Source organism: Mesorhizobium sp. B2-3-11 (assembly GCF_006442215.1).
GTDB lineage: Bacteria > Pseudomonadota > Alphaproteobacteria > Rhizobiales > Rhizobiaceae > Mesorhizobium > Mesorhizobium salmacidum.
Genome location: NZ_VFVS01000029.1, coordinates 1 through 49,073 on the forward strand (window position 1 = coordinate 1; position 49,073 = coordinate 49,073).

Here is a 49,073-nt window from a genome sequence, read left to right on the forward strand (position 1 = left end):
TCCGCTTCACCGCCATCGCAAATCCCTCCGAGCAATAATCGAAGTGAATCACAATGCCAGAATTGCGCAACAGGCCCTCGTGGGCAGATGTCCGGCAGGACAGAGGGGGCGCTGTCCCGCCGACGTTTCGGATTGGCGGCCTCAACCGCCCAGCGCGTCAAGCCGCGCACGAAGGGCTGCGACTTCCTGCTCCAGCCCTTCCACCCTCGCCTCCAGGTCGGAGACGGGGATAGCCGGCGCACTCCGGTGCGCCGATAGAGCGGCAACATCGACCGGGCCAGCGAGGAGATGCACGTAGCGGTCCTCGCGCTGGCCCGGCCCGCGCGGGATTTCCTGGACCAGCGGTGGCCGGCGGCCGATCAGCATGTCGAGTTCACCGCGCAGGTCTTCGATCGACGAAAACCGCGCCATGCGCTCAGCGCGCGCCAGCAGCTCATGCGCCGTCTGCGGTCCGCGCAGCAGGAGCAGGCCGAGCAGCGCCGTTTGCGGCGTGGTCAGCGAGAAGCGCTGCGCCATCTGATGCTCATAACGCTCCACGCGCGAGCCGAACATCTGCCGCACGAGTCCTTTCTGCTCAAGCAGCTTCAGGGCCCGGTGCACCTCTGTCTGTTCCAGGGCCATGACAGGCTCGCGTGCCGTCTTCTGGTTGGCTGCGGCAAGTGCCGCGTTGAGCGTCAGCGGATAGACGTCCGGCGTCAGCTCCTTCTTCTCGATCAGGCAGCCGAGCACGCGCACTTCGACGGGGGAGAGAACAGGAAGGTCGTCGCTCATTGAGATCGCTATCCTTTCGAAAGCCGGAGGGACAACGCGAAGGATCGCGGCCTACCGCCGGACTAAACCCTTCTCTCCACCATCATCTTCTTGATCTCGGCGATCGCCTTCGCGGGATTCAGCCCCTTCGGACAGGTCTGCGCGCAGTTCATGATGGTGTGGCAGCGATAGAGCCGGAACGGGTCTTCGAGATTGTCGAGCCGTTCGCCCTTGGCCTCGTCACGGCTGTCGATCAGCCAGCGGTAGGCCTGCAGCAGCGTCGCCGGGCCGAGATAGCGGTCGCCGTTCCACCAGTAGCTCGGGCACGAGGTGGAGCAGCATGCGCACAGGATGCACTCGTAAAGCCCGTCGAGCTTTTCGCGGTCCTCATGGCTCTGCAGCCATTCCTTGGCCGGCGTTGGCGACACCGTCTTCAGCCATGGCTCGATCGAGGCGTGCTGGGCGTAGAAATTGGTAAGGTCGGGCACCAGGTCCTTGATCACGGGCATATGCGGCAGCGGATAGACCTTGATCGCGCCTGAAACGTCGTCGCAGCCCTTGGTGCAGGCAAGCGTGTTCGAACCGTCGATGTTCATGGCGCAAGAGCCGCAGATGCCCTCGCGGCAGGAGCGGCGCAGCGTCAGCGTCGGGTCGATCTTGTTCTTGATCCACAGCAGCGCGTCGAGCACCATCGGCCCGCAATCGTCCATATCGACGAAATAGGTGTCCATGCGCGGGTTCTCGTCATCGTCCGGCGACCAGCGATAGATGCGATATTCGCGCAGATTGGTGGCACCCTCCGGCTTCGGCCAGGTCTTGCCCTGTTGGATCTTCGAGTTCTTCGGGAGGGTGAGTTCGACCATTACCTCAGGTCCTTTCGGATGACGAGCTTCAGCCCGGACCAGATTTCATTCACGGCGGCGACCTTGACGTCGACAAGGTCGAGCTTCAGCGCTTCAGCGCGGACAACGCTTTCGGTGACATCGGTGTCCACTTTCGACGCCTTCTTCGGCCAGGAGACCCAGATCATGCCGTCGCGTTTGATCGCCGCTTCGACATAGCCGAGGCGACCCTCGATCTCGGCGCGCTGCCGGGTGAAGGCGTGGACGGCGTCGTATTTCAGGGTTGCGCCCGAAATGCCGGACCATTCGGCCAGCCGGTCGACCTCGGCAAAATCGACGGCCTCAGTGAGGCTCTCGAGTTCGGTTGGCAGCGCGATAAAGGCGGCAATCATGCCGTCCTTCAGGCCGAGCTTGGCCGGAAGGGGCGTGCCGGAATATCCCGCCGCCGTCGCCATTGTCAGTACACCCTGGCCTTCGGCGCGATCTTGGCGAGACTGATGCCGCCGTCTTTCTCCGCCACCAGTGGCTCGGTGTGCACCGGCCGGTAGGTCAGCGTCACCGCACCGTCCTCGCCGAGACGGGCGAGCGTGTGCTTGCGCCAGTTGGCGTCGTCGCGGGCGGAAAAATCTTCCCGCGCGTGCGCGCCACGGCTCTCCTTGCGCGCCTCGGCGCCATGGACGGTGGTGATGGCGTTGGCCATCAGGTTTTCCAGCTCCAGCGTCTCGACCAGGTCCGAATTCCAGATCATCGAGCGGTCGAACACCTTTATGTCCTTGAGCTCGGTCCAGATTTGCGAAATGCGCCTGCAGCCGTTTTCGAGCGATTCCTGCGTACGGAACACGGCTGCGTCCTCCTGCATCGCCTTCTGCATCTTTTCGCGCAGAACCGCCGTCGGCGTCGAACCGTTGGCATGGCGCAGCCGGTCGAAGCGGTCCATGATCTTGTCGACCGAAGCCTGGTTGGGCGACGGGATCGCCGCCTTGCGGTCGATGACTTGGCCGGCGCGGATCGCCGCGGCGCGGCCGAACACCACCAGATCGATCAGCGAGTTCGAGCCCAGCCGGTTGGCGCCGTGCACGGAAGCGCAGCCCGCCTCGCCTACCGCCATCAGGCCGGGCGAGACCCGGTCGGGGTTTTCGGCGGTCGGGTTGAGCACCTCGCCCCAGTAATTGGTCGGCACGCCGCCCATATTGTAATGCACCGTCGGCAGCACCGGGATCGGCTCCTTGGTCAGGTCGACACCGGCGAAGATTTTTGCCGACTCCGAAATGCCCGGAAGCCGTTCGTGCAGAACCGCCGGATCGAGATGATCGAGGTGCAGGAAGATGTGGTCCTTGTTCTTGCCGACGCCGCGGCCCTCGCGGATTTCCAGCGTCATGCAGCGCGAGACGACGTCGCGCGAGGCGAGGTCCTTGGCCGACGGTGCGTAGCGCTCCATGAAGCGCTCGCCCTCGGAGTTGACGAGGTAGCCGCCCTCGCCGCGCGCACCCTCGGTGATCAGGCATCCGGCGCCGTAAATGCCGGTCGGATGGAACTGCACGAACTCCATGTCCTGCAGGGGAAGCCCGGCCCGTGCGGCCATGCCGCCGCCGTCCCCGGTGCAGGTGTGCGCCGAGGTGGCGGAGAAATAAGCGCGCCCATAACCGCCGGTCGCCAGCACCACCATCTTGGCCGAGAAGCGGTGAATGGTGCCGTCATCGAGATTCCACGCCACGACGCCGGTGCAGGTGCCGTCCGGCTCCATGATCAGGTCGAGCGCGAAATACTCGATGAAGAACTGCGCGTTGTTCTTCAGCGACTGGCCGTAGAGCGTATGCAGGATGGCGTGGCCGGTGCGGTCGGCCGCGGCGCAGGTGCGCTGCACGGGCGGGCCGTCGCCATAGTTCATCATGTGGCCGCCGAACGGTCGCTGGTAGATCTTGCCTTCTTCGGTGCGCGAGAAAGGCACGCCGTAATGTTCGAGCTCGTAGACCGCGGCCGGCGCCTCGCGCACCATGTATTCCATGGCATCGACATCGCCCAGCCAGTCCGACCCCTTGACGGTGTCGTACATGTGCCACTGCCAGGAATCCGGCCCCATATTGGAGAGTGAGGCGGCGATGCCGCCTTGCGCGGCGACCGTATGCGAGCGCGTCGGGAACACTTTGGTGATGCAGGCGGTGCGCAGGCCCTGTTCGGCCATGCCGAGCGTGGCGCGCAGGCCAGCGCCCCCGGCGCCGACGATCACCACGTCGAACTTGTGGTCGACAAAGGTATAGCCTGCCGCGTTGGCTGATTTCGTGTCCTGGGCCAAGACTTCAGCCTCCGAATGCCAGTTTCAGCAGGGCGAAGAGCGAAGCGACGCCGACCGCTATGGTGAAGAATGTGTTGAGGGCGATCAGCGCCAACTTCATGCCTTCGCCATGCACATAGTCCTCGATGATCACCTGCATGCCGATCCGCATATGGTAGAGCGGCGAGATGAGCACCAGGGCCATGACCAACGCCACGAACGGGTTGGCGAGCGCTGCCCGCACCTGCGCATAACCGGCACCGTTGAGCGCGATCAGGAACCCGGTGAAAAACAGGATCAGCGGGATGTTGGCGATCGCCGTCAGCCGCTGGCGCCAGAAATGCCCGGTGCCTTCGCGGGCCGAGCCCAAGCCGCGCACCTTGGCGAGCGGAGTGCGCATGTCGATGTTTTTCGCACTCATCACAAAGCTCCCCGCGCCATATAGCCGGCGATCCAGATCAAGAGTGTGAGCAGGACCGAGCCGGCAAGCGTCGCCCAGGCGATCTTCGAGGCCGTGTGTTTTTCAAGTCCGGCGCCGGTATCCCAGATCAGATGGCGGACACCGCCCAGCATGTGATGCATGAGAGCCCAGGTGTAGCCGAACAGGATGAGCCGGCCGAGCCACGTGCCGAACGCCCAGTTCACCCAGTCGAAAGCACCCTGCGAACTTGCCGCCGCCATCAGCCAGACGGCGACCAGCAGCGTGCCGAAATAGAGCGCCCCCCCGGTGATGCGATGAATGATCGACATCGTCATGGTGATCGGCGGCCGGTAGACCGTCAGGTGCGGCGAAAGCGGCCTTTCGCGTCTGGCTTGGGTGGCTGGTGATTTGCTCATGGCTGCCCCAGTTCGGCGTCTCCCGCCTCAGGTGGAAATGCGGCATTGCCGCTTCCGGTTGCGACTTCGGACAGCCGGTTTCTAATGCTCTTTTTGCACCGCGTCAAAGCCAGAAAACCGTTTCGAAAACGTAATTTAGTCTGACTAAAAGGCCGGATGCGGCTTAATCGATTAGCGGCTGAGCACCCGAAGCCGGCTCGATATCGTTGCAGTGCAGCATGTCTGGCCCGAGGCGCTGCCGTGCCGGGATTTGCATCAGCGGGTGCAGGTCTGCGGCGTCGACCCCCTCTTCATCACCAGCGCCTCGCGCCCGTCGATCACGATTGCGTCATGCGTCACCGCCTGGTAGCGGCTGCTCTGGTTTGCCGGCGATGCCGCGAACTCCTCGGTGGCGCCTTCCTGCCCGACCACGCGCAGCGACGTGCCGAGATTTTGGATGGTGATCATGCCGCCATTGCCGCACCTATAGGTGGCCATGCCCGTGGTGAGGCGTGGCGCGGTGAGGTCCGTGGTGATCTTGGTTGCCGGTGGCGCGGGCTGTTGCTGGGCGGGAGCGGCAGGCGGCACCACGGGTGTAACCCTGCTCGCGGCCTTGGGCGCGCCGTCTTCCGGCACACAGGCACCGGCCGCGAAAAGCAGCGGAATAATGAACGACACCCGAACCGTTCGGCCAAACATCATGTGCTGCCCCCTCATGCCCCGAGGCACGCTAGCCACGCGGCGCGGCAAGATCAAGTTCGCCCGGCCGGCCATGTCGACCGGTTGGGGACATCGGCGGCGAACTGCAAAAATTAACCATGTTCATTAAGAAACGGCCATTGAGCCGCTCCTCCCCTTAACAAAGGTTAAGAAAGAGTTAATTTCCGATTCGGATCAGATCGGGGCGCGATCTCTCTCGCGCCGACAAAGGGAGAGCGACATGCATTCCAACTCAGTGCGGGCCAAATCGGTGCGGGCCAAACTGGTCCGGACAAGCCTCGCGGTCACGCTGGCCGCACTTGCCGTTGCGGTGGCCGCGCCGGCCGAGGCCGGCTTGCGCCATCACGACCGCGTCTACGCCGATTCGTTCGGCAATCTCGTCATCGACAGCGCCGCCGGCTACAAGCGCATCATCGTCGGCCAAGGCAAGCTGGCCAAACAACTGTCCGACTACACCAGCGCCGGCCAGCCCAAGGTGATCTACCAGAATGAATCCGACGACATATCGGGCGACGGCGACTGCTATCGCCCGCCGGTGTTCGTCAAGGGCCGCTCGTATATGTACGGTCTTTCCGACGGCGAGATGCCGGAGCTCAGCCCCTGCCGCTGATACGGGCCTGGCCGATTCTTACCACGGCCAGCCCATCGGCTGGCCCGGTGGAGACACGCACGCAGTCGCGCCCGGCATTCTTTGCCAGGTAGAGCGCTTCATCCGCACGCCGCATCAGGTCTGAGAAACCCTCGCCCATGTGAAGCTCGGCAATGCCGAAGCTCGACGTGCAGCGCGTGTCGCGCGGCAACCCGTTGACGGGCGAAGCGCCGAATGCGTGGCGGATGCCTTCCGCGAACAGCCGGGCGGCTGCAAGGTTGGCTCCTGTCAGGATAATAGCGAACTCCTCGCCACCGATGCGGCCAACCACGTGATGACCCTCGGCCGCCTCTCGCAGCAGGCCGGCGAAGGTCTCGATCACCCGATCGCCGGAGGCATGGCCGAAACTGTCGTTGACGCTCTTGAAATGATCGAGATCGGCAATGATCATTGCCACCGGCGCGCCCAGGCGCGTGGCGTCGTGCACGGCCAGCTCCGCGTGACGCGTGAAACCACCACGGTTGAGCAGGCCCGACAGCGTGTCGACCTCCGACTTCGACGTCACTTCGGCAAGCACATCGCGAACGAGAATGGCCAGCATCAGCAGAGCCAGCGCCAGCGCAAAGACAGTGCCCAGCGACTGCGACACCAGCGCGTAACTGCTTTGCAGATAAGCCTGCGGATTGGCGCCCCAGCCGCCGAGCGCATGCGCGATGAACGGCTTTGAGGCAAACTGCAGGCCGCTGGCGGCAAGCAACGCCATCAGGATCAGATCGAGCCGACCGCGGCCTTGCCTCGACTGCCAGACGATGCCGAGGCCGGTGAACTGCATGGCTGCGTAGGGAAGCTGGTAGACCATCATGCGGGTGAGCGACTGGCGCGGCAGATCCTGCACGAAATAGACCGCGATGGTGGTGACGGCCAGAAAGAACAGCATCGGCGTCCATGGCGGCGCCACGCCATATTTGCGGGCAAGTCCGCCATTGAAGGCAATGGTGGCGCCGAGGAAAACGGCAAAGGCGGTAACCACCGGAAGCCGCGCGTCGCTGAAGACGGGAATGCTGAATTCGATCGCCGAATAGGCCATGCCCAGGACATAACCTGACGCCAGCCAGCGCGCCGGCGCGCCGGCATCGTGGAACGAGACAGCCATGAAGGATGCCGCCAGCAGGCCGGCGACCGCCAGGTTGATCAACAGGATGAAGTTGGCGCCGCTCATGGATCCTCAAACCCCTGCCGACAGCTAAACATCGCCGGGCGAAAAAGACGTTAACGCCGAGCGCGGATGCGGCGGTCAGCTAGCCCTGAGCGGCTCCGGCACGAACACCGTCTCCGGTCGCTCGTAGGAGACGCGCACGCCGTCGCGGCCATTTTTCTTGGCCTTGTAAAGCGCCTCGTCGGCCCGGCGCAACAAGGGCTCCAGCGTCTCGTCGCCGCTGCGGGCCGCCACGCCGAAGCTGGCGGTGACCTTCGTGCCGGCGGGAAGCCCGTCGACGCCGCCGGCCGAATAGAGTGTGCGCACCGCCTCGGCGAACAGCCGGGCGGCGGCGAGATCGGTCAGCGGCAGGAGCACGGCGAATTCCTCGCCGCCGATGCGCCCCGCGGCACCTCGTGCTCCCGTGGCCGAGCGCAGCTTGGCGGCAAAGTCCGCAATCGCGCGGTCACCGGCGGCATGCCCGTGCACGTCGTTGAGGGCCTTGAAATGGTCGAGGTCGGCCAGCACCAGCGCCACCGGGAATTTGGCCATGGCGCAATGCTGCAGCAGCATGGCGGCGCGCTCCTCGAAACCTCGGCGGTTGAGCAGCCCCGAAAGCGGGTCGGTATGGGTTTCCGTCTTCAGCGCCTTCATCACGTCGAGCGCGGCCGCGGTGAAGAGGCAAAGCGCGATCAGCAGCGACAGCAGTGCGTGCGACAACAACGCCGTCGTCCAGTAGGACGAGCCGTAGAAGCCGTCATAGCTGGCGAAGGGCCCGTGCGCGATGACCACCACCAGGGTGCGCACGAAGAAATTGACGCTGGACAGCAGCGACAGCACGAACAGGATCTTTTCTGTCGGGCCATTGTTGCGCACCGGGCGCAATTCGGCGGCGACGAGCAGGCTGAGGCCGCCGAAGCCGAAATTCATCGCCAGGATGCGCCAGGTGAGATCCGGGGTGACGAAGAGAAACCACGCGAACGCCGCAAGGCCGCCGCCCGCCAGCACGGCGATTCCCACACCGGGCACCTTCCTGCCGTAGCGGGCGATGATGGCGCCCGACAGGCAGCAGGCGGCGATGGTGAAGCAGATGTTCGACACCAGCTTGGTCAGCACCACGCCGATCGGCAAGCTGAAATACTGGAACAGGAAGCCGGGCGCCGAGGCGCAGTAGCTGAGCGCCAGCACCGCCAGATAGGGACGATGGCGCTGGTAGAACCACAGCACGAGAAACGCCGCACCGAGCGCCAGCGCGATCGTCGGATTGAGCAACGCTATGAACAGGCCAGTGTCCAAAGGACCGTGACTTCTCTCGCTTGATGTCACGGAAGACCTTAGGGGGCAAGCCCAAACAAGCCGTTAAGCCAGGGTGTTGGCGCGATATGTCGGCGGGGAACCCGCTGCTGTCGGCAGCGTTCCTCAATTCACAATCCAGGAGCAGGCCATGGCCGACACGATCACATTGACCGACCACGATGCAATCCGTTCATGGGCTGCCGGGCGCGCCGGCTTTCCGGCAATCGTCGACATATCGCCCGAGGCTGGGACGCAGCCCATGCTGAGGCTGGTCTTCGGCCAGAACGCCTATCAGGACCAGGACCAGCCGGAACGGCCCGTCAATGCCGGCGGCTATGAGCTTGTCGAATGGGACGAATGGTTCAAGCTCTTCGAAGAGCAGCAGCTGGCGCTCGTGGTCGCGGCGGACGAACCTGGTCGCCGCGAGGAATTCCACGAGCTCATACGGCGTGACGGCAAGGCCTGACCCGGGCCGCGCCAGGCTTGGGTCAATGCCGAGCCTGGCTTATTTCCAGTCGCGGATGTCGACGAAGTGGCCGGCGATCGCCGCCGCCGCCGCCATCGCCGGCGACACCAGATGGGTGCGGCCCTTGAAGCCTTGCCGGCCCTCGAAATTGCGGTTCGAGGTCGAGGCGCAGCGTTCATGCGGCTTCAGCCGGTCGTCGTTCATGGCCAGGCACATCGAGCAGCCCGGCTCGCGCCAGTCGAAACCGGCGGCGAGAAAGATCTTGTCCAGCCCCTCGGCTTCCGCTTGCTCCTTCACCAGGCCGGAGCCCGGCACGATCATGGCATCGACATGCGGGCTGACCGTCTTGCCTTCGACCACCTTGGCGACGGCGCGCAGATCCTCGATGCGGCCATTGGTGCAGGAGCCGATGAAGACGCGGTCGAGCGTGATGTCGGTGATCTTCGTCCCCGGCGTCAGGCCCATATAGTCGAGCGCGCGCAGCTTGGAGGTGCGCTTGTTCTCGTCGGTGATGTCATCCGGGTTCGGCACGATGCCTTGCACTGAGACGACGTCCTCGGGCGAAGAGCCCCAGGAGACGATCGGCGGCAGTTTCGCCGCGTCGAGCACGATCACCTTGTCGAAATGCGCGCCTTCGTCGGTCCGCAGCGTCTTCCAGTATTCGAGCGCCGCGTCCCAGGCAGCGCCCTTGGGCGCGCGCGGCTTGTCCTTGACATAGGCGAAGGTGGTCTCGTCCGCCGCGATCAGGCCGGCGCGCGCGCCGCCTTCGATCGACATGTTGCAGATCGTCATGCGGCCTTCCATCGACAGCGCACGGATCGCCTCGCCGGCATATTCGATGACATAGCCGGTGCCGCCGGCGGTGCCGATCTCGCCGATGATGGCGAGGATGATGTCCTTGGCGGTGACGCCTTCCGGCAGCACGCCATCGACGCGGACCAGCATGTTCTTGGCCTTGCGCTGGATCAGCGTCTGCGTCGCCAGCACATGCTCGACTTCCGACGTGCCGATGCCATGCGCCAGCGCGCCGAAAGCACCATGGGTGGAGGTGTGGCTGTCGCCGCAGACGATGGTCATGCCCGGCAGCGTAAAGCCCTGCTCAGGTCCGATGATGTGGACGATGCCCTGGCGGATATCGTTCTCGGAATAATACTCGACGCCGAAATCCCTGGCGTTCTTGGCCAGCGCCTCGACCTGGATGCGGCTTTCCTCGTTCTTGATGCCGAACTTGCGCTCGGGCGAGGTCGAGACATTGTGATCGACAACGGCCAGCGTCTTTTCCGGGTGACGGACTTTTCTGCCGCTCATGCGCAGGCCCTCAAAGGCCTGCGGGCTGGTCACTTCATGAACGAGGTGGCGGTCGATATAGAGCAGGCAGGTGCCGTCGTCCTGGCGATCGACGACATGGTCGTCGAAAATCTTGTCGTAGAGGGTGCGCGGTGCGCTCATGTGCGTAAATCCGTCGATATGAGAATGGGAAAGAACTGATGCCGCAAGCCTGCAGCTGGCCGTCAGGGATCAGCGAAGTCGGCTGGTCAGGGCGCCGGACATGCGCGCGGAGAAGCGCGACGGCAGGCGTTTTCTGTCCTGCAGCACGAATCCCTTGTAGGCCGGATCGCCAAAAAGCTCTTCCATGGCCGGGTAGATAGCAATGTTTCGGGTTTTCGGCAATTGCGGCGTGTCGCCAGCGCTCAGATCACCTCGAACACAAAGGTCCTCACCAGCGCGTCCGGCTCGGCGATCGCATAGCAGCGAAACCACGGGCTTGCCTCAACCGTCCGCCACTTTCCTCCCTGCTCCAATTCATCGAACACCACCTGGAACCCGCCGCTCTCGAAAACCTGGTCGCGCACGGTGAAGATGGCGTGGCCGCCCTTCTTCGTGATGCGCACCAGCTCGTGCAGGCCAGACGCCGGCGCGTGGCTGATGGTGAACACACCGGTGGAGAAGAAGGCGCGGAAATGGCCGTCCGGCCACGGCAGCGGGCCGCCAAGCATCGCCTGCTTCAGCTCGCAGTAGGCATTGCGACTGCCGGCGATCTTGAGCATGTCGTCCGAGAGATCCAGCCCGGCAATGTCACTGTAACCGAGCGCTTTCAAGGAAGGTCCCGACAGGCCGGTGCCGCAGCCGGCGTCGAGCAGCGGCCCCTCGCCCGCCGGCACGTGGCGCGCCACCCAGGCGGTGATCAGGAACGGCAGGAGATAACCGAGCGAGGCGGTCTCGCTGTCATAGGTCGCGGCCCATGCGGCATAGGCCTGCGCCAGCGTTTCGGGCGTATCGGCCGTGTAGACCGAATCCAGCGCCGCGTTGGCCTTGTCTATGTTCATGGGGCATGCTCCTCCTCCGGTAAGCGCCCGAGCCTAACGCTGTCCTGGCCGAAAAACTATTCCTCGTGCTGGCGGCGCAAACGCCGCTCCAGCGCCCTGAGCGACAGCGACAGGCCGACGGTGAGGATGAGATAGATATAGGCTGTTATCGAATAGGTCTCGAAGAAGCGGAACGAGCCGGCCGCATACACCTTGCCCATCTGCGTGATGTCGGCGACGCCGAGCACCGAGACCAGCGAGGAATCCTTGACCAGGGCGACGAAATCATTGCCGAGCGGCGGCAGGATGGTGCGGATCGCCTGCGGGAACACGACCAGCCGGAAGCGCTGCGCGCGGCTCAGCCCCAAGGCCTTCGCCGCCTCGATCTGGCCTTTCTCGACCGACTGGATGCCGGCCCGGAAAACCTCCGAGATGAAGGCCGAATAGCCGATTGTCAGCGCCATGATGGCGCGCCACAGCAACGACACGTCGCGCACCAGCAGCTCGCCGAGAATGCCGGCGCTCTGCAACGGCGCGGTCAGCGCGTTCCAGGCCGCGACGAAGGCCGGCGCGCCGGCAAACGCGATCCAGAACAGCAGCACCAGGATCGGCACGCCACGGATGATCTCGACATAGAAGCGCGCGATCTGCCGCAGCCAGGTCGAGCCCGACAGGCCCATGAGCGCAATGCCGAGGCCGATCACCGACGCCAGGACGAAGGCGATGACGGTGACGAACACGGTGATGCCGATGCCCTTGGCGACGGTGGCGAAGACCTGCGCGTAGAGATCGCTGGCCGCGATGGCGAGTGCGGCCGCCAACGCAAGGACGCCGGCAACGGCGAGCCACCAGGGAAAGTCGGGTTTGGAGATGGAGGGGGCTGCCATCAGGTGGCGTAAGAACTGAGAGAGGGACGCGGGCGCAGCCTCAGCGCAACTCCCTGCCCCTCAGACGACTCCTTCAACAAGATTGGCTCACTGCCCCATCTTGTAATCAAGGAACCATTTCTTGTTGAGCGCATCGAGCGTGCCATCCGCCTTGAGCGCCGCGATCGCCGCGTTGACCGGCTTCACCAGGTCCGAGCCCTTGGGGAAGATGAAGCCGAAATCCTCGGTGCCGAGCGGGCCGCCGATCAGCTTCAGCTTGCCCTCCGAGGCATCGACATAGCCCTTGCCCGCAGTGCCGTCGGTCAGCACGACGTCGACATCGCCGGATTTCAGCGCCTGCACCGTGGCGCCAAATGTTTCGAACAGTTTGATGCGCGGGTTCTGCTCATTGCCGTCCAGCACGCTGTAGACGGCGGTATAGAATGGCGTGGTGCCCGCCTGCGCGCCGATCAGCCCGTCCTTGAAGGCGCCGAAGGTCTTGGCATCGGTGAAGCGGCCTTCATCGCCGCGCACCAGCATGAACTGTTCCGAGCGCATATAGGAGTCGGAGAAATCCACCTTCTGCTTGCGGTCGTCCTTGATGGTGATCCCGGTCATGCCGATGTTGTACTGGTTATCCGAAACCGCCTGGATCATCGCGTCCCAGGAGGTGTTCTGGTACTCGACCTTGAAATTGAGCCGCTTGGCGATCTCGTTCATCGCGTCATATTCCCAGCCGATCTGTTTGCCGGTCTTGGCATCGATGAATTGCAGCGGCGGATAGGCATTCTCCGTCACCACCACCACCTTTTTGCCGCCGAGATCGGGCAGCGCCTGCGCGAAGGCGGCAATGGGCGCCAAGACGAGAGCCAGCAGGCCGGCCAGCAGCAATTTTGATTTGGTCATGACAACACTCCCCGGAAATTGAAAGCGCCCGGGTATCGACCGGGCTTGCAAGAAAATCCGGCGCCGACTTTAGCTTTCCGCAAGCGCCATGCAAGACGGCACGCTGCGTTGGGATAGCCCAAAACGGATTTGGATGCCTTCAATCCGGAGATTTCCGGAACGATCCGTGCCACGGCAATGGACGGCTGCGTTGACGGCTAGGATTTTCCCGTGTCGGGGACCGACGCGTCCGTCGATCGGTCGTCGGCCACAGCGCTACGCAGGCCCGCGACAAGATGGGTGAGTGTGCCGTGCAGGGCCTTCGCTTCGCCTGGTCCGAGCGGGACGCTGCAGGCAAGTGCGGTCGAGACATCCTTCATGCGGGCGCGCAGGGCCTGGCCCTTGGCTGTCGGCTCGACCAGCACCCGGCGCTCGTCCGCGGCATCGCGCCGGCGGGTGACCAGGCCGCCCGCCTCCATCCGCTTGAGCAGCGGCGTCAGCGTCGCTGAATCCAGGCCCAGCGCTTCGCCAAGGTCACCCACCGTGCTCGGCGCACGTTCCCACAGCGCCAGCATCGCCAGGTATTGCGGATAGGTCAGGCCGAGCGGATCGAGCAACGGCCGGTAAAGCTTAGTCATCAGCCCGCTCGCCGAATAGAGCGCGAAGCAGAGCTGCTGATCGAGCCGTGGCACCGGGATCGCCCCGGCGGCCTCCGCCGGGGCCTCGCTGTCTTTCGTTTCGACCTTTGTCGTCATGCCGCCTTTACCGAAAGCGCCACCTCGACATTGCCCCTGATGGCGTTCGAATAGGGGCAAACCTGATGCGCCGCCGATACAAGCGCTTCCGCCGCCGCCTGATCAAGGCCTTTTGTCTCCGCCGCGAGCGCAACGCCGAGCCTGAAGCCCTCGCCGTTGGGAAGCAGGCTGACAGTGGCGGTTACCGCGGCATCTTCGAGCGGCAGTTTCTGCTTGCGCGCGACGAAGCGGACGGCGCTTTCGAAGCAGGCGGCATAGCCGATGGCGAAAAGCTGTTCGGGATTGGTGGCGCCGCCCGGCCCGCCGAGCTCCTTGGGCATCGCCAGGTCGACCTTGAGCAGGCCGTCGCTGGTCTCGCCATGGCCGGCGCGACCGCCGGTCACGTGGGCCTGTGTGGTGTAGAGTGCCATGTCATAGTCTCCAATCATATTGTGCACGATTATTTAGTACACTATGTAATTGGAGGTCAACCACCGTTCCGCATTCCCGGAGCTGAAAAGCGTTCACAGTCTGGTGAAACGAAAAAAGGCGGCCAAAGCCGCCTTTTTCAAAATCCTTCGTCGAACCTTATTCGGCGGGGGTCGCTTCAGCGGCCTTGGCTGCTTCGGCCTCGGCGGCCGCCTTCTTCTCTGCGGCTTCCTTGGCGGCCGTCTCGGCGGCCAGCGCCTGGGCGGCGGCGACCTTCTCGGCCTCGATGCGGGCCTTCTCGGCGTTCAGCGCATCACGCTCCTCATCGTTGAGCTTGCGGGCGCGCACGCCGGTGTTTTCCGAGATACGAGCCGACTTGCCGCGACGATCGCGCAGGTAATAGAGCTTGGCGCGGCGCACCTTGCCGCGGCGCACGATCTCGACGCCTTCGACCATCGGCGAGTAGACTGGGAACACGCGCTCGACGCCTTCGCCGTAGGAGATCTTGCGGACGGTGAAATTTTCCTGGAAGCCGGAACCGGCGCGGGCGATGACGACGCCCTCATAGGCCTGGACGCGGGTGCGGGTGCCTTCGGTCACGCGGACCTGGACGCGCACGGTGTCGCCGGGCTGGAATTCGGGAAGCTTGCGCTTGGCTTCGATCTTGGCGGCCTGTTCGGCCTCGAGCTGACGGATGAGATCCATCTAGAAATCCACTTCTTGTTCTTCCGACAGTCAGAGCGCCCTACGCTCGCCTTGCAGTTCCATTCGACCGCTCGGCTATGTCCTTTGTCTCCAAGACATTTGTCTTCAAAACATCGGCAGGGGCGACTACACCGTCATTGTTGACGGGTCCGGCAGATTGTTCTTGCCGGTACGGGCGGGCACATACAGCTATTTCGGCGCTTTGTCACGCCTTGCCCACGCATTTTTTGCCGGCATGGCTCCCGGCATGGCACCATCTTAATCCTGCCGTGCCGGGTTGCGCAGGTCCGGCAAGCTCCCTAAGGCAGAAATAGCACACATCCTTACGGCGGCCCTCCATGTCTGTCTTCCACGCCATCCTGCTCTTCCTGGCGGGCTTTTTGTCAGGCGCCGCCAACGCGGTCGCCGGCGGCGGCACCTTCATCACCTTCGGCGCCATGACATTGGTCGGCGTGCCGCCGATCCTCGCCAACGCCACCTCCTCGGTGACGCAATTTCCCGGCTACATCACCTCGACGCTCGCCTACTGGGACGATATCAGGCACTTCTGGCGCGGCGCGCTGCTGCTCTGCCTGATCTCGGCCGGCGGCGCGCTGGCCGGCGCGCTGATCCTGCTGGCGCTCGACAATTCATCCTTTCGCGCCTTGGTGCCGTGGCTGCTTTTGGGCGCGACGGCGCTGTTTGCCGCCGGACCCTGGCTGAAGCCGGCGCCGAAACCTGGACATGAAGCGGCCGTGGGTTCTCTCGCCGGTTCGCTGGCCCAATTCGTCACCGCCATCTATGGCGGCTTCTTCGGCGCCGGCATGGGCGTGATGATGCTGGCCACCCTCGGCCTGACCCAAGCCGGCGATTATCACCGGCTGAATGCCTTGAAGAACATGCTCGCGGTGGTCATCGCCGCTGTCGCCATCGTCGTCTTCGTCTCGGGCGGCGTCGTCGCCTGGCCGCAGGCGATCATCATGATCCCGGCCGGCGCGCTGGGCGGCTATGCCGGCGTCTGGATCGCCAAGCGCGTGCCGCAGAAAATGGTGCGCGGCTTCGTGGTCGCCGTCGGCCTGTTTCTCGCCTTCTACTATTTCACCAAAGGCTGAGCGCCCAGAAGATCGGGCCGCCTCTCCTTCGTCAGCCGCTCTGACTGCTCACGCCGCCAGGCGGCGATCTTCTTGTGATTACCCGAGATCAGCACTTCGGGAATCTCCCTGCCCTCGAATTCCTGCGGCCGCGTGTAATGCGGATGTTCGAGCAGGCCGTTCTCGAAACTCTCTTCCTCACCGGACACGGCATTGCCCATCACGCCGGGCAACAGCCGTACCACGGCGTCGAGCAGCACGAGTGCCGCCGGCTCGCCGCCCGACAGGATGAAATCGCCGATCGAGACTTCCTCCAGGCCGCGCGCGTCGATCACCCGCTGGTCGACACCTTCGAAGCGGCCACACAGGATGACGGCGCCCGGCCCGGCGGCGAGCTCGCGCACGCGCGCCTGCGTCAGCGGTTTGCCGCGCGGGCTCATCAAGAGCCGCGGCCGCAAATCACCGGGAGGCGAAGCATGGTCGACCGCCTTGGCCAGCACATCGGCGCGCATCACCATACCGGCGCCGCCGCCGGCCGGCGTGTCGTCGACGGTGCGATGCTTGTCGATGGCGAAATCGCGGATCTGGATCGCATCAAGCGACCATGTGCCGGCTTCCAGCGCCCGTCCGGCCAGCGACACGCCGAGCGCGCCGGGAAACATCTCGGGATAGAGCGTCAGCACCGACGCGGCAAAACTCACCGGTTGCCCCCGGCGTCGCGCGGTCCGCGCGGCCTGCCCTTGGGGTCGAAATCGTCCTCGCGCGGCGCCTCACCATCCTCGTCCTCGACCAGACCGGCCGCCACCGGGTCGACGCGGACAAAACCCTCGGCGATCGACACGGCAGGCACGGCGACCTGCGTGAACGGGATAAGCACACCCTTGCGCCCGGCGAGCGTCACATCGAGAATGTCGCCGCCGCCGAAATTGTGCACCGCGACGACCTTGCCGATGGCGGCACCGGTATCATCCCGGATTTCCAGCCCGATCAGGTCGGCATGGTAGAATTCGTCCTCCTCGCCATCATCGGGCAACATCGAGCGGTCGACGAACAGCTCCGTACCGGCAAGCGCTTCGGCCGCGTTGCGGTCGTTGACGCCCTTGAACCGCACCACGACAACGGTGTTGGCAGGCCTTATGTCGGTGATCTGGAAGGCACGGCCGTCCCTGGCGTAGAGCGGCCCGTAGTCGGCCAGCGCCATTGGATCGCCGGTGAAGGTTTTCACCCTGAGCTCGCCCTTGATACCGTGCGCGGCTCCGATCACGGCCATTTGGACGGGGTTTTGGGGTTTGCTCATGGGCGAAAAATCCTTTGCCCCTGCTCTAGCGCCGCCTCGCCGTCATTTCAATGACGGCCTCTTCACCGCTTCCTAACCCGAATACCCGAAAATGCCGCCATGCAGGAATTTCTCATACCGGCAAAACCCGATCTCCAGGCGGCGCGTGAAAGCTGGCTGAAGATGCTGGCGCGCGAACGCCGGCTGTCGCCGCAAACGGTCGAGGCGTATGAGCGCGATTCACGCCAGTTCCTGCACTTCCTTACCGGCCATATCGGCGGACCGCCCGGCATTTCCGATATCTCGGACCTGCGCCCGGCCGATCTGCGCGGCTTCCTCGCCGCTCGCCGCAATGCCGGTGCCGGCGCACGCACGCTTGGCCGCGGATTGGCCGGCATCCGTTCGCTGCTGCGGTTCCTCGAACGACGAGGCCTGGCCAATGCGGCTGGTGCGGCTGCCTTGCGCGCGCCGCGCCAGCCCAAATCGCTGCCCAAGCCGCTGACGGCGAGCGATGCCAGGCACGTGGTTTCCGTCGAGGGTCAGCTGGCTGAAGAGCCCTGGATCGCTGCCCGCAATGCCGCCGTGCTGACGCTGCTCTACGGCTCGGGCCTGCGCATTTCGGAAGCGCTTGGGCTGGCCGGGGCCGATCTGGCATCGGAGGCCGACACCGTGCTGCGCGTCACCGGCAAAGGCGGCAAGACGCGGCTGGTGCCGGTGCTGCCGGTGGCGCTCAGGGCAATCGCCGAATACCGCAGGCTCTGTCCCTACCATCTCGATCCCAAGGGCTTGCTGTTTCGCGGCGCGCGCGGCGGCCCGCTCAACCCGGCCATCATCCAGCGCGACATGGCGAAACTGCGCGCGGCGCTCAACCTGCCTGACACCGCGACGCCGCATGCCTTGCGCCATTCCTTCGCCACCCATTTGCTCGGCCGTGGCGGCGATCTGCGCACCATCCAGGAACTCTTGGGCCACGCCAGCCTGTCGACGACGCAGATCTACACCGGTGTCGACACCGCAAGACTGCTGGAAATCTACGAATCGGCCCACCCCAGGGCCTGAACCCTTCAATTTTGCCGTCCCGATTAACGGTTTTGCCGCTTTTCGGTCCTAGGAATGGGATCATGAAACGCGTCATCGCCATCGCCGACCGTGCAGCTTCCGTCTCGCTGAAACTGCTTGTCGCGCTCAACGTGCTGTTTTTCCTGTCCTTCCTTGCCGTGCTGCTGTTCGCCGCCGGCAGGGCGCACGCGGAAGTCCCGACCTGTACCGGCGCCGACATGCTGTCGGCCTTGCAGAAGGGTAGCCCTGCCACCTACGACAGGATCGAGGCGGAGGCAGCGGCCACGCTCAATGGCAAGGGCCTGCTGTGGAAGCTGGAAAAATCAGGCGAACAGCCATCCTACCTGTTCGGCACCATGCACATGACCGATCCGCGCGTGACCACGCTGCCGGCCTATGCGCAGAAGGCCTTTGACGCCGCCGGCACCCTCATCATCGAGACCACCGACGTGCTCGACAAGCAGAAGATGATGGCGGCGATGCTGAAGGAGCCGGACCTGATGATGTTCACCGACTCCACGACGCTGTCGTCATTGCTGTCGCCGGACGAAGCGGCGGCCATGAACGCCGCGCTCGACGCGCGCGGCATCCCGCCGGCAACGGTCGCCAAGATGAAGCCATGGATGCTGTCGGCCATGATGGCGCTTCCAGCCTGCGAACTCGCCCGCCAGGCCGGCGGAGCGCCGGTGCTCGACGTCAAGCTGGCGGAGAGCGCCAAGGCGGCCGGCAAGCCGGTGGAAGGATTGGAAACGGCCGAGAGCCAGCTCCGCGCCATGGCCTCGCTGCCGCTCGCCTTCCACATGAAGGGCTTGGTCGACACGCTGAAGCTGGGCGACAAGGTCAACGACATCAACGAGACCATGATCGTGCTCTACCAGAGTGGCGACACCGGCATGTTCTGGCCGCTGTTCCGCGCCGCCATGCCCGACGAGCAGGACGATCCCGCGGGTTATGCCGCCTTCGAGGAGACCATGATCACCAGCCGCAACAAGGTGATGGTCGACCATGCCGGGCCGATCCTGGCCAAGGGCAACGCCTTCATGGCGGTCGGCGCGCTGCATCTTCCCGGTCCAGAGGGACTGGTCGAGGATTTCCGCAAAGCCGGCTATACTGTCACCGCCGTCAATTGAGTCGGATGGCAGCGGAGGCCCGCAAACGCCGCGTTTCCGGCGTTTTCCTCCGCTAGCGTGAAACCCAATCAACGGTTGCGCGTTGATGAATGTTGATTGACCATTTTCATTTTCCCGGAGGACACGTTTATGGCGAACACACCAAATCCAAACGATCCGTACAATTCGTCCACCAATGCCCCTCGGCCGAGCGGCGGTGGCGGCAGCCCTTGGCTGATTGCGCTGGTCGTCGTTATTCTGGCGATAGTCGCGTATTACGTTTTCGGAAGAAGTGGCCAGCACCCGGCACCCGCCGAGCCGCCAGCGGCCAGCACACCGGCCCCGGCGCCCGCGCCGGCTGAACCGATGAAGCCCGCCGAACCGGCCAAGCCACCAGCCCCGGCTCCCGCGCCTGCACCAGCGCCTGCGCCGGCCCAGTAAGCGGCTCGATATCAAAGACGAACGGCCCGCTGAAAGGCGGGCCGTTTTTGTTTGGTAATGACCGTTGGGGGCCTTGGCGCCAAGCCACTGCGCGCGTTCGTCATCCTCGGGCTTACCCGAGGATCCATGCCGCGACCTCGGCCGAGGAATGCAGAGGAGCAGAATTCCGCACCGCGGGAGCGCTCTAAAATCACGGCATGGATCCCTTGGGCTGCGGAGCAGCTCCAGGGCCGCGTCGCTTCGCTCCTTGCTCCGCCATAGGACGACGAAGCGTTGGGCACCCTCAGATATGGATCGGCTTGAAGAACGTCGCCAGCGCCGCTTCCTTCACCGCTTCCGACATCGTCGGATGTGCGTGGCAGGTGCGCGCCAGGTCTTCCGACGAGCCGCCGAACTCCATCAGCACCGCCGCCTCGTGGATCATCTCGCCGGCGCCGAAACCGACGATATGGACGCCGAGCACGCGGTCGCTCTGCTTGTCGGCCAGGATCTTCACGAACCCGTCGGTGTGCAGCATGGCGCGCGCGCGGCCATTGGCGGTGAAGGGGAACTTGCCGACCTTGTAGTCGATGCCGGCCTTCTTCAGCTCTTCCTCGGTCTTGCCGACCGAGGCGATCTCCGGACTGGTGTAGACCACGCTCGGAATGACGTCATAGTTCACATGGCCGGCCTGGCCGGCGATGGTCTCGGCCACCGCCACGCCCTCGTCCTCGGCCTTGTGCGCCAGCATCGGCCCGGCGATGACATCGCCGATGGCATAGATGCCGGGAACATTGGTCCTGAGATGGCCGTCGGTCTTGACCCGGCCGCGCTCGTCGACGTTGACGCCGGCTTCCTTCAGACCGAGGCTATCCGAAAAGGCGCGGCGTCCGGTCGAGATCAGCACCACGTCGGCATCGATCGTTTCGGCGGCACCGCCCTTGACCGGCTCGAAAGTGACGGTCGCGCCCTTCTTGGCCTTGGTGACGCCGGTGACCTTGGCGCCGAGCTTGAACTCGAAGCCTTGCTTGGAGAGCAGCCTCTGGAATTGTTTCGACACCTCGCCGTCCATGCCGCCCAAAATGGTGTCGAGGAACTCGACCACGGTGACCTTGGCTCCGAGCCGTGCCCAGACCGAGCCGAGCTCGAGCCCGATGACGCCGCCGCCGACCACCACCAGATGACCAGGCACCTTTTCCAGCGACAGCGCACCGGTCGACGACACGATGATTTTCTCGTCGAAATCGACCTTGACGCCCGGAATGCCGGCGACATCGGACCCGGTGGCGATGACGATGTTTTTGGTCTCGATCTCCTCGATCTTGCCGTCCTCGCCGGTCACCGAGACTTTGCCGGCGGCGACCACCTTGCCGGTGCCGCGGAAGGCATCGACCTTGTTCTTCTTGAACAGGAAGGCGACGCCATTGACGTTGGACAACACCGTCGCGTCCTTGTGCGCCATCATTTTCTTCAGGTTCAGCTTGGGTGCCGGTATCTCGACACCGAGCGTGTCGAAGGAATGGCCGGCCTCGGCGAACATCTCGGAGGCATGAAGCAGCGCCTTGGACGGGATGCAGCCGATGTTGAGGCAGGTGCCGCCGAAGGTCGCGTTCTTCTCGACCACCGCGACCTTCAGCCCAAGCTGCGCCGCCTTGATGGCGCAGACATAGCCGCCCGGTCCCGAGCCGATGATAACCACGTCATAAGCCATGTTTGTTTCCCTTTTGCTTGGGGCTCAGCGGCCGCCGCTGACATTCAGGATCGCGCCCGTCGTATAGGACGCGGCATCGGAAAAAAGATAGAGGACCGCGCCGGCGACTTCATCCGCCGTGCCTGCTCTCTTCATCGGCAACAGGTCGCGGAATTGTTCTATCCGGTCGGGCTGGCCGCCGGAGGCGTGGATGTCGGTGTCGATGATGCCCGGCCGCACCGCATTGACGCGAATGCCTTCCATCGCCACCTCGCGGGCGAGGCCGATGGTGAAGGTGTCGATGGCGCCCTTGGAGGCTGCATAGTCGACATATTCGCCAGGCGAGCCCAGCGTCGCCGCCGCCGACGATATGTTGACGATCGATCCGCCCGACCCGCCATGCCGCGTCGACATGCGCTTGACGGCCTCGCGGGCGCACAGGAACGAGCCCACCACATTGATGCGCATCATGCGTTCCAGCCGCGACACATCCATCTCGTCGACGCGCGCCTTGACGTCGACAATTCCGGCATTGTTGACGAAGGCGTCGAGCCGGCCAAAGGCGTGGTCGACAGCGCCGAACATGGCCACGATATCGGTTTCCTTGCCGACATCGCCCCTGACGGCAACAGCTTCGCCGCCGCCGGCCTTGATCTCGGCAACCAGCGCATCTGCCGCAGCCTTGCTGGAGGCGTAATTGACCGCGACGCGATAGCCAGCCTTGGCTCCCAGCCGGCAGATGGCAGCGCCGATGCCACGGCTGCCGCCGGTGACCAGCAGCACTTTTTGCGTCGCGCTCATTCCTGGCATCCCTTCATCGCGAACACATCCGACGGCACTTTCGAAAAACCGCTGCCGCCATAGGCCCGGGATTGCCGCAACGCCGGCCCGAGATCGGGCAGGATCAGCGTCTTCGGCGCCTCGACGCCCTCGGCCGGCAAAAGCCCGATATTGCCCTTGTCGTCGGACGTGTAGACGACGCCGTTCCACAGCGTGCAGGCGGCAAGCTCCTCGCCGGTGACATCGCCTTCCGGACATTTGTACATCAGCGCGCCGTTAGGCCGCGATACGTCCTGGGTCCACATGACGATGCCGTTCAGCACGACATTGTTGTCGAGGACCAAGCGAAACCTGTTGGTGACGGTGGCCGACGTGCCTGTTGGGGTGAAGTCGATCTCCGCGCCGCTCTGGCTGTCGCCGTAAACGGCAAGCTCGGATGGACAGGCGGCATGGGCATTTGCAACAGCCGCGAGAATGCCGGCCACCAGCACGACCGGTCTGGCGAGCCCAGGCAAAAGGGCCATCATTGGCCAGCCCTGCCGCAACCCGCCATCCGACCGCCTCAGAGATCGAGCACCAGCCGCTCGGGATCCTCCAGGCTTTCCTTGACGCGCACCAGGAAGGTTACGGCTTCCTTGCCGTCGACGATGCGGTGATCGTAGCTGAGCGCCAGGTACATCATCGGTCGGATCACGATCTGGCCGCCGACCACGACCGGCCGCTCCTGGATCTTGTGCATGCCGAGAATGCCCGACTGCGGCGCGTTGAGGATCGGCGTCGACATCAGCGATCCGTAGACACCGCCATTGGAGATGGTGAAGGTGCCGCCCTGCATATCCGCCACCGACAGCTTGCCATCACGTGCGGCAATGCCCAGCCGGCCGATATCCTTCTCGATCTCGGCGATGGACATCTGGTCGGCATCGCGCACGACCGGAACCACGAGCCCCTTTTCGGTGCCGACCGCGACGCCGATATGGGCATAGTTCTTGAAGATGATGTCGGTGCCGTCGATCTCGGCATTGACCGAAGGGATTTCCTTCAGCGCGTGCGTGACGGCCTTGGTGAAGAAGCCCATGAAGCCGAGCTTCACGCCGTGCTTCTTCTCGAACACGTCCTTGTATTTGGTCCTGAGCGCCATCACGGCCGACATGTCGACCTCGTTGAAGGTGGTCAGCATGGCTGCGGTCGACTGCGCTTCCTTCAGCCGGCGCGCGATGGTCTGGCGCAGCTTGGTCATGCGCACGCGCTCTTCACGCGAAGCATCGTCGCCCGACGACGGCGCCCGGACCGCAACCGGGGCCGGCGCCGCTTTCGGCGTTTCGGCCGGCTGCGACGGCGCCCCCTTGGAGATGGCGTCGAGCACATCGCCCTTCAGCACCTGGCCGCGCTTGCCCGAGCCGGAAAGCTGGTCGACCGACAGATTGTTCTCGGCGATCAGCTTTGCCGCCGCCGGCGCCGGCGGCATGGTGCGCGGCTCGACCGGGCCGGCGTCGCCTGCAACCTTGGCGGTCTCTGCCGCGGCCTGCTTGGTGGTCTGCGCCGCGTCGGGGCTCGAAGCCTGCGCCACGGCTTGCGGCCTGGTCGCGGGAGCAGCCGCCCCACCGCCCGAAATCGACCCTAGCAGCGCGCCGACGCCGACCGTCTCACCCTCTTTTACAGAGATTTCGCCGAGCGTGCCGGCGGCGGCGGCGGGCACCTCCACAGTCACCTTGTCGGTCTCGAGCTCGACCAGCGGCTCGTCGGCGGCAATGGCATCGCCGACCTTCTTGAACCATTTGCCGACGGTCGCTTCGGTGACGGATTCGCCAAGGGTGGGAACGCGGATTTCGGTAGCCATTGTGCCTGTCCGTTCTTTCGCTTCAGTTCTATTCGCCCAATTCTGCTTATTCGCCGAGCGCGTCTTCGAGTAACGCGGCGAGCTGGGCAAGGTGCTTCGACATCAGGCCGGTCGCCGGCGACGCGGCCGCCGGACGGCCGGTGTAGCGCACCCGCTGATGCTTGGCGTCGATATGTGCCAGCACCCATTCCAGATACGGGTCGATGAATGACCAGGCGCCCATGTTCTTGGGTTCCTCCTGGCACCACACCATCTCCGCATTGCGGAAGCGTGACAGCTCCGTGATCAGCGCCTTGGCCGGGAACGGGTAGAGCTGTTCGACGCGCAGCAGGTAGATGTCGTTGATGCCGCGCTTCTCGCGCTCCTCATAGAGGTCGTAATAGACCTTGCCCGAGCACAGCACGACGCGGCGAATCTTGGAATCCTTGGTCAGCTTGATCGCCTGGTTGGGCAACAGCTGGGCATCGTCCCACAACAGCCGGTGGAACGAGCTTTCGCCCGAGATTTCCGGCAGCGTCGACACCGCCCGCTTGTGGCGCAGCAGCGACTTCGGCGTCATCAGGATCAGCGGCTTGCGGAAGTCGCGCTTCAGCTGCCGGCGCAAGATGTGGAAATAGTTAGCCGGCGTCGTGCAGTTGGCGACCTGCATATTGTCTTCGGCGCAAAGCTGCAGGAAGCGCTCCAGCCGGGCCGAAGAATGTTCCGGGCCCTGGCCCTCATAGCCATGCGGCAACAGGCACACGAGGCCCGACATTCTGAGCCATTTGCGCTCGCCCGACGAGATGAACTGGTCGAACACCACCTGGGCGCCGTTGGCGAAGTCGCCGAACTGCGCTTCCCACAGGGTCAGCGCCTTCGGCTCGGCCAGGCTGTAGCCATATTCGAAGCCCAGCACCGCTTCTTCCGACAGCATCGAGTTGATGACTTCGTACCCGGCCTGCGCCGCCGACAGATTGTTGAGCGGGATGTAGCGGGTCTCGTCGCGCTGATCGTAAAGCACGGAATGGCGCTGCGAGAAGGTGCCGCGTTCCGAATCCTGCCCCGACAGCCGGATCGGATTGCCGTCGAGCAGGATCGCGCCGAAGGCCAGCGCCTCCGCCGTCGACCAGTCGATGCCTTCGCCGGACTCGATCGCCTGGCGCCGATTCTCGAGGAAGCGGATGATCGTCTTGTGCGCTTCGAAATCCTTCGGCACCTCGGTCAGCTTCTTGCCGATTTCCTTCAGCGTCTTGACCGGCACGGCGGTCTTGCCGCGCCTTGTCTCGTCCTGATTGTCGGCCGTGCGCAGGCCCGACCAGGCGCCGTCGAGCCAGTCGGCCTTGTTGGGCTTGTAATGCTGGCCGACTTCCCATTCGGCTTCCAGATGCGTGCGCCAGTCGGCCTTGAGCTGGTCGAGCTCGGCCTGGGTGATGTGGCCTTCCGCGATCAGGCGCTCGCCATAGATCTGCACCGTCGTCTTATGGGTGCGGATGTTGCGGTACATGAGCGGCTGGGTGAAGGCCGGCTCGTCGCCCTCATTGTGGCCGAACCGGCGGTAGCAGAACATGTCCACGACCACCGGCTTGTGGAACTTCATGCGGAACTCGATCGCCACCTTGGTGGCGTGCACCACGGCTTCCGGGTCGTCGCCATTGACGTGGAAGATCGGCGCCTCGATCATCTTGGCGACGTCGGACGGATAGGGCGACGAGCGCGAGAAACGCGGATTGGTGGTGAAGCCGATCTGGTTGTTGATGATGAAATGCAGCGTGCCGGCGACGCGGTGGCCGCGCAGGCCCGACAGGCCGAGGATCTCAGCGATCACGCCCTGGCCGGCGAAGGCGGCGTCGCCGTGCAGCAAGAGCGGCAACACCTTGGCTCGCTCTTCCAGTGGCACGATTTCCTCGCGGCCACGGCCGAACAGGGAATCCTGCTTGGCGCGCGCCTTGCCCATCACCACGGGATCGACGATCTCCAGATGCGAGGGGTTGGCGGTCAGCGACAGGTGCACCTTGTTGCCGTCGAACTCGCGGTCCGACGAGGCGCCGAGATGGTACTTCACGTCGCCCGAGCCCTCGACCTCGTCGGGGGCTGCGGAGCCCCCCTTGAACTCGTGGAAGATGGCGCGGTGCGGCTTGGCCATCACTTGGGAAAGCACGTTGAGGCGGCCGCGATGGGCCATGCCGAGCACGATTTCCTTCAAGCCCAACTGGCCGCCGCGCTTGACGATCTGCTCCAGCGCCGGGATCAACGATTCACTGCCGTCGAGACCGAAGCGCTTGGTGCCCTTGTACTTGACGTCGATGAACTGCTCGAAGCCTTCCGCCTCGACCAGCTTCTGCAGGATCGCCTTCTTGCCGGTGGCGGTGAACGAAATCTCCTTGTCGGCGCCCTCGATACGCGCCTGGATCCAGGCCTTTTCCTCGGGATCGGAAATATGCATGAACTCGACGCCGAGCGTCGAGCAATAGGTGCGGTTGAGGATTTCCAGCATCTGCCGGATGCTGCCGAATTCGAGCCCGAGCACATTGTCGAGGAAAATGGGCCGGTCGTAGTCGGCTTCGGTGAAGCCGTAATTCTCCGGCGACAGCTCGTTATAGTCTTCGAGCTTTGCAATGCCGAGCGGGTCGAGATTGGCGTGCAGATGGCCGCGCATGCGGAAGGCGCGGATCATCATGATGGCGCGCACCGAATCGCGCGTCGCCTGGTGCACATCGGCGTCGGACAGCACGACACCGTTGGTGACCGCCTTGTCCTTGACCTTCTTTTCCAGGTGCTTTTCGACGATGCCCCAATTGCCGTCGAGCGCCGACACCAATTCGCCATTGGCCTGCAGCGGCCAGGAGGGTTTGGCCCATGAGGCGCCCTTGGCGTTCCTGCGCACATCGCCGGCATCGTCCTTCAGTCCGGCGAAGAACTCCTGCCACTCGGGATTGACCGAGGCGGGATCGTCCTCATACGCCGCGTAGAGCGCGTCGATGTAATCGGCATTGCCGCCATAGAGGAAAGAGGTAAGCGAGAATTGGTCGTTGGCCTGATCTTGTCGTGCCATTTTGTCCGCGGAGCCTGGCTCCGTCTCCTTTTTTTGGGGAGTGAGTGGTCAGTAGTCAGTAGAGAAATGGATGTCTCTCATTTGTTCACCGCTCAGCTTTTTCACTACTCACTATTCACTACTCACTTAACCCTTGATCGCCTCGACCAGCGTCGTGCCAAGCCGCGCCGGCGAGGGCGAAACCTTGATGCCGGCCGATTCCATCGCCGCGATCTTGTCTTCGGCGCCGCCCTTGCCGCCGGAGATGACCGCGCCCGCATGACCCATGGTGCGGCCGGCCGGCGCGGTGCGCCCGGCGATGAAGCCCGCCATCGGTTTCCTGCGGCCGCGCTTGGCCTCGTCCTTGAGGAACTGCGCGGCGTCTTCTTCGGCCGAACCGCCGATCTCGCCGATCATGATGATCGACTTGGTCTCATCGTCGGCGAGGAACATCTCGAGCATGTCGATGAACTCGGTGCCCTTGACAGGATCGCCGCCGATACCGACGGCGGTGGTCTGGCCGAGGCCGACATTTGTGGTCTGGAACACGGCCTCATAGGTAAGTGTTCCCGAGCGCGAAACAACGCCGACCGAACCCTTGCGGAAGATGTTTCCGGGCATGATGCCGATCTTGCATTCGTCGGGGGTGAGCACACCCGGACAGTTCGGTCCGATCAGCCGCGAAGTCGAGCGGTCGAGCCGCGCCTTGACCTTGACCATGTCCATCACCGGAATGCCTTCGGTGATGCAGACGATCAGCGGGATCTCCGCCTCGATCGCCTCGATGATGGCTTCGCCCGCGCCCGCCGGCGGCACGTAGATGACGGAGGCGTTGGCGCCTGTCCTTTCCTTGCCTTCGGCGACCGTGGCAAAGATCGGCAGGCTCTCGCCCTTCGCGCCGGTCCAGGTCTCGCCGCCCTTCTTCGGGTGGATGCCGCCGACCATCTTTGTCCCGTGATAGGCCAGCGCCTGCTCTGTGTGGAACGTGCCGGTCTTGCCGGTCAGGCCCTGCACCAGCACCTTGGTGTTCTTGTCGACGAGAATGGACATCGGAGCCCTTTTCTAAAAACCGTTGATCGAGGAAGGTGAGACGCGCCGGTAGACGCCACTCACCATGTCTTGCCAGTCATCGTTGCCGGCAGGTTTGAAATGCAATCGCATGCGGTAGGTGTCGGCATCGTCGAAAATATAGGTCACGCGCGCAAAGCCGCGCGGCGATGACCGCTCCAGCACCAGTTCGTTGCCGTTCCACATACCCGTGGCAGGCGACAACGGCACGAAGCCCATCGAATCGAACTGGTGCATGGTCACGACGCCGTTCTGGTGGTCGACGCCGAATACGGTGTGCGAACCGAACGAAATCGTGCCGTCGCGACGCTGACGATAACGCTGCACCACGAACTGGCCGCCGAACTTCGCTTCCGCCAAAACTTCGCTGGTCGCCGTGCCGCCATCGGCCCATTGCGTCTCCGCCACCTCTTCCTCGCCGCGCCACGCGCCGACCAGCGCCTGCAGGCGCTGGTGGTCGGCCGAGAGCGAAGAGAAGGACGCCGCGTTCATGGATCAGAGCCGCTTCAGATCGGTGACGGTGAGATCGCTCTTGGCATTGCCGGTGTTGAGCGTCGTCGCCGGCTCGAACATCAGCACCACGGGCTCTGCGGCGAGCGAGCGCGGCCGGTGCTCGACACCGCGCGGCACGACGATGAAATCGCCCTCGCCGAGCTCAACCTGACCATCGCGGAAATCGATGGCGATCCTGCCGCGCAGCACGAGGAAGGCTTCGTCCTCATTGTCATGCGCGTGCCAGTCGAAGGCCTCGCCGAACTTGGCGACCTTGGCCTGGCTATCATTGACGTCGCCGGCGATATGCGGATCGAACACCTCAGTGATCGTTTGATCCGCCGCCTCGACCAGATTTATCTTGCGCGGAGGCACCGTCTCAGCCCTGCACCGCCGCAACGATCTTCTTGGCCGCGTCATCAAGATCATCGGCGGACACGACGTTCAAACCGCTGTCGTTGATGATCTTCTTGCCGAGCTCGGCATTGGTGCCTTCCAGGCGCACGACCAGCGGCACTTTCAACCCGACTTCCTTGACCGCTGCAATCACGCCCTCGGCGATGATGTCGCACTTCATGATGCCGCCGAAAATATTGATCAGGATGCCTTTGACGGCCGGGTCCCTGGTGATGATCTTGAACGCCGCCGTCACCTTCTCCTTCGAAGCGCCGCCGCCAACATCGAGGAAGTTGGCGGGCTCGGCGCCATAGAGCTTGATGATGTCCATCGTCGCCATGGCAAGGCCGGCGCCGTTGACCATGCAGCCGATATTGCCGTCGAGCGCGACATAGGCGAGATCGTATTTCGACGCCTCGATCTCCTTCTCGTCCTCTTCGGTGGTGTCGCGCAGTTCCATCAGATCGGGGTGGCGGAACAGCGCGTTGTTGTCGAACGACACTTTCGCATCGAGCACGCGCAGGCGGCCGCTCTTCATCACGATCAGCGGGTTGACCTCGAGCAGGCTCATGTCCTTCTCGACAAAGGCCTTGTAGAGGATCGGGAACAGCGTGCCGCCATCCCTGGCCGCGTCGCCGTCGAGCTTCAGCGCGCCATTGAGCGCCTTCACGTCGTCCGCCGTAACGCCCTTCTCCGGGTCGATGGCGACGGTGATGATCTTTTCCGGCGTGTCGTGCGCGACCGCCTCGATGTCCATGCCGCCCTCGGTCGAGACGACGAAGGCGATGCGGCCGACCGAGCGGTCGACCAGGATCGAGAGATAGAGCTCGCGCTCGATGTCGGCACCGTCCTCGATATAGAGGCGATTGACCTGCTTGCCGGCCGGGCCGGTCTGCTTGGTGACCAGCGTGTGGCCGAGCATCTCGTTGGCGTTGGCCACCACCTCGGCGACCGACTTCGCCAGCCGCACGCCGCCCTTGGCGTCGGGGCCGAGCTCCTTGAATTTGCCCTTGCCGCGGCCGCCGGCATGGATCTGGCTCTTCACCACGTAGAGCGGGCCTGGCAGCGCTTGTGCCGCGGCTTCCGCCTCGCTTGCCTTGAACACCGGCACGCCTTCGGCCACCGGCGCGCCAAAGCTCTTCAGCAGCGCCTTGCCTTGATATTCATGGATGTTCATCGGGAACTATCTCCAGGTCGGTTGCCGGGGGTGATGTTTTGGCGGGTTACTTCGAGGCGAGCTGCGGCGCGATCTTGACACAGGCCTCGGTCAGGCCCTGCACGGTCGCCACCGAAGCCTCGAACATCTTCTGCTCGGCCTTGTTGAGGTCGATCTCGATGACGCGCTCGACACCGCCGGCGCCGATGACCACGGGCACGCCGACATAGGTGCCCTTGACGCCATATTGGCCCGAGAGGTGCGCCGCGCAAGGCAGCACGCGCTTCTTGTCCTTTATGTAGGATTCGGCCATCTGGATCGCCGACGCCGCCGGCGCGTAGTAGGCCGAGCCGGTCTTCAAGAGGCCGACGATCTCGGCGCCGCCGTCGCGGGTGCGCTGCACGATCTGGTCGAGCTTTTCCTTCGAAGTCCAGCCCATCTTGACCAGGTCGGGAAGCGGAATGCCCGACACCGTCGAATAACGGATCATCGGCACCATGGAATCGCCGTGGCCGCCAAGCACGAAAGCGGTAACGTCCTCGACGGAGACCTTGAATTCCTCGGCCAGGAAATAGCGGAAACGCGCGCTATCGAGCACGCCGGCCATGCCCACCACATGAGTCTTGGGCAGGCCCGAAAACTTCTGCAGCGCCCACACCATGGCGTCGAGCGGGTTGGTGATGCAGATGACGAAGGCCTTCGGCGCGTACTTCTTCAGCCCGGCGCCAACCTGCTCCATGACCTTCAAATTGATGCCCAGCAGGTCGTCGCGGCTCATGCCCGGCTTGCGCGGCACGCCGGCGGTGACGATGCACACGTCCGCACCCTCGATGCCGGCATAGTCATTGACGCCGGTCAGCCGGGAATCGAAGCCATCGACCGGCGACGACTGCGCTATATCGAGCCCCTTGCCTTGCGGGATACCCTCGGCGATATCGAACAGGATCACGTCGCCGAGATCCTTGAGGCCGATCATGTGGGCGAGCGTGCCGCCGATCATGCCAGAGCCGATAAGCGCTATCTTGTTGCGTGCCATGTGAGGATGATTTCCCTTTGTCTGTGACGCGCCAACACGGCGTCGAGGAAGAGGCCGGAATGCTTCGGGGACCGCGAATTTCGCCGCACCCAATAGCTCCGGTGCGGAATAAATTCAAACGATTATTTAGACCCCTGCATTTTCAATCGGTTAGAGTGTTTGGGACTTACGTAAACGTCAAAATTTGTAAGCCAACTTGGGAGAATTTACACGATGACGGTCGAGATCAGAAGGCTCAATCCCGGCGATGACACCCTTGTGATGCGGGTTGCCGACGAAGTGTTCGACGAGCCGGTGCGGCTCGATCGCCTTGCCAGCTATCTCGCGCAATCAGGCCATTTCATGATCGTCGCCCTGGCCGGGGACGTTGTCGTCGGCCAATGCGCGGCGGTCATCCACCGCCACCCGGACAAGCCGACCGAACTTTATATCGACGAAGTCGGGGTCTCGCCGGCCTTTCAGCGCCGGGGCATTGCGCGCAAAATGCTGGACGCCATGTTCGCGCTCGGCCGCGAGCATGGCTGCGAGGAGGCCTGGGTCGGCACCGAGCCGGACAATCTGCCAGCCCGGGCGCTTTATGAAGCGCGCAAGGAACCGCATGACGAGGCGAAGAGCTTTGTGATGTATGTTTACGGGCTGTAGATTTTCTAAGCTGGCGCGAAGGAACGCGGCTTCCGGATATTTCAGGCCCGCGCCCGCGCTTCCGCAGGGGCCGCCTTCGCCTTCCGCCGCTCCGCCCAATCCTCCAGCCAGTCGCGGCTCTGCATTTCGATCAGTCGTGAGGCCGTGCGCTCGAATTCGAACACCTCGACGCCGCGCTTGGCCACATAAAGCTCGTGCGGCGGCGCCTCGGCGCTCACCACAAGGCGCGTATGATGGTCGTAGAGCGTGTCGATCAACAGGATGAAACGCTTTGCCTCGTTGCGCTTGCCTTCACCCAGCACCGGCACATGGTCGATGAAGACGGTCGAAAACCGGCCGGCGATGGCCAAATAATCGCGCGCGCCGAGTGGCTTTTCGCAGAGATCGGCGAAAGCGAAACGCGCGGCATCGCCGGCGGCGGCCGGCACCGCGACCTTGCGGCCCTTCAGCGTCAGCGAGGTCTCGGCCGTCGCCGCCCCGCGCGTCATCGCCTGCCAGGCCTCGTCGAGCGCCTGGTCGGCCGCCGCATCCGCAGGCGTGACATAGACTGGCGTGCGGGCGAGCTTTTCCAGCCGGTAGTCCTTATCGCTGTCCAGCGACAGCACCTGCGTGTGGCGTTCCAATATGGCGATGAACGGCAGGAAAAGCTGGCGGTTCAACCCGTCACGGTAAAGGTTTTGCGGCGCCACGTTCGAGGTAGCGACCAGCACGACCCCATTGGCGAACAGCGCCGAGAACAGTCTGGACAGGATCATGGCGTCGGCGATGTCGGTGACCGAGAACTCGTCGAAGCACAGCACCCAGGCCTGCTCGGCGAGCGCCTTGGCCACCGACTGGATCGGATCGTCTTCCCTGGCCGTGCCCTCCTTGCGCGCCTGCCTGTGCTTCTGAATGCGGTCCTGAACGTCGGCCATGAAGTCGTTGAAATGGACGCGGCGCTTGCGCCTGACCGGCAAGAGCTCGAAGAACATGTCCATCAGCATGGTCTTGCCGCGGCCGACGCCGCCATGGATGTAGAGGCCCTTGACCGCCTCATGCGTCTCGCGCTTGCGGGCAAACAGCCAGCCCAGCGCACTGGACTTGTGCGCCAGCCGCTTGGCCGAGATCTCCACGGTCAGCCGGTCGAGCGCAGCGGCGATCCCTTCCTGCGCGGCATCGCGTCCGATCGCGCCGGTTTCCACCAGATGATCGTAGCGTTGCCTGACGGTCGCATGGGTCTGGAGGCCGTCACGCAGATGCATCGGTCACGTCGTGTTCAAAGCAGGACGCCCAAGAGAGAGCGAGAGGGCGCATGTTGGGATTTCGGGTCAGGCCGAGCCGCCATTCGCAGGCCGGCATCGCCTGAATATCAGCATACCCTAGCCTATCTTGTAAGCGAGATCGGCTGCCCGTTGGAAGTCTGGCCGTCGAATTTCGAGCCGCCCGACGAATAGAGCCGCGCCAGCGAGCCGCCGTTCTCGTCATAAAGCGTCAGCTGCTTGCCGGCGACGTTCCACGACTTGATGCCATCGATCGGCGCCGGGCAATGCAGCGGTCCGGCGCGGAAGCCGGCGCCGAACTTGGTCTGCGGCGTCGCCACCTTGCAGCTCTGGCCTGAGACGCTGACGTTCCAGACACCGGCGACGCTTGCCGCGTTGAGATCCGCGGCGCCTGCCGGCGCCGCACCATCCGGCGGCAGCGAGGCAACCTGCGTGTTCGCCGGCGCGGTCGGGAATTGCGACGGGTCGGTGGTGCCGGGCGAGGCCGGCGGCGGCAGCTGATTCGAGCTCACCTGGCCGGCAGGCGCCGGCTGCAACGGTGCTGGTTGCTGGTCGTCCATCGACGAGAAGCGTGAGGTTGAGCAGCCGCTCGCAACGAGTGCCGCCAGGGATACGGCCACCAGGCCGCCTTTCGAAAAATTCATTACAACCTCCGTCGGATTCGGCTGGGGGGACGCCGTCCGCGCAATCTCACCTCCACCAAGATGGAGAAGGTGGCGAAATTTCAACCCGATATGGTTAAAATAGGGTTTGCGGAACGAATTGTTGCAAATTTACCGCACTCATCCGGCGAGCGGCGCGCTCGGCACGAACACATATCCGTCCGGTCCAACGATATAGCACTCGCGCAGACCATGCGGTTTGTCGATCGCGCCGGCCAGCACGATGTGGCCATGGTCCAGCGCCGCCGCCTCGACCGCGTCGGGATCGGCGCCATAAAGGCGCAGTTCAATGCCGGCGCCGCGCGTCTCGGCGCCCGTAATGGAGCCCGTCATCGGATTGTCGAGATAGGAATGGTCGGCATGCAGCATGAACACCGACCCCAGAAGCTCGATCGCGGCGAAATCCTCGTCAGCATAGACGATGCGGGCGCCAAGCACGTCGCGGCAGAAGGCTTCCATCGCCGCCATGTCCGATACCAGCAGATTGACGCCGATGCCGCGCGGCAGCGAACGGCCGAAATCCTCGGCTTTCATCCAGGGCGTCTTGGTCCGCTTCATCGCCATGGCGTCTTCCTCCTGATCTGATCCTAGCCGAGACCGCTTCGCCGCCCTTGGCCTTCGGCCGGCAAACGCTTGCGCCAGCCGCGGCGGGGCTTATGTCTAGATGTGAGCAGTTCCAGGAAAAGCGGTTTTCCCGGGAAAAATGCGTAGCGCTTTCCCCAGGGAGTGCGTGAAAAAAGAGTTCACCGAAACCCGCTGGAGCGCAGACCTTGGCCGCGAAACAGAAAGCCGCCAACCGTTACTACAGCGGCCCGCCCAGCGATCATTTCGACGGCACCCTGTTCTTCAATCCCGGCGGCCGGATGCCCGGCCCCTTCACGGACCTGTTGAAATGGCAGTTCAGCGGCCAACGCGCGAAATGGCCGGCTGCCAGCTCGAGCCCCTTTGCGCAGGCAAAGCCGGTCGCGACGGTTCTAGGCGCCGATCTGACCGTGACCATGGTCGGCCATGCTACCTTGCTGATCCAGACCGCCGGGCTGAACATCCTCACCGATCCGGTCTGGTCGCGACGCACCTCGCCGTTCTCCTTTGTGGGACCCAGACGCGTCAATCCGCCGGGTATCGCTTTTGGCGATCTGCCGGCGATCGACCTCGTGCTGGTCAGCCACAACCATTACGACCATCTCGACCTTGCCACGCTGGGGAAGTTGAAGAAGACGCACGATCCGCTGGTGGTGACGCCGCTCGGTAACGATGCCATCATCGCCGCCGCCGTGCCCGGCATGCGGCTTTCCGCGCATGACTGGGGCGACAGGGTCGATGCCGGCGAAGGCACCGCCATCCACGTCGAGCCCGCGCATCACTGGTCGGCGCGCGGGGCGCGCGACCGGCGCATGGCATTGTGGGCCGGCTTCGTCATCGAGACGCCGGGCGGAAAGATCTATTTTGCCGGCGATACCGGCTTCCACGATGGCATCAACTACCGGCTGATGGCGGAAAAACATGGCGGGTTCCGTTTCGCCATCCTGCCGATCGGTGCCTACGAGCCACGCTGGTTCATGGCGCCGCAGCACCAGAACCCCGAGGAAGCGGTCCAGGGCATGTTGTTGTGCGACGCCGCCTTCGCCGCCGGCTGCCATTGGGGCACCTTCCAGCTCACCGACGAGCCATTCGACGAGCCGGTCCGGAAACTGGTCGAAGCACTGGACGCCGAAGGCCTGCCGCGAGAGCATTTCCGTGCCTTGCGGCCCGGCGAAGTCTGGGAAGTGCCCCGGATTTGATAGCCTCGGGAACCCAAGCTCGACAGCCGCGTTCTTCAACCGGTTTCAATGTGTTCGGCTTGCGAGGCGTTCCCATGCTTAGATGGATCATCATTCTCCTGATCATCGCCGCCGCGGCGAGCCTGCTCGGCATGCCGGCGCTGGCCGGCGCCGCCGCCACCGGCGCGCGTATTCTCATCGGCATCGTGCTCATCATCTTCCTGTTGATCTTGTTCGGGGTCTTCGCGGTGACGTAAGACCGGCTTCCCCGTGATCCGGCGCCTTCGCCGTGATGTCGGTCCGGCGCTTCGCCGTGATGTCGGTCCGGCGCCTTCGCCGTGAACGCGGCTGCGCACTGGTAATTCCTGCCCGTTTCCGCCATATAGCGCCGAACGGACATGGAATTTTCGGAGCAATGGCAGGCACGGCCCCTTTCGCCAAGATGAACGGCATCGGCAATGAGATCATCGTTGCCGACATGCGCGGCCGTGCGGATCGGGTGACGGCCGCGGCTGCCATCGCGCTCAATGGCGACGCGGCGACGCGGTTCGACCAAATCATGGCGATCCATGACGCCAGGACGGCGGGCACCGCCTATTTCGTCGATATCCTGAATTCAGACGGGTCCGGCGCGCAGGCTTGCGGCAACGGCATGCGCTGCGTCGTCCAGGCCCTGGCCGCCGAGACCGGCGAGAAGACCTTCACCTTCGAGACAGTGGCCGGCGTCCTCAATGCCCGCGAACATGCCGACGGCTCGATTTCGGTCGACATGGGCACGCCGCGCTTCGGCTGGCGGGATATTCCGCTGGCCGAGGAGTTCCGCGACACCCGCATGATCGAATTGCAGGTCGGCCCGATCGACGCGCCGGTGCTGCATTCGCCCTCCGCCGTCTCGATGGGCAATCCGCACGCCATCTTCTGGGTCGACGCCGACGTTTGGAATTATGAACTCGACCGTTTCGGCCCGCTGCTCGAAAACCATCCGATCTTTCCTGAGCGCGCCAACATAACCATCGCGCAGGTGACCTCACCCGACAGCATGATCATCCGCACCTGGGAGCGCGGCGCCGGCCTGACCAAGGCTTGCGGCACCGCCTCCTGCGCGGCTGTCGTTGCAGCGGCCCGCACCAGGCGCACCGGCCGCAGCGTCAACCTTTTGACCCCCGGCGGCGGCACGCTGCATGTCGAGTGGCGCGATGACGACCACGTCATCCTGACCGGCGCGGCCGAATGGGAATTTTCCGGCAGCTTCGATCCGTCGACCGGACAATGGGCCCGCGATACCGAAAGCGCGGCCTGATGTCCGCTCTTGCCAAAGGCGTCGACGTGGCGAAGCAGCCCGGCCGCATCGACGTGGTGACCTTCGGCTGCCGCCTCAACACCTACGAGTCCGAAGTGATGCGGCGCGAGGCCGAAACTGCCGGCCTCGCCGCGCTGGCAGGTGGCGCCGTGATCTTCAACACCTGCGCCGTCACCGGCGAAGCGGTGCGCCAGGCCAGGCAGGCGATCCGCAAGGCGCGCCGCGACAACCCGGCCGCGCGCATCATCGTCACCGGCTGCGCCGCGCAGACCGAGCCCGAAAAATTCGCCGCCATGGACGAGGTCGATCTCGTGCTTGGCAATGAGGAGAAGCTCAAGGCCAACTCCTATCGCGCGCTGCCCGATTTCGGCGTCAACGACACCGAGAAGGCGCGCGTCAACGACATCTTCTCGGTGCGCGAGACCGCCGGCCACATGGTCGACGCCATCGAGGGCCGGGCACGTGCCTTCGTGCAGGTGCAGAACGGCTGCGACCATCGCTGCACCTTCTGCATCATCCCCTATGGCCGCGGCAATTCGCGCTCGGTGCCGATGGGCGCCGTGGTCGAGCAGGTCAAGCGGCTGGCGGGCAACGGTTATGCCGAGATCGTGCTGACCGGCGTCGACATGACTTCTTTCGGAGCCGACTTGCCGGGTGCGCCGAAGCTCGGCAAGCTTGTGAAGACCATCCTCAGGCAGGTGCCCGACGTGAGGCGGCTCAGGCTGTCCTCCATCGATTCGATCGAGGCCGACGAGGACTTGCTCGACGCCATCGCCACCGAGCCGCGGCTGATGCCGCATCTGCATCTGTCGCTGCAGTCGGGTGACGACATGATCCTGAAGCGCATGAAGCGCCGGCATCTGCGCGATCAGTCGATCCGCTTTTGCGAGGATGTGCGCAAGCTGCGTCCGGGTATTGTTTTCGGCGCCGACATCATCGCGGGCTTCCCGACCGAGACCGACGCCATGTTCGAGAATTCGCTGGAGATCGTCGAGGAATGCGGCCTGACCCATCTCCACGTCTTTCCGTTTTCACCGCGCGAAGGCACACCCGCCGCGCGCATGCCGCAGGTTCGCCGCGAGCTGGTCAAGCAGCGCGCCGCCCGGCTGCGCGCCGCCGGCGAAGCGGCCTATGTCAGGCACCTGTCTTCGCTTGCCGGCAGCCGCCAGTCGATCCTAATCGAGCGCGACGGTCTTGGCCGCACCGAAGGGTTCACGCTTGCCGCACTCGGCACCGGCGCGCCGGGAGAGATCGTCGAAGCTGATATAACCGGCCACGATGGCGCTCGGCTGATGGCGACGCCGCTTGCCGCCCACGCCGCCTGAGAACGCAAAAGCATGGCTGGTTTTTTCAAGAAGATATTTTCGTTCGGCAAGAAGGAGGTCGTCGAGGAGCGGATCGACGAGACCGCCCCGCTGCCGCCGATCAATTGGGACCAGCTCGACGCGCTGAAGCCGGCGGCCGAGCAGGCCCTGCCGGAGTTTTTGAAGCGCGAGGAGCCTGCGGCGGAAGCCGCGCCGGCGGCCGCGCCCCGTCCTCCCGTTGAGGAGGAGGAGGTAAGGCCAGCGCCCGCCGAGGAGCCAACACCGGAGCCTGCCCCGACCATTCCGCCCGCGCCGGAGCCGATCGTTCCGTCTACCCCGGAGCCTTTGCCTGAACCCAAGCCCGCGGAAGTGCCAAAGCCTGCTCCGGAAACCCCTGCCGAGCCGCCTGCGCCCGAGAAAATTCCGACGCGGCCCGCCGTTCCGGAGCCAACGCCCGAACCGCGGCCGCAAGAGGTGCCCCCGCCCGCGCCATCCGAGCCGGAGATCGTTCCCTCGCGTCCCGAGAGGCAACCGGAACCCGCGCCCGTCGAAGTGCCGACGCCACCCGTGGAAGTGCCGGCCGAGGTGCCCGCACCGGTCGAGGTGCCACCGGCGGCGCCGGTTGAAGTGCCTCCGTCGGCCGGCGTCGAGCAGGCGGCTTCAGAGGCCGGCGCCGCCCCTCATCCGCCTGCCGGCACCTTCTCCCCGTATAGGGACGGGGAGAAGGAAGAGGTCCTTCCAACGCCAGCGGCCAAAACCGAGCCAGGCATTCCACCAGCGGAAATCGCGCCACCCATCCGCCAGCCGGCGCCGGTCGAAACACAACCGGTCATTGCCGAGATCGCGCCCGAGCCTCAATCGGTTCCGCAACTCGCCCCGGAGGCAAAACCCGCGCCCGGCAAGGTGACGGTTGCCAAGAAGGTCGAGCAGAAGGCCGAGCCGCAGAAGGCGCCCGAGCCGGCGCCGAGGCGATCCTGGTTCCAGCGCATGCGGGACGGGCTTGCCCGGTCTTCGCGCGAGCTGACCGGCAACATTGCCGGCGTCTTCACCAAGCGCAAACTGGACGAGGAGACGCTGCAGGACCTGGAGGACGTGCTGATCCGCGCCGATCTTGGCGTGGAAACGGCGCTGCGCGTCACTGATTCACTGGCCTCCAGCCGCTACGGCAAGGACGTCTCCGATACAGAGGTGCGCGCGGTCATGGCGGCCGAGGTGGAGAAGGTGCTCGCCCCGGTCGCGAAATCGCTCGAGCTCGACCTCTCGCACAAGCCGCATGTCATCCTGGTCGTCGGCGTCAACGGCACCGGAAAGACCACGACGATCGGCAAGCTCGCCGCCAAGCTGACCGATGGCGGCCTGTCGGTGATGCTGGCCGCCGGCGACACGTTTCGCGCCGCCGCCATCGAACAGCTGAAGATCTGGGGCGAACGCACGAAATCGCCCGTCATTGCCTCCAAGCTCGGTGCCGATGCCGCCGGTCTCGCCTACGACGCCTTCGAGAGGGCTAAGGAGGCAGGCTCGGACGTGCTGATCATCGACACCGCCGGCCGGCTGCAAAACAAGACCGAACTGATGGCGGAGCTGGAAAAGATCGTCCGTGTGCTGGGCAAGCTCGATCCCGAAGCGCCGCACACGGTGCTGCAGACGGTCGACGCCACCACCGGCCAGAACGCGCTCAACCAGGTTGAGATCTTCCGCAATGTCGCCGGCGTCAACGGCCTGGTGATGACCAAGCTGGACGGCACGGCGCGCGGCGGTATTCTGGTGGCGATAGCGGCAAAGCACAGATTGCCGGTCTATTTCATCGGTGTCGGCGAACAGGTCGACGACCTCGAACCTTTCTCGGCAAGCGAATTCGCCAGGGCGATCGCTGGAGTGGCTTGAACAAGCACGATGCCGGAAGTGAGGCTTCCGGATTGGATCGTGCGTTAGAAGGATACCATGAACCCACCCATTCTCGAACGCGATCCGTCCGACCCGCAGAAAGAGAAGAAGGAAGGCGTCAATCCCGTGCTCAAGCTGGTGCTGGAGCTCGGGCCCTTGATGGTGTTCTTCTTCGCCAATGCGCGCGGCGAGTGGCTGACGCAGAAATTACCCGTTTTGGCTGAATTCGGCGGCCCGATCTTCGTCGCCACCGGCCTGTTCATGGCCGCGACCGCGATCGCGTTGATCGCCTCATGGCTGCTCACCCGCACCTTGCCGATCATGCCTATGGTGTCGGGCGTGGTCGTCTTCATCTTCGGCGCGCTGACGCTCTATCTGCAGGACGACATCTTCATCAAGATGAAGCCGACCATCGTCAACACGCTGTTCGGCGGCGTGCTGCTCGGCGGCCTGTACTTCGGCCGCTCGCTGCTCGGCTATGTCTTCGAGTCCGCCTTCAAACTCGATGCCGAAGGCTGGCGCAAGCTCACCTTCCGCTGGGGCCTGTTCTTCCTGTTTCTGGCCGTCGTCAACGAAGTCGTCTGGCGCAATTTTTCCACCGACGCCTGGGTTACCTTCAAGGTCTGGGGCATCATGCCGATCACGCTTCTGTTCACCTTCAGCCAGATGCCGCTGATCCTGCGCCATTCGCTCGACGACAAGACCGGCGGGGAAGAGAAAGCCGGCAAATAAGGCAGGGACTAAAGGGGAGAGCCATGGAATTCGTCACCACCGGGAAGAGCTGCGGACGATCTACAAGACCCCGCGCCCGGCCGATGGCTCGATCCGCAAGGAACTGAAGGCGCTCGACGGCCATTGCCGCTCCTTCATCGGCAAGAGCCCGTTCGTGCTGATCGGCTCGTCCGATGGCGAAGGCAATGCCGATGTGACCCCGAAAGGCGACAAGCCCGGCTTCACCGCCATTCTCGACGAGAAGACGATCGCCATCCCCGACCGGCCCGGCCAACCGGCTGGATACGCTGGAGAACATCCTGCGCAATCCCTCGGTCGGGCTGCTCTTCCTCATCCCGGGCATGAACGAGACGCTGCGCGTCAACGGCGAAGCCCGCATCACCGTGGATGCCACTTTGCGCGAGCGCCTCGCGGTCGACGGCAAGGCGCCGCAAAGCGTCATCGTGGTCGCCGTCAAGGCCGCCTACATGCATTGCGCCAAGGCCTTCATGCGCTCCGATTTGTGGAAGCCGGAGAGCTGGTACGACCGCGCGACGCTGCCGACGCTCGGCCAGATCCTGCGCGACCAACTGGCATTGGCCGATTCGGCCGAGGCGACCGATCGTTGGCTGGACGACGAGTACAAGCAGACGATGTGGTAGGGTTTTCGGCCACGATTCGCCCGGACCTGTCCATCTTGCTCAATCTTCTTGCCATCTCAGGCAGCCTGCGGGCGGCCTCCACCAATTCGGCCCTGGTCGCGGCGTTGGCGTTGAACGCGCCCGAGGGCTGTCGCGTCACCGTCTATGACGGACTTGGCCGCCTGCCGATCTTCAACCCCGACGATGAGGGTGAGCGGACGCCACGCGATGCTTCCGATCTGATCGACGCCGTCACCGGCGCCGACGGCATCATCGTCTCCTGCCCCGAATATGCCCATGGCGTGCCGGGCGGACTGAAGAACGCGCTCGACTGGCTGGTCTCGCGCGACGCCGCCGTTGCCAAGCCGGCCATGCTCGCGCACGCCTCGCCGCGTTCCCTCTATGCCCGCGCGGCTTTGGCCGAGATCATGCGCACCATGTCGTTCGCGCTTTATGATGGCGGACCGGAGATCGCCCTGCTCGGCAAGAAGCCGCCGGAGGTGGCGAGCATTCTGGGGGAGCCGGCGAACGTGCTGGCCATGCGTGACGCGCTGGCTGCCTTCGCGGATTTCATTCGCTCGCGTTGAGCGACGACCCCTCTTCCGCCGCCCTACTTCTTCGCCCGCAACGTCTCGACATCGGTCTTGCCGACATACCAGTCGCGGGCGTTGACTTCCTCGAAAACCACCCAGATATCGTCATTGCCAAGTCCGGTGGCGTCCATGATCGCCGCCGTGACTTTCCTGGCGATGTCAGCCTTCTTGCCTGCCGGATCGGCGGCGATCACTTCCTTGACGATGCGGATGTTGACGAATGGCATGACGTCCTCCCCTTCATTCCTGATCAGTACGTCTTGGCCCCATTCACCATCAGCCGCACCGAATAAAGCGAAGTGGTGCCGGCGATATAGAGGCAGTTCAGCTTGGCGCCGCCGAACACGCAATTGGCGGTCACCTCCGGCACCTTGACCTTGCCGATCAGAGTGCCGTCCGGATCGTAGCAATGGATGCCGTCGAAGGCGCTGGTCCAGATACGCCCGTCGGCATCGAGCCGAAAGCCGTCGAACAGGCCGGCGGTGCAGTCGGCGAACACCTTGCCGCCCGAAACCTTCTTGCCGTGCTTGCCGACATTGAACACCCGCATATGCGCCGGATTCTGCGCGCCATGCGTGCGGCCGGTGTCGACGACATAGAGCAGGCTTTCATCGAGCGAGAAGGCAAGCCCGTTCGGCCTGACCATATCGGTGATCACGGCTTCGACCTCACCACTGTCGGGATCGACGCGGTAGACATGGCAGGCGCCGATCTCGCTCTCGGCCTTGTCACCCTCATAGTCGGTGTCGATGCCATAGGTCGGGTCGGTAAACCAGATCGAGCCGTCGGACTTCACCACCGCGTCGTTGGGCGAGTTCAGCCTTTTGCCCTTCCATTTGGCGGCGACTGTGGTGACCGAGCCGTCATGCTCGGTGCGGCTGACGCGGCGGCCCGAATGCTCGCATGTGACCAGCCGGCCCTGCCGGTCGACGGTGTTGCCGTTGGAGTTGCCCGACGGCTGGCGGAACACGCTGACGCTGCCATCGGTTTCGTCAAAGCGCAGCATGCGGTTGTTCGGAATGTCGGACCACACGACATAGCGGCCGGCGGCGAACCAGGCCGGCCCTTCCGCCCAGCGGCAGCCGGTGAACAGTTTCTCCACTTGCGCGCTGCCGTTGAACAGGCGCGCGAAACGCGGATCGAGAATTTCGTAATAGTCTGCGGCCGCCATGCATTTCCTCCCGGCATCACGTGACGCCGGATCAAGCCAGCCCGCGACCGATCTGGCAAGACGGGCTATCAGCAATTTGTAAGACAAAACGGACAGGACGTGCCTTAGGAGGCCATTAACCGGCTATGCGCTGTGTGCAATGGTGCATTGCGACATCTTCTTTTTGCAATGCACCATTACTATGTCATGTTCCGTATCGATCAAGGGAGGAAGAACCAGCCGCCAGAATGCGGCACAGAAGGAACCTTGCTATGATCTTCAACGATCTCATGACCCGCGCTCGCAGCAGCATCGCCAAGCGCAAGCACTACAACCGCCTCGTCGCCGAAATCGACAGCTTCTCCAGCCGCGATCTGGCCGACATGCGGGCCGACCGCTCGGAAATGCTCTACCAGATCCACAAGCAGATCTACGGCTGAGCTTTTCAGACGGAGGCGGGGCACCGCCCCTCACCCGGATTGCCAAACCGAATTGCAAAAGCAATTCGGGCAATCCGACCTCTCCCCAAGGGGAGAGGAGCTAACTTGCATCAACGCCCCTGTCTCTTCTTCCCTCGGGGAGAAGGTGGCCGCGTAGCGGCCGGATGAGGGGGCGCCGCTGCATCAACCGGGCGCCGCCAGCGCCTTGTCGATCTGCGGCAGTAGAAGTTCCTTGGCGGACTCCGCCGTCAGGGGGCCGACATGCTTGTAGGCTATTTTGCCATCCTTGCCGATGACGAAGGTTTCCGGCACGCCATAGACGCCCCAGTCGATCGCCGTGCGGCCGGCTTCGTCGACGCCGATCGCCTGGAACGGATTGCCGAGGTCGCCGAGGAAGCGGCGGGCGTTTTCCGGCCGGTCCTTGTAATTCAGCGCCGCCATCACGAACCGCTTGTCCTGCGCCAACGCCAGAAGCACCGGGTGCTCTTCCCGGCATGGGGCGCACCACGATGCAAAGACGTTGACCAGCGTGACCTTGCCGGCGAAGGCCTTCGAATCGAGCCCCGGCAGATTGCTGCCCTCCAGGGGCGGCAGGTTGGTTTGCGGTGCTGGCAGGCCGATCAAGGCCGACGGCACTTCCGAGACATCGCGTCCAGACAACAGCTGCGCCAGGAACAGTCCGGCCAGGCCGAGGAAGACCAGCAACGGCAAGAATACAAACAGGCGGCGACGGCCCGGCGGCGGCGTTTCGATTTCGCTGCTCACGGCTTTCCCGCCCCGGTCTTGTCGGAACGGCGGCGCACGCCAGCCGCCTCGAGTTCGGCAAGCTCGCGCTTGCGCGCCCGCTGGTCGATGAGGATCCAGCCGATCAGTCCGGCGAGCACCACTGCGGTGATGGCATAGGCGGCGGTGACGAAGAGGGCGTGCGGGCTCATGCCGGCCGCCTCCTTGGCATGCCGCCCGCCAACCCGATCCGTTCGCTGCGCTCGATCATGCCTTCCCTTAGCCTCGCGCCACGGCCCGCGCAATCGGCCGCCACGCCGCAGCCTGTGCCGCTCGTGGCCACCTCAATCCGTGCCATGACGCAATGCAAGCGCCGCGGCCACGGGGCCCAGCACCGCAAGAAACAAGGTCAGCGCGGCAAGAATGAGGAAGGGCTGCAGGAACGGGTCCGGGTTGGCCGTCGCGCCATAGCTCGCCGAAACGCCGAAGATCAGCACCGGGATGGTCAGCGGCAGCACCAGGACCGAGATCAGGAGCCCGCCACGCGGCAGCGCCACCGCCACCGCGGCTCCCACAGCGCCGATGAAGGTGATGGCCGGCGTGCCGACCAGAAGCGTCAACGCCGTGGCGCCGATGGCCAACGGCTCCATGTTCATGAACAGGCCGAGCAGGGGCGCGGCGGCCACCAGCGGCAAGACGCTGCCCGCCCAGTGCGCCACACATTTCACCAGCACCGTCAGCGCCAGCATGTGCCGGTCGTTACCGAGCACCAGCAGATCGAGCGAGCCGTCCTCGCGGTCGGCCTGGAACAGCCGGTCGAGCCCGAGCAGGCAGGCAAGCAGCGCGCCGATCCACAGGATCGCCGGACCGATGCGGGCCAAAAGCTTGAGGTCAGGACCGACGCCGAAGGGGATGGTGGCGATGACGGCCAGGAAGAAGATGACGCCGGTCAGCGCGCCGCCGCCGGCGCGGATCGAGAGGCGGATGTCGCGGAGGAGGAGGGCTAGCACGGGCGCGACGCCTCTGCGGCTTTGCGACACTTTCTCCAACGATGGTGGAACGCGGCCTGCATTATCCGGCCTCCCCCATCGCCAACGCCTTCGCCCCCTCCAATCCCAGCGGCAGATGCGTTGCCGCCACGATCATACCGCCATCCGCGCGATGCGCCGTCATCAGCCCCGCGAACCGCGCCTCCGAAGCCTTGTCCAGCCCAGCCGTCGGTTCATCCAGCAGCCACACCGGCCGGTGGCTGACCAGAAGCTTCGCGATCGCCGCGCGTCGTCGCTGTCCGGTCGAGAGATAGCCGAACGGCAGATGGCCGATGCCGCCCAGCCCGACCGTTTCCAGCGCCTCCTCGACATCGAGCCGGCCTTCGCCATGGAACTCCCGCCAGAAACGCAAATTCTCCGTCACGCTCAGCGCCGTCTTCATCGCGTTCTGATGGCCGAGATAGTGGCAGGCGGAGGCGATAGAGGGGAATTCCTCGCCGCCGCCTTCGAGCAGCACACGCCCTTCGGCTTTCGGCAGCAGGCCGGCGACCACCCTGAGCAAGGTCGATTTGCCCGAACCGTTCGGCCCGGTGACGACCAGCGCCTGCCCGGCCTCCAGCGCAAACCCGATGCCGGAAAACACCGCCGCGCCGCTGCGCTCACCGCCCAGATTTTCGGCGATCAGCCGCATCCCGTACCTGTCTCTCGAACGAAGCGGCACGGTCGCTGCCGCATCGCACAAATTTGCTTTGCAACTGTCTAGAACTATTCCAGAAAATTCTCTATATGCGGGTCATCCGTGCCAGCGGTCGGCGCGGGAACAGAATTAGCGCCGAACCAGCGCACGCGCCGCCTTGAACGGCTCGGGTTGCTTGGGAACGGACAGCGGAAATGGCCGTACCCGCACCTTTGCGCGTGATTGCATGCCATCGGCGTCCGTTCCCTTTCAGGCTGAACAGACAAGGACGGATCGCACGTGTCAAAATCCCTCGACAGTTTCAATTGCCGCCGCACGCTGAAAGCTGGCGACGCCGAGTATGCCTATTTCGACCTCGTCGAGGCCGAGAAGAACGGCCTCACCGGCATTGCCCAGCTGCCCTATTCGATGAAGGTGCTGCTGGAAAACTTGCTTCGCAACGAGGACGGCCGCTCCGTTACCAAGGAGAGCATCCAGGCGGTCGCCGGCTGGCTGACCGACAAGGGCACCGCCGGTGTCGAGATCGCCTATCGCCCGGCCCGCGTGCTGATGCAGGATTTCACCGGCGTTCCGGCCGTGGTCGACCTCGCCGCCATGCGCGACGCCATGGCCTCGCTCGGCGGTGATCCGCAGAAGATCAACCCGCTGGTGCCGGTCGACCTCGTTATCGATCATTCCGTCATCGTCGACGAGTTCGGCACGCCGATGGCTTTCGCCCGCAACGTCGAGCTCGAGTATGAGCGCAACGAAGAGCGCTACAAGTTCCTGAAATGGGGCCAGCAGGCGTTCCGCAACTTCCGCGTCGTGCCGCCCGGCACCGGCATCTGCCACCAGGTCAACCTCGAATATCTCGGCCAGGTCGTGTGGACCAACACCGAGGACGGCGAAACGACAGCCTATCCCGACACCTGCGTCGGCACCGATTCGCACACAACCATGATCAACGGCCTTGGCGTGCTAGGCTGGGGCGTCGGCGGCATCGAGGCCGAGGCGGCCATGCTCGGCCAGCCGGTTTCCATGCTGCTACCCGAAGTTATCGGCTTCCGCCTCACCGGCAAGCTCAAGGAGGGCGTAACCGCCACCGATCTCGTGCTCACCGTCACCCAGATGCTGCGCAAGAAGGGTGTCGTCGGCAAGTTCGTCGAGTTCTTCGGCCCAGGTCTGTCCAACATGACGCTGGCCGACCGCGCCACCATCGGCAACATGGCGCCCGAATATGGCGCCACCTGCGGTTTCTTCCCGGTCGATTCCGAAACCATCCGCTATCTCACAATGTCCGGCCGCAGCGAGGATCGCATCGCCCTGGTCGAGGCCTATTCCAAGGCGCAGGGCATGTGGCGCGAGGCCGGCTCCGCCGACCCGGTCTTCACTGATCTGCTCGAACTGGAGTTGGACAGCGTCGTGCCGTCGATGGCTGGCCCCAAGCGGCCCGAAGGCCGCGTCGCGCTCGAAGGCATTCCGGCCGGCTTCGCCAAGGCGATGGAGACCGAGTACAAGAAATCGGCCGAAATCTCCAAGCGCTACGCCGTCGAAGGCACCGACCATGACCTTGGCCATGGCGACGTCGTCATCGCCGCCATCACCTCGTGCACCAACACCTCGAACCCGAGCGTGCTGATCGGCGCCGGCTTGCTTGCCCGCAACGCCAACCGCCTCGGCCTGAAGCAGAAGCCGTGGGTAAAAACCTCGCTGGCGCCTGGCAGCCAGGTGGTGGCGGAATATCTGGAAAAGTCGGGCCTGCAGAAGGAGCTCGACCAGATCGGCTTCAACTTGGTCGGCTTCGGCTGCACCACCTGCATCGGCAATTCCGGCCCGTTGCCGGCGCCGATCTCCAGGACCATCAACGACAAAGGTTTGATTGCTGCCGCGGTACTCTCCGGCAACCGCAACTTCGAGGGCCGCGTCTCGCCCGACGTGCAGGCCAATTACCTGGCGTCGCCGCCGCTGGTCGTGGCGCACGCGCTGGCCGGCACCGTCACCAAGGACCTGACCACGGAGCCGCTCGGCGACGACAGGAACGGCAATCCGGTCTATCTCAAGGACATCTGGCCGAGCTCGGCCGAGATCCAGGAGTTCATCGAGAAGAACGTCACCCGCGAGCTGTTCGCCCGCAAATATGCCGACGTCTTCAAGGGCGACGAGTACTGGCAGAACGTCAAGGCGCCGGAAGGCCAGACCTATGCCTGGGACAACGATTCGACCTATGTGCAGAACCCGCCCTACTTCGCCGGCATGACATCAGGTTTCGGCAAGATCGGCGACATCAAGGGCGCCCGCGTGCTCGGCCTCTTCGGCGACAAGATCACCACCGACCACATCTCGCCGGCGGGTTCGATCAAGGCTGCCTCGCCGGCCGGCAAATACCTCACCGACCATGGCGTCGGCGTCGCCGACTTCAACCAGTACGGCACGCGCCGCGGCAACCATGAGGTGATGATGCGCGGCACCTTCGCCAACATCCGCATCCGCAACCACATGCTGGGCGAGAACGGCCGCGAGGGCGGCTACACCATCCACTATCCCACGAAGGAAGAGGAATCGATCTACGACGCGGCGATGGAATACAAGAAGGAAGGCGTGCCGCTGGTCATCTTCGCCGGCGTCGAATACGGCAACGGCTCGTCGCGTGACTGGGCGGCCAAGGGCACCAACCTCTTGGGTGTCCGCGCCGTCATCGCTCAGTCCTTCGAACGTATCCATCGCTCGAACCTGGTCGGCATGGGCGTCATCCCCTTCGTCTTCGAGGACGGCACCTCATGGGCTTCCCTCAACCTCAAGGGCGACGAGATGGTCGAGATCGACGGGTTGAGCGCCATCAAGCCGCGCCAGACGATGGTCGCCAAGATCACCTATGGCGACGGCACGGTGAAGAACGTGCCAATCATCTGCCGCATCGATACGCTGGATGAGCTCGACTACTTCAAGAATGGCGGCATCCTGCAATACGTGCTGCGCGATCTGGCAGCGTAGAAAGCAGGGACTAAGGGAGTAGGAGCAAGGAAGCTAGGCCCGGAACGGGTAACTACTCCCCTACTCCCCTACTCC

52 protein-coding genes and 1 pseudogene are annotated in these 49,073 nt (G+C 64.2%); 16 read left to right on the forward strand and 37 right to left on the reverse strand.

Annotation, left to right across the window (positions count from 1 at the left end):
* Window positions 1-141: 141 nt before the first annotated feature.
* The 7 genes from FJ960_RS27540 to FJ960_RS27570 form a co-directional block, all read right to left on the reverse strand.
* Entirely contained in the window at window positions 142-771 is a 630-nt protein-coding gene (locus FJ960_RS27540) for a DUF480 domain-containing protein (RefSeq protein ID WP_140718264.1), read from the reverse strand.
* A gap of 62 nt (window positions 772-833) precedes the next feature.
* A complete protein-coding gene (locus FJ960_RS27545; protein WP_027145528.1) occupies window positions 834-1,613 on the reverse strand; it encodes a succinate dehydrogenase iron-sulfur subunit in 780 nt (259 codons plus the stop codon).
* Window positions 1,613-2,047: a DUF3052 domain-containing protein gene (locus FJ960_RS27550; protein ID WP_140718266.1), complete on the reverse strand. Its 435-nt coding sequence runs from the start codon at window positions 2,045-2,047 to the stop codon at window positions 1,613-1,615. The genes FJ960_RS27545 and FJ960_RS27550 overlap by 1 nt, the downstream gene beginning before the upstream one ends.
* Before the next feature lie 2 nt (window positions 2,048-2,049).
* Window positions 2,050-3,885 carry a succinate dehydrogenase flavoprotein subunit gene (gene sdhA / locus FJ960_RS27555; protein ID WP_140718267.1) on the reverse strand — a complete coding sequence of 612 codons (1,836 nt, stop codon included), beginning with the start codon at window positions 3,883-3,885 and terminating at the stop codon, window positions 2,050-2,052.
* A gap of 4 nt (window positions 3,886-3,889) precedes the next feature.
* Window positions 3,890-4,285 (reverse strand): succinate dehydrogenase, hydrophobic membrane anchor protein, encoded by a 396-nt coding sequence (gene sdhD / locus FJ960_RS27560; protein WP_140718269.1) that lies wholly within the window; start codon window positions 4,283-4,285, stop codon window positions 3,890-3,892.
* Window positions 4,285-4,701, reverse strand: a complete 417-nt coding sequence (gene sdhC, locus FJ960_RS27565) for a succinate dehydrogenase, cytochrome b556 subunit (RefSeq protein WP_027145532.1) — start codon at window positions 4,699-4,701, stop codon at window positions 4,285-4,287. The genes sdhD and sdhC overlap by 1 nt, the downstream gene beginning before the upstream one ends.
* A 255-nt stretch (window positions 4,702-4,956) precedes the next feature.
* The gene (locus FJ960_RS27570; RefSeq protein ID WP_140718271.1) at window positions 4,957-5,382 is read right to left on the reverse strand and encodes a hypothetical protein; all 426 of its coding nucleotides are present in this window, start codon (window positions 5,380-5,382) and stop codon (window positions 4,957-4,959) included.
* A 253-nt stretch (window positions 5,383-5,635) separates the two neighbouring features.
* Here FJ960_RS27570 and FJ960_RS27575 point away from each other — a divergent pair, with 253 nt between their 5' ends.
* The gene (locus tag FJ960_RS27575; protein WP_140718323.1) at window positions 5,636-6,010 is read left to right on the forward strand and encodes a hypothetical protein; all 375 of its coding nucleotides are present in this window, start codon (window positions 5,636-5,638) and stop codon (window positions 6,008-6,010) included.
* On the opposite strand, the gene FJ960_RS27580 is transcribed toward FJ960_RS27575, so the two are convergent.
* Window positions 5,994-7,208 carry a GGDEF domain-containing protein gene (locus FJ960_RS27580; protein ID WP_140718273.1) on the reverse strand — a complete coding sequence of 405 codons (1,215 nt, stop codon included), beginning with the start codon at window positions 7,206-7,208 and terminating at the stop codon, window positions 5,994-5,996. The genes FJ960_RS27575 and FJ960_RS27580 overlap by 17 nt on opposite strands.
* 75 nt (window positions 7,209-7,283) lie before the next feature.
* Window positions 7,284-8,480: a GGDEF domain-containing protein gene (locus FJ960_RS27585; RefSeq protein ID WP_140718275.1), complete on the reverse strand. Its 1,197-nt coding sequence runs from the start codon at window positions 8,478-8,480 to the stop codon at window positions 7,284-7,286.
* A 148-nt stretch (window positions 8,481-8,628) separates the two neighbouring features.
* Between FJ960_RS27585 and FJ960_RS27590 the strand changes: the two genes are divergently transcribed.
* Window positions 8,629-8,946: a hypothetical protein gene (locus FJ960_RS27590; protein WP_027145537.1), complete on the forward strand. Its 318-nt coding sequence runs from the start codon at window positions 8,629-8,631 to the stop codon at window positions 8,944-8,946.
* A 39-nt stretch (window positions 8,947-8,985) separates the two neighbouring features.
* On the opposite strand, the gene leuC is transcribed toward FJ960_RS27590, so the two are convergent.
* The 7 genes from leuC to rplS form a co-directional block, all read right to left on the reverse strand.
* Entirely contained in the window at window positions 8,986-10,395 is a 1,410-nt protein-coding gene (leuC, locus tag FJ960_RS27595; protein ID WP_140510293.1) for a 3-isopropylmalate dehydratase large subunit, read from the reverse strand.
* Between the two features lie 242 nt (window positions 10,396-10,637).
* Window positions 10,638-11,273 (reverse strand): class I SAM-dependent methyltransferase, encoded by a 636-nt coding sequence (locus FJ960_RS27605; protein ID WP_140718277.1) that lies wholly within the window; start codon window positions 11,271-11,273, stop codon window positions 10,638-10,640.
* Window positions 11,274-11,329: 56 nt separating this feature from the next.
* Complete coding sequence (locus FJ960_RS27610; protein ID WP_140718279.1) at window positions 11,330-12,139, reverse strand: amino acid ABC transporter permease; 810 nt, start codon at window positions 12,137-12,139, stop codon at window positions 11,330-11,332.
* Between the two features lie 87 nt (window positions 12,140-12,226).
* Window positions 12,227-13,024, reverse strand: a complete 798-nt coding sequence (locus FJ960_RS27615) for a transporter substrate-binding domain-containing protein (RefSeq protein ID WP_140718281.1) — start codon at window positions 13,022-13,024, stop codon at window positions 12,227-12,229.
* A 197-nt stretch (window positions 13,025-13,221) separates the two neighbouring features.
* Window positions 13,222-13,758 (reverse strand): MarR family winged helix-turn-helix transcriptional regulator, encoded by a 537-nt coding sequence (locus FJ960_RS27620; protein WP_140718283.1) that lies wholly within the window; start codon window positions 13,756-13,758, stop codon window positions 13,222-13,224.
* Window positions 13,755-14,168: an organic hydroperoxide resistance protein gene (locus tag FJ960_RS27625; protein ID WP_140718285.1), complete on the reverse strand. Its 414-nt coding sequence runs from the start codon at window positions 14,166-14,168 to the stop codon at window positions 13,755-13,757. The genes FJ960_RS27620 and FJ960_RS27625 overlap by 4 nt, the downstream gene beginning before the upstream one ends.
* 157 nt (window positions 14,169-14,325) lie before the next feature.
* Entirely contained in the window at window positions 14,326-14,871 is a 546-nt protein-coding gene (rplS, locus tag FJ960_RS27630; RefSeq protein ID WP_027055127.1) for a 50S ribosomal protein L19, read from the reverse strand.
* 338 nt (window positions 14,872-15,209) lie between these two features.
* Here rplS and FJ960_RS27640 point away from each other — a divergent pair, with 338 nt between their 5' ends.
* Window positions 15,210-15,962, forward strand: coding sequence for a sulfite exporter TauE/SafE family protein (locus FJ960_RS27640; protein WP_140718287.1), 753 nt, complete (start codon window positions 15,210-15,212; stop codon window positions 15,960-15,962).
* On the opposite strand, the gene trmD is transcribed toward FJ960_RS27640, so the two are convergent.
* Both trmD and rimM read right to left on the reverse strand, forming a co-directional pair.
* The gene (trmD, locus tag FJ960_RS27645) at window positions 15,944-16,642 is read right to left on the reverse strand and encodes a tRNA (guanosine(37)-N1)-methyltransferase TrmD (protein ID WP_140510306.1); all 699 of its coding nucleotides are present in this window, start codon (window positions 16,640-16,642) and stop codon (window positions 15,944-15,946) included. The genes FJ960_RS27640 and trmD overlap by 19 nt on opposite strands.
* The gene (rimM, locus tag FJ960_RS27650) at window positions 16,639-17,238 is read right to left on the reverse strand and encodes a ribosome maturation factor RimM (RefSeq protein WP_140510308.1); all 600 of its coding nucleotides are present in this window, start codon (window positions 17,236-17,238) and stop codon (window positions 16,639-16,641) included. The genes trmD and rimM overlap by 4 nt, the downstream gene beginning before the upstream one ends.
* Window positions 17,239-17,337: 99 nt before the next feature.
* Here rimM and FJ960_RS27655 point away from each other — a divergent pair, with 99 nt between their 5' ends.
* The gene (locus FJ960_RS27655) at window positions 17,338-18,276 is read left to right on the forward strand and encodes a tyrosine recombinase XerC (RefSeq protein ID WP_140718289.1); all 939 of its coding nucleotides are present in this window, start codon (window positions 17,338-17,340) and stop codon (window positions 18,274-18,276) included.
* Window positions 18,277-18,338: 62 nt separating this feature from the next.
* Window positions 18,339-19,406: a TraB/GumN family protein gene (locus FJ960_RS27660; RefSeq protein WP_140718291.1), complete on the forward strand. Its 1,068-nt coding sequence runs from the start codon at window positions 18,339-18,341 to the stop codon at window positions 19,404-19,406.
* Window positions 19,407-20,109: 703 nt separating this feature from the next.
* Here FJ960_RS27660 and lpdA read toward each other — a convergent pair.
* From lpdA to mdh, 10 genes are all read right to left on the reverse strand, one after another.
* Window positions 20,110-21,516, reverse strand: a complete 1,407-nt coding sequence (lpdA, locus tag FJ960_RS27670; RefSeq protein ID WP_140718293.1) for a dihydrolipoyl dehydrogenase — start codon at window positions 21,514-21,516, stop codon at window positions 20,110-20,112.
* 24 nt (window positions 21,517-21,540) lie between these two features.
* Entirely contained in the window at window positions 21,541-22,296 is a 756-nt protein-coding gene (locus tag FJ960_RS27675; protein WP_140718295.1) for an SDR family oxidoreductase, read from the reverse strand.
* The gene (locus FJ960_RS27680; protein WP_140718297.1) at window positions 22,293-22,802 is read right to left on the reverse strand and encodes a hypothetical protein; all 510 of its coding nucleotides are present in this window, start codon (window positions 22,800-22,802) and stop codon (window positions 22,293-22,295) included. Before FJ960_RS27680 ends, FJ960_RS27675 begins: the two co-directional genes overlap by 4 nt.
* A gap of 35 nt (window positions 22,803-22,837) precedes the next feature.
* Window positions 22,838-24,115 (reverse strand): 2-oxoglutarate dehydrogenase complex dihydrolipoyllysine-residue succinyltransferase, encoded by a 1,278-nt coding sequence (odhB, locus tag FJ960_RS27685; RefSeq protein ID WP_140510322.1) that lies wholly within the window; start codon window positions 24,113-24,115, stop codon window positions 22,838-22,840.
* 46 nt (window positions 24,116-24,161) lie between these two features.
* A complete protein-coding gene (locus FJ960_RS27690) occupies window positions 24,162-27,146 on the reverse strand; it encodes a 2-oxoglutarate dehydrogenase E1 component (protein ID WP_140510324.1) in 2,985 nt (994 codons plus the stop codon).
* A gap of 126 nt (window positions 27,147-27,272) precedes the next feature.
* Window positions 27,273-28,175, reverse strand: coding sequence for a succinate--CoA ligase subunit alpha (sucD, locus tag FJ960_RS27695; RefSeq protein ID WP_027145554.1), 903 nt, complete (start codon window positions 28,173-28,175; stop codon window positions 27,273-27,275).
* Between the two features lie 12 nt (window positions 28,176-28,187).
* Complete coding sequence (locus FJ960_RS27700; protein WP_140718299.1) at window positions 28,188-28,685, reverse strand: DUF1579 family protein; 498 nt, start codon at window positions 28,683-28,685, stop codon at window positions 28,188-28,190.
* Between the two features lie 3 nt (window positions 28,686-28,688).
* Window positions 28,689-29,060: a cupin domain-containing protein gene (locus FJ960_RS27705; protein WP_140718301.1), complete on the reverse strand. Its 372-nt coding sequence runs from the start codon at window positions 29,058-29,060 to the stop codon at window positions 28,689-28,691.
* A gap of 4 nt (window positions 29,061-29,064) precedes the next feature.
* The gene (gene sucC / locus FJ960_RS27710; protein WP_140510330.1) at window positions 29,065-30,258 is read right to left on the reverse strand and encodes an ADP-forming succinate--CoA ligase subunit beta; all 1,194 of its coding nucleotides are present in this window, start codon (window positions 30,256-30,258) and stop codon (window positions 29,065-29,067) included.
* 46 nt (window positions 30,259-30,304) lie between these two features.
* A complete protein-coding gene (mdh, locus tag FJ960_RS27715; protein ID WP_140718303.1) occupies window positions 30,305-31,273 on the reverse strand; it encodes a malate dehydrogenase in 969 nt (322 codons plus the stop codon).
* Window positions 31,274-31,486: 213 nt separating this feature from the next.
* Here mdh and FJ960_RS27720 point away from each other — a divergent pair, with 213 nt between their 5' ends.
* A complete protein-coding gene (locus FJ960_RS27720) occupies window positions 31,487-31,915 on the forward strand; it encodes a GNAT family N-acetyltransferase (protein WP_140510334.1) in 429 nt (142 codons plus the stop codon).
* Window positions 31,916-31,956: 41 nt separating this feature from the next.
* Here FJ960_RS27720 and zapE read toward each other — a convergent pair whose 3' ends face one another.
* From zapE to FJ960_RS27735, 3 genes are all read right to left on the reverse strand, one after another.
* A complete protein-coding gene (gene zapE, locus FJ960_RS27725; RefSeq protein WP_140718305.1) occupies window positions 31,957-33,156 on the reverse strand; it encodes a cell division protein ZapE in 1,200 nt (399 codons plus the stop codon).
* Window positions 33,157-33,278: 122 nt separating this feature from the next.
* On the reverse strand, window positions 33,279-33,818 hold the full coding sequence (locus tag FJ960_RS27730; RefSeq protein ID WP_140510339.1) for a protease inhibitor Inh/omp19 family protein: 540 nt from the start codon (window positions 33,816-33,818) through the stop codon (window positions 33,279-33,281).
* 138 nt (window positions 33,819-33,956) lie between these two features.
* A complete protein-coding gene (locus tag FJ960_RS27735; protein ID WP_140718307.1) occupies window positions 33,957-34,400 on the reverse strand; it encodes a hypothetical protein in 444 nt (147 codons plus the stop codon).
* 206 nt (window positions 34,401-34,606) lie between these two features.
* On the opposite strand from FJ960_RS27735, the gene FJ960_RS27740 reads away from it, so the two are divergent.
* The 8 genes and pseudogenes from FJ960_RS27740 (at window position 34,607) to FJ960_RS27775 (ending at window position 42,023) form a co-directional block, all read left to right on the forward strand.
* Window positions 34,607-35,617, forward strand: a complete 1,011-nt coding sequence (locus tag FJ960_RS27740) for an MBL fold metallo-hydrolase (protein WP_140718309.1) — start codon at window positions 34,607-34,609, stop codon at window positions 35,615-35,617.
* Between the two features lie 74 nt (window positions 35,618-35,691).
* Window positions 35,692-35,853, forward strand: a complete 162-nt coding sequence (locus tag FJ960_RS27745; RefSeq protein ID WP_013892243.1) for a DUF1328 family protein — start codon at window positions 35,692-35,694, stop codon at window positions 35,851-35,853.
* A gap of 158 nt (window positions 35,854-36,011) precedes the next feature.
* Window positions 36,012-36,896 carry a diaminopimelate epimerase gene (gene dapF / locus FJ960_RS27750; RefSeq protein WP_140718311.1) on the forward strand — a complete coding sequence of 295 codons (885 nt, stop codon included), beginning with the start codon at window positions 36,012-36,014 and terminating at the stop codon, window positions 36,894-36,896.
* Window positions 36,896-38,221 carry a tRNA (N(6)-L-threonylcarbamoyladenosine(37)-C(2))-methylthiotransferase MtaB gene (mtaB, locus tag FJ960_RS27755; protein ID WP_140510347.1) on the forward strand — a complete coding sequence of 442 codons (1,326 nt, stop codon included), beginning with the start codon at window positions 36,896-36,898 and terminating at the stop codon, window positions 38,219-38,221. Before dapF ends, mtaB begins: the two co-directional genes overlap by 1 nt.
* A 12-nt stretch (window positions 38,222-38,233) precedes the next feature.
* Window positions 38,234-40,084: a signal recognition particle-docking protein FtsY gene (gene ftsY, locus FJ960_RS27760; RefSeq protein ID WP_140718313.1), complete on the forward strand. Its 1,851-nt coding sequence runs from the start codon at window positions 38,234-38,236 to the stop codon at window positions 40,082-40,084.
* Between the two features lie 57 nt (window positions 40,085-40,141).
* Window positions 40,142-40,816: a septation protein A gene (locus FJ960_RS27765; RefSeq protein ID WP_140718315.1), complete on the forward strand. Its 675-nt coding sequence runs from the start codon at window positions 40,142-40,144 to the stop codon at window positions 40,814-40,816.
* Between the two features lie 23 nt (window positions 40,817-40,839).
* Window positions 40,840-41,457 (forward strand): annotated as a pseudogene (locus FJ960_RS27770) (pyridoxamine 5'-phosphate oxidase family protein).
* Window positions 41,458-41,492: 35 nt separating this feature from the next.
* Window positions 41,493-42,023, forward strand: a complete 531-nt coding sequence (locus tag FJ960_RS27775) for an NADPH-dependent FMN reductase (protein ID WP_140718317.1) — start codon at window positions 41,493-41,495, stop codon at window positions 42,021-42,023.
* A gap of 23 nt (window positions 42,024-42,046) precedes the next feature.
* On the opposite strand, the gene FJ960_RS27780 is transcribed toward FJ960_RS27775, so the two are convergent.
* Together FJ960_RS27780 and FJ960_RS27785 are read right to left on the reverse strand one after the other, a co-directional pair.
* Window positions 42,047-42,256, reverse strand: coding sequence for a 4-oxalocrotonate tautomerase family protein (locus FJ960_RS27780; protein WP_140510357.1), 210 nt, complete (start codon window positions 42,254-42,256; stop codon window positions 42,047-42,049).
* Window positions 42,257-42,279: 23 nt separating this feature from the next.
* On the reverse strand, window positions 42,280-43,200 hold the full coding sequence (locus FJ960_RS27785; protein ID WP_027145572.1) for an SMP-30/gluconolactonase/LRE family protein: 921 nt from the start codon (window positions 43,198-43,200) through the stop codon (window positions 42,280-42,282).
* 251 nt (window positions 43,201-43,451) lie between these two features.
* Here FJ960_RS27785 and FJ960_RS27790 point away from each other — a divergent pair, with 251 nt between their 5' ends.
* Window positions 43,452-43,619: a hypothetical protein gene (locus FJ960_RS27790; RefSeq protein ID WP_023774506.1), complete on the forward strand. Its 168-nt coding sequence runs from the start codon at window positions 43,452-43,454 to the stop codon at window positions 43,617-43,619.
* Window positions 43,620-43,802: 183 nt separating this feature from the next.
* Here the strand turns inward: FJ960_RS27790 and FJ960_RS27795 are convergent, their stop codons facing one another.
* The 4 genes from FJ960_RS27795 to ccmA form a co-directional block, all read right to left on the reverse strand.
* Window positions 43,803-44,384, reverse strand: a complete 582-nt coding sequence (locus FJ960_RS27795) for a DsbE family thiol:disulfide interchange protein (protein WP_140510361.1) — start codon at window positions 44,382-44,384, stop codon at window positions 43,803-43,805.
* Window positions 44,381-44,554, reverse strand: coding sequence for a heme exporter protein CcmD (ccmD, locus tag FJ960_RS27800; protein ID WP_140718319.1), 174 nt, complete (start codon window positions 44,552-44,554; stop codon window positions 44,381-44,383). The genes FJ960_RS27795 and ccmD overlap by 4 nt, the downstream gene beginning before the upstream one ends.
* Window positions 44,555-44,686: 132 nt before the next feature.
* Window positions 44,687-45,352 carry a heme exporter protein CcmB gene (gene ccmB, locus FJ960_RS27805; RefSeq protein WP_140510365.1) on the reverse strand — a complete coding sequence of 222 codons (666 nt, stop codon included), beginning with the start codon at window positions 45,350-45,352 and terminating at the stop codon, window positions 44,687-44,689.
* Between the two features lie 61 nt (window positions 45,353-45,413).
* Complete coding sequence (gene ccmA, locus FJ960_RS27810) at window positions 45,414-46,022, reverse strand: heme ABC exporter ATP-binding protein CcmA (protein WP_140718321.1); 609 nt, start codon at window positions 46,020-46,022, stop codon at window positions 45,414-45,416.
* Between the two features lie 285 nt (window positions 46,023-46,307).
* On the opposite strand from ccmA, the gene acnA reads away from it, so the two are divergent.
* Window positions 46,308-48,998, forward strand: a complete 2,691-nt coding sequence (gene acnA / locus FJ960_RS27815; RefSeq protein WP_140510369.1) for an aconitate hydratase AcnA — start codon at window positions 46,308-46,310, stop codon at window positions 48,996-48,998.
* The last annotated feature ends 75 nt before the right edge of the window (window positions 48,999-49,073 follow it).

What these genes read in the sequence shown, in the direction of transcription:
- FJ960_RS27540 (WP_140718264.1), bottom strand. Translation starts at nt 771, where the DNA reads ATGAGCGACGACCTTCCTGTTCTCTCCCCCGTCGAAGTGCGCGTGCTC.
- FJ960_RS27545 (WP_027145528.1), bottom strand. Translation starts at nt 1,613, where the DNA reads ATGGTCGAACTCACCCTCCCGAAGAACTCGAAGATCCAACAGGGCAAG.
- FJ960_RS27550 (WP_140718266.1), bottom strand. Translation starts at nt 2,047, where the DNA reads ATGGCGACGGCGGCGGGATATTCCGGCACGCCCCTTCCGGCCAAGCTC.
- sdhD (WP_140718269.1), bottom strand. Translation starts at nt 4,285, where the DNA reads ATGAGTGCGAAAAACATCGACATGCGCACTCCGCTCGCCAAGGTGCGC.
- sdhC (WP_027145532.1), bottom strand. Translation starts at nt 4,701, where the DNA reads ATGAGCAAATCACCAGCCACCCAAGCCAGACGCGAAAGGCCGCTTTCG.
- FJ960_RS27570 (WP_140718271.1), bottom strand. Translation starts at nt 5,382, where the DNA reads ATGATGTTTGGCCGAACGGTTCGGGTGTCGTTCATTATTCCGCTGCTT.
- FJ960_RS27580 (WP_140718273.1), bottom strand. Translation starts at nt 7,208, where the DNA reads ATGAGCGGCGCCAACTTCATCCTGTTGATCAACCTGGCGGTCGCCGGC.
- FJ960_RS27590 (WP_027145537.1), top strand. Translation starts at nt 8,629, where the DNA reads ATGGCCGACACGATCACATTGACCGACCACGATGCAATCCGTTCATGG.
- leuC (WP_140510293.1), bottom strand. Translation starts at nt 10,395, where the DNA reads ATGAGCGCACCGCGCACCCTCTACGACAAGATTTTCGACGACCATGTC.
- FJ960_RS27605 (WP_140718277.1), bottom strand. Translation starts at nt 11,273, where the DNA reads ATGAACATAGACAAGGCCAACGCGGCGCTGGATTCGGTCTACACGGCC.
- FJ960_RS27610 (WP_140718279.1), bottom strand. Translation starts at nt 12,139, where the DNA reads ATGGCAGCCCCCTCCATCTCCAAACCCGACTTTCCCTGGTGGCTCGCC.
- FJ960_RS27615 (WP_140718281.1), bottom strand. Translation starts at nt 13,024, where the DNA reads ATGACCAAATCAAAATTGCTGCTGGCCGGCCTGCTGGCTCTCGTCTTG.
- FJ960_RS27620 (WP_140718283.1), bottom strand. Translation starts at nt 13,758, where the DNA reads ATGACGACAAAGGTCGAAACGAAAGACAGCGAGGCCCCGGCGGAGGCC.
- FJ960_RS27625 (WP_140718285.1), bottom strand. Translation starts at nt 14,168, where the DNA reads ATGGCACTCTACACCACACAGGCCCACGTGACCGGCGGTCGCGCCGGC.
- rplS (WP_027055127.1), bottom strand. Translation starts at nt 14,871, where the DNA reads ATGGATCTCATCCGTCAGCTCGAGGCCGAACAGGCCGCCAAGATCGAA.
- FJ960_RS27640 (WP_140718287.1), top strand. Translation starts at nt 15,210, where the DNA reads ATGTCTGTCTTCCACGCCATCCTGCTCTTCCTGGCGGGCTTTTTGTCA.
- rimM (WP_140510308.1), bottom strand. Translation starts at nt 17,238, where the DNA reads ATGAGCAAACCCCAAAACCCCGTCCAAATGGCCGTGATCGGAGCCGCG.
- FJ960_RS27655 (WP_140718289.1), top strand. Translation starts at nt 17,338, where the DNA reads ATGCAGGAATTTCTCATACCGGCAAAACCCGATCTCCAGGCGGCGCGT.
- FJ960_RS27660 (WP_140718291.1), top strand. Translation starts at nt 18,339, where the DNA reads ATGAAACGCGTCATCGCCATCGCCGACCGTGCAGCTTCCGTCTCGCTG.
- lpdA (WP_140718293.1), bottom strand. Translation starts at nt 21,516, where the DNA reads ATGGCTTATGACGTGGTTATCATCGGCTCGGGACCGGGCGGCTATGTC.
- FJ960_RS27675 (WP_140718295.1), bottom strand. Translation starts at nt 22,296, where the DNA reads ATGAGCGCGACGCAAAAAGTGCTGCTGGTCACCGGCGGCAGCCGTGGC.
- FJ960_RS27680 (WP_140718297.1), bottom strand. Translation starts at nt 22,802, where the DNA reads ATGATGGCCCTTTTGCCTGGGCTCGCCAGACCGGTCGTGCTGGTGGCC.
- odhB (WP_140510322.1), bottom strand. Translation starts at nt 24,115, where the DNA reads ATGGCTACCGAAATCCGCGTTCCCACCCTTGGCGAATCCGTCACCGAA.
- FJ960_RS27690 (WP_140510324.1), bottom strand. Translation starts at nt 27,146, where the DNA reads ATGGCACGACAAGATCAGGCCAACGACCAATTCTCGCTTACCTCTTTC.
- sucD (WP_027145554.1), bottom strand. Translation starts at nt 28,175, where the DNA reads ATGTCCATTCTCGTCGACAAGAACACCAAGGTGCTGGTGCAGGGCCTG.
- FJ960_RS27700 (WP_140718299.1), bottom strand. Translation starts at nt 28,685, where the DNA reads ATGAACGCGGCGTCCTTCTCTTCGCTCTCGGCCGACCACCAGCGCCTG.
- sucC (WP_140510330.1), bottom strand. Translation starts at nt 30,258, where the DNA reads ATGAACATCCATGAATATCAAGGCAAGGCGCTGCTGAAGAGCTTTGGC.
- mdh (WP_140718303.1), bottom strand. Translation starts at nt 31,273, where the DNA reads ATGGCACGCAACAAGATAGCGCTTATCGGCTCTGGCATGATCGGCGGC.
- FJ960_RS27720 (WP_140510334.1), top strand. Translation starts at nt 31,487, where the DNA reads ATGACGGTCGAGATCAGAAGGCTCAATCCCGGCGATGACACCCTTGTG.
- zapE (WP_140718305.1), bottom strand. Translation starts at nt 33,156, where the DNA reads ATGCATCTGCGTGACGGCCTCCAGACCCATGCGACCGTCAGGCAACGC.
- FJ960_RS27730 (WP_140510339.1), bottom strand. Translation starts at nt 33,818, where the DNA reads ATGAATTTTTCGAAAGGCGGCCTGGTGGCCGTATCCCTGGCGGCACTC.
- FJ960_RS27735 (WP_140718307.1), bottom strand. Translation starts at nt 34,400, where the DNA reads ATGGCGATGAAGCGGACCAAGACGCCCTGGATGAAAGCCGAGGATTTC.
- FJ960_RS27745 (WP_013892243.1), top strand. Translation starts at nt 35,692, where the DNA reads ATGCTTAGATGGATCATCATTCTCCTGATCATCGCCGCCGCGGCGAGC.
- dapF (WP_140718311.1), top strand. Translation starts at nt 36,012, where the DNA reads ATGGCAGGCACGGCCCCTTTCGCCAAGATGAACGGCATCGGCAATGAG.
- mtaB (WP_140510347.1), top strand. Translation starts at nt 36,896, where the DNA reads ATGTCCGCTCTTGCCAAAGGCGTCGACGTGGCGAAGCAGCCCGGCCGC.
- ftsY (WP_140718313.1), top strand. Translation starts at nt 38,234, where the DNA reads ATGGCTGGTTTTTTCAAGAAGATATTTTCGTTCGGCAAGAAGGAGGTC.
- FJ960_RS27765 (WP_140718315.1), top strand. Translation starts at nt 40,142, where the DNA reads ATGAACCCACCCATTCTCGAACGCGATCCGTCCGACCCGCAGAAAGAG.
- FJ960_RS27780 (WP_140510357.1), bottom strand. Translation starts at nt 42,256, where the DNA reads ATGCCATTCGTCAACATCCGCATCGTCAAGGAAGTGATCGCCGCCGAT.
- FJ960_RS27785 (WP_027145572.1), bottom strand. Translation starts at nt 43,200, where the DNA reads ATGGCGGCCGCAGACTATTACGAAATTCTCGATCCGCGTTTCGCGCGC.
- FJ960_RS27790 (WP_023774506.1), top strand. Translation starts at nt 43,452, where the DNA reads ATGATCTTCAACGATCTCATGACCCGCGCTCGCAGCAGCATCGCCAAG.
- ccmD (WP_140718319.1), bottom strand. Translation starts at nt 44,554, where the DNA reads ATGAGCCCGCACGCCCTCTTCGTCACCGCCGCCTATGCCATCACCGCA.
- ccmA (WP_140718321.1), bottom strand. Translation starts at nt 46,022, where the DNA reads ATGCGGCTGATCGCCGAAAATCTGGGCGGTGAGCGCAGCGGCGCGGCG.